40 protein-coding genes and 1 riboswitch (1 of these 41 running past the window's edge) are annotated in these 57671 nt (G+C 48.9%); of the genes, 16 read left to right on the forward strand and 24 right to left on the reverse strand.

Annotation, left to right across the window (positions count from 1 at the left end; genetic code table 11):
* Window positions 1-37: 37 nt before the first annotated feature.
* Window positions 38-853 (reverse strand): KxYKxGKxW signal peptide domain-containing protein, encoded by an 816-nt coding sequence (locus tag EKM87_RS02245; RefSeq protein ID WP_125681405.1) that lies wholly within the window; start codon window positions 851-853, stop codon window positions 38-40.
* Between the two features lie 735 nt (window positions 854-1588).
* Between EKM87_RS02245 and EKM87_RS02250 the strand changes: the two genes are divergently transcribed.
* Both EKM87_RS02250 and EKM87_RS02255 read left to right on the forward strand, forming a co-directional pair.
* Window positions 1589-3133: a MucBP domain-containing protein gene (locus EKM87_RS02250; RefSeq protein ID WP_125681407.1), complete on the forward strand. Its 1545-nt coding sequence runs from the start codon at window positions 1589-1591 to the stop codon at window positions 3131-3133.
* A 454-nt stretch (window positions 3134-3587) separates the two neighbouring features.
* Window positions 3588-5411 carry a DUF5776 domain-containing protein gene (locus EKM87_RS02255; RefSeq protein WP_125681409.1) on the forward strand — a complete coding sequence of 608 codons (1824 nt, stop codon included), beginning with the start codon at window positions 3588-3590 and terminating at the stop codon, window positions 5409-5411.
* Between the two features lie 126 nt (window positions 5412-5537).
* Here EKM87_RS02255 and EKM87_RS02260 read toward each other — a convergent pair whose 3' ends face one another.
* From EKM87_RS02260 to EKM87_RS02270, 3 genes are all read right to left on the reverse strand, one after another.
* Window positions 5538-6260, reverse strand: a complete 723-nt coding sequence (locus EKM87_RS02260) for a class I SAM-dependent methyltransferase (protein ID WP_125681411.1) — start codon at window positions 6258-6260, stop codon at window positions 5538-5540.
* Window positions 6261-6760: 500 nt separating this feature from the next.
* Complete coding sequence (locus EKM87_RS02265) at window positions 6761-8887, reverse strand: KxYKxGKxW signal peptide domain-containing protein (protein ID WP_125681418.1); 2127 nt, start codon at window positions 8885-8887, stop codon at window positions 6761-6763.
* A 541-nt stretch (window positions 8888-9428) separates the two neighbouring features.
* On the reverse strand, window positions 9429-11534 hold the full coding sequence (locus EKM87_RS02270) for a MucBP domain-containing protein (RefSeq protein ID WP_225428383.1): 2106 nt from the start codon (window positions 11532-11534) through the stop codon (window positions 9429-9431).
* A gap of 409 nt (window positions 11535-11943) precedes the next feature.
* Window positions 11944-12049: riboswitch (TPP riboswitch) on the forward strand.
* 60 nt (window positions 12050-12109) lie between these two features.
* On the opposite strand from EKM87_RS02270, the gene EKM87_RS02275 reads away from it, so the two are divergent.
* Genes EKM87_RS02275 through EKM87_RS02290 form a run of 4 tightly spaced genes read left to right on the forward strand, consistent with a single transcriptional unit; the run spans window position 12110 to window position 15304 of the window.
* On the forward strand, window positions 12110-12862 hold the full coding sequence (locus EKM87_RS02275) for an ABC transporter permease (protein ID WP_125681423.1): 753 nt from the start codon (window positions 12110-12112) through the stop codon (window positions 12860-12862).
* The gene (locus EKM87_RS02280) at window positions 12859-13863 is read left to right on the forward strand and encodes an ABC transporter substrate-binding protein (protein ID WP_125681425.1); all 1005 of its coding nucleotides are present in this window, start codon (window positions 12859-12861) and stop codon (window positions 13861-13863) included. The genes EKM87_RS02275 and EKM87_RS02280 overlap by 4 nt, the downstream gene beginning before the upstream one ends.
* A 3-nt stretch (window positions 13864-13866) precedes the next feature.
* A complete protein-coding gene (locus EKM87_RS02285; RefSeq protein ID WP_125681427.1) occupies window positions 13867-14604 on the forward strand; it encodes an ABC transporter ATP-binding protein in 738 nt (245 codons plus the stop codon).
* A complete protein-coding gene (locus EKM87_RS02290) occupies window positions 14594-15304 on the forward strand; it encodes a TatD family hydrolase (RefSeq protein WP_125681429.1) in 711 nt (236 codons plus the stop codon). Before EKM87_RS02285 ends, EKM87_RS02290 begins: the two co-directional genes overlap by 11 nt.
* 606 nt (window positions 15305-15910) lie before the next feature.
* Here the strand turns inward: EKM87_RS02290 and EKM87_RS02295 are convergent.
* Window positions 15911-16618: an MIP/aquaporin family protein gene (locus tag EKM87_RS02295; RefSeq protein WP_125681431.1), complete on the reverse strand. Its 708-nt coding sequence runs from the start codon at window positions 16616-16618 to the stop codon at window positions 15911-15913.
* Window positions 16619-17092: 474 nt separating this feature from the next.
* Between EKM87_RS02295 and EKM87_RS02300 the strand changes: the two genes are divergently transcribed.
* Window positions 17093-17869 carry a C40 family peptidase gene (locus EKM87_RS02300; RefSeq protein ID WP_125681432.1) on the forward strand — a complete coding sequence of 259 codons (777 nt, stop codon included), beginning with the start codon at window positions 17093-17095 and terminating at the stop codon, window positions 17867-17869.
* 678 nt (window positions 17870-18547) lie between these two features.
* Here EKM87_RS02300 and EKM87_RS02305 read toward each other — a convergent pair.
* The 6 genes from EKM87_RS02305 to EKM87_RS02330 all read right to left on the reverse strand — a co-directional run bounded on the left by EKM87_RS02305 (window position 18548) and on the right by EKM87_RS02330 (window position 26015).
* Window positions 18548-18970: a Spx/MgsR family RNA polymerase-binding regulatory protein gene (locus EKM87_RS02305; protein ID WP_125681434.1), complete on the reverse strand. Its 423-nt coding sequence runs from the start codon at window positions 18968-18970 to the stop codon at window positions 18548-18550.
* Window positions 18971-19385: 415 nt separating this feature from the next.
* Entirely contained in the window at window positions 19386-20714 is a 1329-nt protein-coding gene (locus EKM87_RS02310) for a DUF5776 domain-containing protein (protein WP_164506415.1), read from the reverse strand.
* Window positions 20715-21111: 397 nt separating this feature from the next.
* Entirely contained in the window at window positions 21112-22290 is a 1179-nt protein-coding gene (locus EKM87_RS02315; protein ID WP_125681438.1) for a hypothetical protein, read from the reverse strand.
* A gap of 41 nt (window positions 22291-22331) precedes the next feature.
* Entirely contained in the window at window positions 22332-23276 is a 945-nt protein-coding gene (locus EKM87_RS02320; protein ID WP_125681440.1) for a hypothetical protein, read from the reverse strand.
* Between the two features lie 354 nt (window positions 23277-23630).
* Window positions 23631-25481, reverse strand: coding sequence for a glycoside hydrolase family protein (locus tag EKM87_RS02325; protein WP_164506416.1), 1851 nt, complete (start codon window positions 25479-25481; stop codon window positions 23631-23633).
* Between the two features lie 150 nt (window positions 25482-25631).
* Window positions 25632-26015, reverse strand: a complete 384-nt coding sequence (locus EKM87_RS02330) for a MarR family winged helix-turn-helix transcriptional regulator (protein ID WP_125681444.1) — start codon at window positions 26013-26015, stop codon at window positions 25632-25634.
* Between the two features lie 248 nt (window positions 26016-26263).
* On the opposite strand from EKM87_RS02330, the gene EKM87_RS02335 reads away from it, so the two are divergent.
* On the forward strand, window positions 26264-27082 hold the full coding sequence (locus EKM87_RS02335) for a Cof-type HAD-IIB family hydrolase (RefSeq protein ID WP_125681446.1): 819 nt from the start codon (window positions 26264-26266) through the stop codon (window positions 27080-27082).
* Window positions 27083-27097: 15 nt separating this feature from the next.
* Here the strand turns inward: EKM87_RS02335 and EKM87_RS02340 are convergent, their stop codons facing one another.
* Entirely contained in the window at window positions 27098-27928 is an 831-nt protein-coding gene (locus tag EKM87_RS02340) for an alpha/beta fold hydrolase (protein WP_125681448.1), read from the reverse strand.
* Between the two features lie 284 nt (window positions 27929-28212).
* On the opposite strand from EKM87_RS02340, the gene EKM87_RS02345 reads away from it, so the two are divergent.
* The 3 genes from EKM87_RS02345 (at window position 28213) to EKM87_RS02355 (ending at window position 30686) form a co-directional block, all read left to right on the forward strand.
* Entirely contained in the window at window positions 28213-29247 is a 1035-nt protein-coding gene (locus tag EKM87_RS02345) for an aldose epimerase family protein (RefSeq protein ID WP_125681450.1), read from the forward strand.
* 605 nt (window positions 29248-29852) lie between these two features.
* On the forward strand, window positions 29853-30122 hold the full coding sequence (gene rpsN / locus EKM87_RS02350) for a 30S ribosomal protein S14 (protein WP_125681452.1): 270 nt from the start codon (window positions 29853-29855) through the stop codon (window positions 30120-30122).
* 126 nt (window positions 30123-30248) lie between these two features.
* Window positions 30249-30686 carry a hypothetical protein gene (locus EKM87_RS02355; protein ID WP_125681454.1) on the forward strand — a complete coding sequence of 146 codons (438 nt, stop codon included), beginning with the start codon at window positions 30249-30251 and terminating at the stop codon, window positions 30684-30686.
* Window positions 30687-31289: 603 nt separating this feature from the next.
* Here the strand turns inward: EKM87_RS02355 and EKM87_RS02360 are convergent.
* From EKM87_RS02360 to EKM87_RS02390, 7 genes are all read right to left on the reverse strand, one after another.
* A complete protein-coding gene (locus EKM87_RS02360; protein WP_125681456.1) occupies window positions 31290-33545 on the reverse strand; it encodes a glycoside hydrolase family 65 protein in 2256 nt (751 codons plus the stop codon).
* A gap of 492 nt (window positions 33546-34037) precedes the next feature.
* Entirely contained in the window at window positions 34038-35414 is a 1377-nt protein-coding gene (locus EKM87_RS02365) for an SLC45 family MFS transporter (protein WP_125681458.1), read from the reverse strand.
* Between the two features lie 194 nt (window positions 35415-35608).
* Window positions 35609-36574, reverse strand: coding sequence for a LacI family DNA-binding transcriptional regulator (locus EKM87_RS02370; RefSeq protein ID WP_125681460.1), 966 nt, complete (start codon window positions 36572-36574; stop codon window positions 35609-35611).
* Between the two features lie 229 nt (window positions 36575-36803).
* Entirely contained in the window at window positions 36804-37253 is a 450-nt protein-coding gene (locus tag EKM87_RS02375; RefSeq protein WP_125681462.1) for a hypothetical protein, read from the reverse strand.
* 44 nt (window positions 37254-37297) lie between these two features.
* On the reverse strand, window positions 37298-40786 hold the full coding sequence (locus EKM87_RS02380; RefSeq protein WP_125681465.1) for an SEC10/PgrA surface exclusion domain-containing protein: 3489 nt from the start codon (window positions 40784-40786) through the stop codon (window positions 37298-37300).
* 924 nt (window positions 40787-41710) lie between these two features.
* Window positions 41711-43054, reverse strand: a complete 1344-nt coding sequence (locus EKM87_RS02385) for a sensor histidine kinase (RefSeq protein ID WP_125681467.1) — start codon at window positions 43052-43054, stop codon at window positions 41711-41713.
* A complete protein-coding gene (locus EKM87_RS02390; RefSeq protein WP_125681469.1) occupies window positions 43044-43736 on the reverse strand; it encodes a response regulator transcription factor in 693 nt (230 codons plus the stop codon). Before EKM87_RS02390 ends, EKM87_RS02385 begins: the two co-directional genes overlap by 11 nt.
* A 1044-nt stretch (window positions 43737-44780) precedes the next feature.
* Here EKM87_RS02390 and EKM87_RS02395 point away from each other — a divergent pair.
* Together EKM87_RS02395 and EKM87_RS02400 are read left to right on the forward strand one after the other, a co-directional pair.
* Window positions 44781-47507 carry a YfhO family protein gene (locus EKM87_RS02395; protein ID WP_125681471.1) on the forward strand — a complete coding sequence of 909 codons (2727 nt, stop codon included), beginning with the start codon at window positions 44781-44783 and terminating at the stop codon, window positions 47505-47507.
* Between the two features lie 894 nt (window positions 47508-48401).
* A complete protein-coding gene (locus EKM87_RS02400; protein ID WP_225428379.1) occupies window positions 48402-49223 on the forward strand; it encodes a hypothetical protein in 822 nt (273 codons plus the stop codon).
* 386 nt (window positions 49224-49609) lie between these two features.
* Here EKM87_RS02400 and EKM87_RS02405 read toward each other — a convergent pair whose 3' ends face one another.
* A complete protein-coding gene (locus tag EKM87_RS02405) occupies window positions 49610-50806 on the reverse strand; it encodes a cation:proton antiporter (RefSeq protein ID WP_125681473.1) in 1197 nt (398 codons plus the stop codon).
* Window positions 50807-51171: 365 nt separating this feature from the next.
* Here EKM87_RS02405 and EKM87_RS02410 point away from each other — a divergent pair, with 365 nt between their 5' ends.
* Window positions 51172-51372: a YjzD family protein gene (locus tag EKM87_RS02410; RefSeq protein ID WP_125681475.1), complete on the forward strand. Its 201-nt coding sequence runs from the start codon at window positions 51172-51174 to the stop codon at window positions 51370-51372.
* Between the two features lie 666 nt (window positions 51373-52038).
* On the opposite strand, the gene EKM87_RS02415 is transcribed toward EKM87_RS02410, so the two are convergent.
* Window positions 52039-52710 carry a GTP pyrophosphokinase gene (locus EKM87_RS02415; RefSeq protein WP_125681477.1) on the reverse strand — a complete coding sequence of 224 codons (672 nt, stop codon included), beginning with the start codon at window positions 52708-52710 and terminating at the stop codon, window positions 52039-52041.
* On the reverse strand, window positions 52707-53951 hold the full coding sequence (locus EKM87_RS02420; RefSeq protein ID WP_125681479.1) for a multidrug efflux MFS transporter: 1245 nt from the start codon (window positions 53949-53951) through the stop codon (window positions 52707-52709). The genes EKM87_RS02415 and EKM87_RS02420 overlap by 4 nt, the downstream gene beginning before the upstream one ends.
* Window positions 53952-54532: 581 nt before the next feature.
* Between EKM87_RS02420 and EKM87_RS02425 the strand changes: the two genes are divergently transcribed.
* Together EKM87_RS02425 and EKM87_RS02430 are read left to right on the forward strand one after the other, a co-directional pair.
* Complete coding sequence (locus EKM87_RS02425) at window positions 54533-55291, forward strand: SDR family oxidoreductase (protein ID WP_125681481.1); 759 nt, start codon at window positions 54533-54535, stop codon at window positions 55289-55291.
* A 340-nt stretch (window positions 55292-55631) separates the two neighbouring features.
* A complete protein-coding gene (locus EKM87_RS02430) occupies window positions 55632-56390 on the forward strand; it encodes an SDR family oxidoreductase (protein ID WP_125681483.1) in 759 nt (252 codons plus the stop codon).
* Between the two features lie 563 nt (window positions 56391-56953).
* Here the strand turns inward: EKM87_RS02430 and EKM87_RS02435 are convergent.
* On the reverse strand, window positions 56954-57328 hold the full coding sequence (locus tag EKM87_RS02435) for a DUF1634 domain-containing protein (RefSeq protein ID WP_125681485.1): 375 nt from the start codon (window positions 57326-57328) through the stop codon (window positions 56954-56956).
* Window positions 57328-57671, reverse strand: the 3' portion of a protein-coding gene (locus tag EKM87_RS02440) for a sulfite exporter TauE/SafE family protein (protein WP_125681487.1). The gene runs 502 nt beyond the window's last position; only the last 344 of its 846 coding nucleotides appear in the window; its start codon lies off the right edge, out of view; the stop codon is at window positions 57328-57330. Before EKM87_RS02440 ends, EKM87_RS02435 begins: the two co-directional genes overlap by 1 nt.

Below are 57671 nucleotides of genomic sequence, written 5' to 3' on the forward strand. Positions count from 1 at the left end.
ATACCGCGGTGAAGCCGCTTAATCAAATCTACAAAAATTATAGTATTTCATCCGTCAACTTGACAGGGACTAGTACACCGGTCAAATCTTTAATCTGCTCTTTTTTATCCGTACTATTAACAAGAATATCATTCAATCCGACCCGGAACCCAGTCCATGCATAGAGTGACCAGTCTTCAACCGTGTAGCCGGTCCACTGTTGTTCAAAGCAAGATTCAAGCGCGTGCCGTAAAGCTGGATCAGGCATCCAGACCGACGCATCAACACCCTGAATCTTAGAAACATCGGTTGGTAAGGTAGGCGCAACGACGGCGTTATCCCGTAGTAAGTTAGCCCGGCTAGCAACTGGGGTCTGGACCTCTTTAACGTCTGGAGTCACTTGAACGTTCTGCTTAACGTCCGTTCCCGGTTGAATTGATTCTGCGGGAGCCTGCTGCTTAGGAGCTTCTTGTTTAGGCGCAACCTTTTGCCCATTGCTTTGGTTTTCTTGAGTTTGGTCAACTGGTTCCTGCACATCTTTTTGACCAGATTGTTCACCGAGTGATTGGTTATCTTTGTCGTTGGAAACGCCATCATTTTCCTGACCAGCGGATTGTTCCTGTTGCTTAGCCGGTGCTTCAGAATCTTTTTGTTGTTCACCCTGTACACTGCCATCAGAAGTAGCGGCCGGTTCACTCACTTTGGCAACCGGTGCAGTATCGCCAGTAGCAGTATCCGCCTGAGCAGATACGCTAACTCCAACCATGCCAAGGCCCAAGCCCAACACAGTCATGCAACAGTAAACCCAGTGTTTGCCTGCCTTGTAACTCTTGTAGTGTTCTTTAGTTTCCCCTAAAACTGTTTGATTCCGCATGATTTTTTCCTCCTCGTGAAATGTGTGATTCCCTAGTAACCGCCTATATCATCTTGAGGGTGGTTTCTTACGCAAATATGTACTTGTCTATTCAGTCATTCTACTTCATCGTTCTTTACCACGTTTTTGAAGATGTGGACAAAGAACCTTATGGCTTCATTATAGCCCGATAAATATTTTTTTCAATACGAATTATAAATATCCATAACAAAACTAATGAAAAGCCGTTTTGGGAGGCAAAAATGGCGGGGCATCAGCTGCTAAACAGTTAAGTCAGTGTCTAAAAGTCCCAGTGTTCACCTGGCTAAAAATTGGAATTATCGGTCGCTAGCCCCCAGGCGGCCTTATTGATGAAGCCCGTTATAAGCAGCTATGTAATACCCATTAAATTATCAAAGACTATTTGTTAATTAAAAAAACTTTCGGTCTCATATTCTGCCGCGTCTATATTGGGTAGTCATGATTAAGCTGCTTAAGTTCTGCCTCAAATTGACTGCCCAAGAGGTCAATCCGAATCGCTATTTACACCTTTTGCTCGATAAAGCCAGCCAATCATGGGTTTCAAATCGATCCAAGCAAACTGGCAGACGGATATACGCCGAGGCTAGTTTGCTTGAACTGCCGTTATCGATCAACAACATGTAAACGCAGAAACATATTGTTTTATGTTATGTTTTGTGTGAATATTATTTATAATAATGATGTAACACATTCTAAAATACGGGGTAAAATGTGATGACCCAAGAAATACATAATCGAACAAAACATCAATTTAAAAATATTCTCACGAACCGAAATAGTCATTACTTACTCTTTGCTGGTTTAACCTTAATCAGTCTCAATGTGGGGCTAGCAACTGGTCCTGCCCAAAAGGCGTCGGCTGAAACACTGTCTCCCACTGCAGCAATGACATCAGACTCATCAGCCAGTGAATCCTCCACGCAAACGCTCAAGCCAGCAACTCCCCCATCCACGAACCAGGTCAAAAAGACTGGGAGCACCAGTGATGCGGATGCTTCTTCTGTCGAGAATGGCACAAGTAGTACCGGCACCCATACAGCAGACGATGAACTTACGAATGAACCGGCGCCTATCGAATATATTTCGACTAGTCGTCCTTCTATTAAGTCTAGAGTTCGTCCAGCTAACGCAAACTTTGATGCAGCACCAGACAACAACTCAAAAAATTCCAACGATGTCCCCACAACAGCGGACAGCCAACACCAAATTGCCGTGCATTACTACAAAAGGGACACCACCGAGCAACTAGCTCCCGATGGCACAATGACCGTTACCGACGGCCAAACCTACACAGTCCCCTCAAAATCATTTGCCGGCTACACCCTCAGTTCCCAGACCAATACTACTGGTATCTACACCGGTGCAGCTGATGCAACCTTCTACTACGCCGTTCAAAAGGGAACTGTACACGTTTATTACAAGACCAACATTGGCGGTGAGCTCCTCAAAAAAACTATCACTGGTAACGTTGGCGAGAAATTCACGATAGATGCCCTAGATTTCAACGATGGCGACCCTAAGGACTTCATGCTTAAAGGCGCCCACCAAGTAACTGGGACCTATACTTCCGCGGCTCAAACCGTCACCTTTACTTATCAAATCCCCAGTGTTCATCCTTCTACGCAACACGGCATGACTGTTTTCACGACAAACTACGCCGACGATAGTTTGAAAAAAATCGAGATCATTGATGGCAACTTTGACATAATCTTCGGCAAAAATTCTAAAGGCCACGCCATCGTGATGATTCATTCGCTAGTCGCGCCTTTAGCAAATAATCGCGTCCAGCTTTCAAATAAGGCTATCGCTAATGTTGGCAAACGCTTCGGCTATTTCACGACCAAAACGACCAGTTATATTTTTGAGAAGTCACCAAACAGTGATGCCGTTAAGGTTATGCAGATTAACAATCTATCTGGCACTTTGCATGTCACAGCTCTCAGTCTAACGGCCAAAGGCACAAGTGCTGACACTGTGGCCAAGGCGTTAGGAATCAGTGAGCCGACCAGCTTCACTTCGTTCTGGCATAAATACGTTGTTGGAAATACGCAAGCTACCTCTGCAACACGAGAAAAAGACGCGCGCAATCAGGGGGGACAGTCACAGTCAACATCCCCTGACACCCACTTACCAAACCGTGCCAAGCTTCCCCAAACTTCTGAAGATCAGGCAAGCTTCTCCATCTACGGCTATTTTATGTTATTGCTTCTTAGTATCCTGGGACTATTAAAAAAAGAAAAATCAGCACGTGAATTTTAGGCTCTACGCGCTATATGAAAAAATGGTCACGGAAAAAATCCGTCACCACTTATAGACAATTTACAGTTTAACTCAGCGCACCAAGTAGCTAGTCATCCAGGGACCCAAACACATTCAAATCAAGACCGTTACAATCCGGCTGACCTGACTAAAAGGACCCAACAGATTACCAAGGGAATTTGCCTTAAAGTTACCGGTTGGGCCTACGCCAATGCCACCAATTTTCACAAGGGTGACGCTCTACAATACAAGATTACTGGGAGCTATATCACTGGTAATTCACGGTTTGTCAACGCCAACGACTAATATTAGTCGTTATTAAGATTCTTCACCATAATATTTAGGGACGGGATGATAATAATTCCGGACTTTGGATTATTAAACTATTTAACTTTTAATCCATTAAATGTGCTAAAATCGACCTATATAAAGTTGAAAATTATGAGGTGAATTCATGTCAAAAATAGCACGTCGACTCGTCTTAGCCGGCCTCACATTAACATTAGTTGGTGGTGTCTTCACACCAACTTTGGCTCAAGCAGCAACGATTGCGCCCGATACTTCAACAACAACCGTTTCAGCGGATTCTGTTCATTATCAATTCAATGCAATTCAATCACCCTATAACATCATAACTGATGAATCCGGTAAAACAACTAATGTTCCTTGGTATTCACCAAGCACGCATATGCCCAATATTAAACAAAGTTTTTTATCTGCGGACATTTTAAATACGGATAATAATTTTAAGACAACCTTTGATGCTTATAACTCCGCCGACGGCAATATTGGTAAGGTGTCAGACCGGATGATTAACCTAGCCACTAATGGGATTGATGGCAATCCCAATCAATCCTTGGCAACTGCTTTGGTCGCAACCAGCCCGCTTAAGGTTAGTGTCGCTGATTTTATAAAGTATGAATCCGAACTCGATTTCACCTTCGCCTGGCTCTTTAAATCCGCTGCTCAAACCGAGCTCAAACTCCGGACCCAGGCAGACATACAAGCAGACTACCAAAAAAACGTTGTGCCAAAACTACAAGACATTGATACTATCAATCCAAACGCAAATTCGGAGGTTAAATTTGATTACTACGCGTATCAATTTCCCGAGCAGGCCTCGGGTGTTCTAGATAATGTAAACAACACTATCCATTTAACTGAATCGACGGAGGAAATCGCCAAACTGAACCTACAGGCCTCATCCAATCAAGAAAAAGCTCTCCTCACACAACCCCTTAAAAACTTCATCATTTCTCAGGATGGGAGTGACCTTAACAATTCAGCCCTCCTTGCCGATGGCCAATTGAGTACCACTGCCTACCCATCTTGTTTCGTCTTCGGTGACTCCAAGCCGACAACACCTATCGTCTCAAGTGCTACCAGCAAGCCCGTCACCGTCCACTACATTGATGAACAAGGCCATACCTTGAAACCAGACAAGGTACTGACTGGGTCATTGGGCGACACCTACAAGACAGAGTCACTCAATATCGACGGCTACACGCTTATCAAGACGACTGGCCAAGAATCAGGGACCTACATGAGTTCTGACCAATCTGTCACCTATACCTACCACAAGAATATAGTCAATGCCGTCGCTAAGGGCAGCGCCATTTACGCTACCAAGAAGATCCACCTCTACTCATCCCCAACATTCACCAAGCAGGCAGTCAAAACAACCTATGCGAAGAAGTCGCGGCTGAATCGCCCAATGTTCAAGGTCATTGGGACTGCAACTTCCAAGAATGGTGTCAAGCGTTATCAGGTTCAAGACCTCAATGGCAAAGGAACTGTCGGCTACGTTACCGCTAAGGCTGGTTATACTGCCCCCCTCTACTACGCCAAACAGCAAGGCAAGATTACTGTAATCAATCCTAATGGCCTGAATGCTTACTCGAATAAGTCTCTGACTGGCAAGGCCACCCACTACAAGCAGGGCCAAGTCCTTAAAGTTAAGCAGATTGTCAGCCATAACCTCACTACCCGCTTCGTGCTTAGTAATGGCACCTATGTTTCCGCTAACAAGAAGCTGGTTATTGCTGGTAAATACACGACGCCTAAACGTGTTCAAGCCAAGACGGCCGTCAACCGTTATGGCACAGCCAACCTGACGAACCGCAATCGACATTATCCTAAGAAGGCTCATGCGACATTCACCGTTAAAGGCTGGGCCTACTCCAACGTCAACAACTTCCGCAAAGGTGACACCCTGCGTTACAAAATCGCTGGTGGCTACATCACCGGGAACAAGCAGTTCGTACGTATCATCCACTAAAAATCAAAAAATAGGGAGTGAGCTAAGAAATCAGCTCACTCCCTATTTTTTGATTTTTTTCTTGGTTGACCCCTTCTACCCAAACACCACAGCGTCAGGGAAAATAAATGCGCAGTGATAACTGGTTTACGGTTTAACCCCGCGCACCAAGTAGCTAGTCATCCACGGACCCGACCACCACCCGTTCATGCCCAGCGAACGGGCTTCCCGAATATCCAGATGAGCCGCACTGAGAATTTGACGATACTCAGCGGCGTGATGGCCGGTGTCGATGATTGCCAGCTGGCCGCCCGGTTTCAACACTCGGACCGCCTCCTGTAGTGTCCGCTGTCGTTGCTGGGCATCATGAATATTGTGTAACGCAAAACTGGTGGTGATGACGTCAAATTGGGCGTCCGGAAAGGGCAAAGCCACCATGTCGCCAGTCACCAATTTGACCCGATCAGTGAGTCCTAATACCGTCATGTTTCGCTGGGTGACCGTCGCGGCATTGTGTGATTGGTCACGTGAATGCCACAAGTCCAGCCCCACTGCTTGTCCCGACTGTTCTAATTGCCCAGCTAACTGGGATAACAACGCACCCCGACCACAGCCGAGGTCCAGAACCTGATCGGTCGCCTTCACGCCAAGTCGCGGAATCAACTGATCAAACAACCGATATTTCCCGCGAACTGTGGTATGTAAGAAGAGAACCCCTTCGATGAACACGATGCCCGCCGCAATAACCTCTAGGACGATAGGTGCTGATGGTCGCAACACATAGCCCTGCACAAACAAAAGGATTGCCGCCAAAATATACAGTACGGGAACGAGTGGCGCATCGATCCCAAATTTTTTCCAATTAGACAAATCTTTAACCTCCCCAAAATTTTCACAAACACCCCAATTTTTTCAGTATAGCGTACGGCCTAAAAAATTGTAAATACCATTTACCAAGCTTGTACATTAACGTTACAATTTCCCATGTTCTAAGTACTCGTAGCCGGTTAATTATTTAGTCACCCGTGTTCAACCAAAAAGGTCCTGAGATTTTTCTCAGGACCTTCAAATTCTATTCTGCTTTTAACGGTCAATTAATTTTAATTAGTCGTTTCGACAATCACATTTTATAAATAACCACGCCGGACATAGATTAGGCATAGCCGTTACAACGAGATCAATCACAGAGGTAGTCAGCGATGGTCGCCGCTGTGTCGACGATGTTGGTCGGCGTCTTATCAGCCGGCCTACATCGTGGGACGAACTTGAAGATTCGTGGTGTTGAGCGAAGCTTCAAGTCGAGGGAAAAGACCGCTCTGTGGCTTTTCCCGGTCCCCATAGTAGCGTCCATTGTTGACTGCCGGAGCTAATTAGTCGTTCTTCCGAGCCTTAACACCTAAGCCCAAGGTAGCCAACAACATCGCGATGCCAGCAACGATAACACTGGCCGTACTTTGTTCGTTCGTTTGTGGCAAGGTCGTCTTAGCTGCTGACTGGTTAGCCGTTTGATCACTGGCAGTAGCACTGGTTTTAGCAACCGTGGCTACCTGACCACTGGCCTTAACGGCTGAAGAACCCGTCTTAGCAACCGTTACCTGAGCCGCCTGTCCATTGGACTGAACGGTTGCATTTTGATGAGAACTGGCCTTTTTCACAACTGCCTTAACAACTGGTTGGTCAGCTTCATCGATAGTTGCGGCATCCCCACCGGTCGTGACAACTGGTGCGTCAGTGTCAGTGGTTGCATCAACTGCTGGCGCAACTACGGCTGGTTGATCAACGCCAGGCGTTGGGTCAGTCGTAGTCGTGGTCCCAGTACCGGGATCAACAACCGGCGTTTGGTCGTTCTTAATTTCAAAACTAACGTAGGCAATGTAGCCGCCGTATTGGCTGGTGTAACTGTTGTTCTGGATGGCCATGTAGTAGGTCCCATCTGGTGCATCTGCGTTGGCCACCAGGTTAAAGCCCAGCTTGTTGGTTGGGTCCGCTTCGACCGTGAACCAGCTCGTGGCATTCTCTTGCTTGCCTTCCCAGGCGAGTAAGTCCGTCATCGCAACCGTGTCATCGGGTGCGCCATAGGTAATCCGAACACCCTTGGAATACTGGGTGAGGATGATGGGGTCGCTACTGAGTTGACCCGTCTTGCCGTCTTGAACACCGCTGACCACGTTCGTGATAGGGTCAAAAGTCCGGTCCTTGGCCGTCAACGTGTAACTCTTGCCGTTCAAGAATTGATAGTAACTGTAGTTGTTGATTTGAGTCGAGCCGTTGTAACGGTCCAACATCCCGGATGAAAATTCATTGTAGACACCGTAGAACATACCGGTAAAGTTGCTGAGGTCTGGCAAATCACCAGATAGCCGGTTGTTGTTGATGTACAGGTATTGGATATCTGGCCAGTTGCTGAGACTTGGCACGCTACCAGTCAATTGGTTGTTCGCCAGGTTCAGGTTGTTCAAGCTAGCTAAGCCCGCAATTCCAGATAGGTCACCCGACAAGTTGTTGTTCGCCATGTTTAAGTAAGAGAGTGCGGTGTAGCGGGACAAGTCTGGAATCGTGCCGGTCAGGCCAAAGTGACTCACGTCCATACTGCTCAGCTTCGTGTTCGAAGCGAGATAGGTATTGAAGAAACTAGCCACGTCCTTGGTCGTTGCCGTTCCTTTTAGACCACCCAAGTCCAGTTGCTTCAGGTTAGGGGCAAAGGAGAAGTCGATCATTTGGTCTGCTGGAATGTCATAACCGTAATCGAAGTATTGTAAATTCGTAAAGTACTGGAGGCCTTCAAATTCAGATGGCATTGGAATCGTGCCACTGTAGTTGCTGGTGGTCAGAGTCGTTGCATTTTCAATGAACTGATACAAGTTAGCGTCGGTAATCTTAGCCCACGGCGCAGACTTTTGAACAACGTTTTCCACCCAGGTCCGCATTGCTTGACTTGGCATCCACACGGAAGCGTCGACCCCGTCAATGCTAGGCTTAGCAACTTTGGCTAAGTTAGACCGGTCAACCGCTAATTTAGGTGCAGATGCACTCACTTGCTTTGGCGCTTGCTGGCCATCATTTTGGACAGGTTCCTCAGTTTGTTTTGGTTCATCCTTAGTAACTGATTCCTGATCTTCTTTTTGAGCTGCGTTTTGAATTTGTTCTGGCTGTTTTTCAGGAGCAGCCGGTGCTTCTTCTTTAGTGGTCTGTTCTTTGTCTTGCGTGGCTGGTTCTTGTGGGTCTTGTTGCTGGTCCTTAACGCCACTTACATCATCAGACGTCTGTTCCTTGGTTTGACCATCAACCACACCAGCCGGCTTAGCAACGGAACCCGCATCCTGCTTCACAACGCTGCTCTGCGCAACATCGGGGTCAGTCGTGTCCGCCTGGGCCACACTAACACTGGCCAGACCCACCCCTAAAGCTAAAACGGTGATGCAAGCGAAAACCCAGCGTTTGCCTGCCTTGTAACTCTTGTAATGTTCTTTGGATACTCCCTCAACTTTTTGTAACATAATCGTTCCTCCTCAGTGTGAAGTCCTGCATCACGCCCTAGTAAGTGCATACATTAAACCGGTCATAGCCACCTCATGCTTTCAAAGATTAACGATTGTGGGCGTCCCTAGTTTGCCACACATTTGATGAAGTGGATAAATTTCTTTATGACCCCATTGTAACGCGTTTTAGATAAATATCAATAGAAATTATAAATGCTTTCAACTATTTCTTTAGTTGGTTTCATAGCCTTACCAATCGGTCGTCACCTCTCTGAGTAAACCGACCAAATGTCTTGGTAATCAAGGAGAGCCGGATGCTTCATGTCAATCGTTTTACTAGATACCAGAAGGATATCCGCATCGACTTCTGGCTATAATTTACGTTGATTGTCGCCCATTTAACCGCAAGGTCCGATTGCTTTCAATCCGCAGTAAAGTGCGCAAAATAATGGTTTACACTATAATTAAAAAGTAGGCCTGTCTCAACGACAAGCCTACTTCAATCACACAATTCGTATTCTGGGTCATTTGCTAATTCATGGCACCCGTTGCTCGCAGCTTATTTCGTCCGCCGCCGGAAGCCTAGCCAGCCACTCAAGCTGAGCAGCAGGGCCACGCCCCACCAAGGTGACGTTGTCCGTTCATCAGTCTGCGGTAAAGTGGTTGTTGCGGCTGACATTCCCGTCTGTCCAACCGTTGCTAGCGGTTCAGTCGTCACAGTTGCCCCCTGACCACCAGTCGTGGTGCCGCTCCCACCGGGCGTCGATGGCTTACCTGGCTCTTCTGGTCCCGGTAAGTCCACGTCTGGATTTTCGACATCTGGATCAGTCGTTCCTAGGTCTCCACCGCCGCCGGTTTCAACAGCTGCATAGACGTAGGTCACACTGATATTTTCTTCGCCAAACGTGCCACTGGCGTTGGTCGGTGTTGCGACCAACTTGTACCCGTCCACCTCTAAGGCTTCGGTGGTATAAGCCGTGCCTGGCTGGCCGGTCAGCACCCTATCCGCCGCGATTGATTTCCCGTTGGCCAGTTGGTAATGAACGGTCACTGTGGTATCCGCTACCGGCGTCACCACGGGTGGCGTCACAGTTCCACCGCCGTCCTTCTTATAAACGTAGTAAACATCAATGGCGGTATCGCCATATTTGCCGACCGCATTTTCTGGTGTCTTCAACAGGGTGTAGCCCTTAATCGTCTGGGCCTCCGTCACGTAGTCGTCGCCCACCATCCCAGCAGGTAACGTCACCGCCTCTGCTAAGTCCTTCCCCGCCTCGTCCTGATAGTGGACCGTCACGGCCGCCGCCTTGTCCGCAATCACATACGGTTGCACCACGGCGAACTGGTAGCTCCCGTAGGAATCGTTTCCTGAGGCGTTCCCGGTCATAAAGTAATACTCTTCCATCGGAATCACGGTAACGCCGGGGTAAGTGGTCCCACCAGGCTTTTGATCAGGAATATTTGTAAAGTATAAGCCACCTTGACCGTCGCTCGTTGCAGTTCCCCCGGTATTATAGATACGGTAATACAGGCCGCCATTGGCAAAGGACACGGGCTCACCCACGATAGCCGTCGCCGCAATTTGAATGACGTTGCCATCAATCGTGGTAAACGAAATTTTTAAATGGCCCTCCCGCAAATCGGTATCAACGTTGACCGGATTCAATTTCACAAATTGGCTACCTGCGTGAAATTTCGTGTAGCTGTTCCCTTTCAAGGGCGAAAAATCCTGAACGTGGTTGAACGCCATCAATAGGGTCTTCAAGTTCGTCAGCCCAGCTAACGGGGTCACGTCTTCAATTCGGTTGTGTTGCAGGTCCAAGTAAGTTAGCTTGTTCAGCTTAGCCAGTGGCGTCAGGTCGACCACATCCCCGTAGTAATAGCCCGGGTTCTGGTCCAAACTACTGCCGAGACTCAGCCGATTGAGGTTGGTGGCGTACTGTAGGCCTTCCAGGGAAAATTCCGTTTTCCCGTCGATATACGTGTTGACCTTCCCTTGAATACTCAGCGTCGTCAACAACAACAGATCATCCTGGGTGATATCGTCAACGCTCCCCCAGGTCTGGCTTGGATTCTGACTACGTAACGCGGTTAAAATAGCTTGCTGGAGAATCTGATTTGGCATCCACTCATCAATCGCCGACACCTTTGCCTGGTGATTCAGCTTAACGGGGGCTGCTTTGGCCACCTGAGCCTTGACCAGCTTCACTGCCTTGATCGAGGGATCAGCCCCCTGCTTAACCGTGGCTGGCGGTGTAACGTCGGCCGAAATCGGCACCGCCGTTTCCTGTTCAGTTGCGGGTTTCTCAGAGGTTACTGCCGGTTGGTCGTCCTTCTGGTCAGCCGGAGTCTCTGCTGGTTCCTCAACGAACGTTTCATTTGTGTCAGCGCTTTCATTTTCTGCTGAATCAGGCGCAACCGGTGCTTCTTCAGTCGTCTCTGCTGTCTGCTCCGTAGCTGATGAATTCAGCGTCACGGAATCTGCTTGCAAGTGCTGTGGAGATGTCGCAGCCGCTGTGGTATCAGTATTCGTGGTCGCCGTTGTATCTGCCTGAGCGGTCTGACCGCCAGTAACGGCAACGGCCAAACCCGCAGTAACCATAGTGGCCCAGACCCAGCTGCGCCCCTGTTTCGTCAACGTCCAAGTTGTCGGTGTGTCGTTCATTTTACGCACGATAATCCTCCTCATTCGGTTGGCATATTGCTCTACATCCAGTTGTGAAATTTAGTGATGCCCTAGTAAAGATACCGGTTGTTTTGATTCATCCCCATTATAACTGCTCCCTCGTCATAAAGCCAGCATATAGTGAACAATCAACACCATTGTAATGGCTATAAATAAGTTGTAGTCGAACCCGTTCAAATGATTAAGTTCCTATTTTGATAGCGTTTATAAGTGATTTTATATTCCACACAGTTAATTGATTCTTCAATCATTTCCCATGTTACATATTTTAAATGTGGTAAAGACCGGTCCGATAAGGTTTGTTTGGTCATTTCTCGAACGATTCCCTTAGATATAAGTAAATTAGGTTGTCCCACCCCCATTCCCATGCTACACTATGTCCAACTTAAAAAAGTTTCTGGGGATACCGTCATACGGCACGAGAGTAAGTTGTGAACTTTGACCCATCGAACCTGTCAGTTAACACTGGCGTAGGGAGAAACGCACGGATACTTCATCTTGCGGCGGCGACTTCCCCTGAGATGAAGCTTTTTATTTTGTAAAGGAGGTTATTTATGAAACGTAAGCTATACCCGTTAGGTAGCTTGGTCTTACTCCTAGCGGTCTGGCAAGTGGCGGTCACGTTACTCAAGACCCCGGCCTTCATTCTGCCCAGTCCCGTGGCGGTCGTCCAAGCACTGGTAGCCGATGCCGCTGGCCTACTGACAAATTCCTGGGTCACACTCTACGAATCACTGATTGGCCTGGTTATTGCCTGTCTATTAGCCTTTGGGACTGCGCTCGTTATGGACCGCTGGCAATTACTGTATCAATCCTTCTATCCCTTACTGGTTATCTCACAAACACTACCAGTCATGGTTCTGGGACCGCTGCTGAGCCTCTGGTTTGGCTTTGGCATGGCGCCTAAGGTTATCTTGGTCGTATTGATGAGCTACTTTCCCATCATCGTGTCCTTCTCGGAGGCACTGGGTAAAGTCTCCAAGGAACAGATTCGGTTTCTCCAGACCATGGGCGCTAAGGATTGGCAAGTCTATCGCATCCTGAAGATTCCGCAAGGCATGCAGGGCTTCTTCGCCGGTCTACGGATCGCCGCCACCTACTGCGTGAGCGGTGCCATCATCGGCGAATGGCTCAGTGCCGAGGCCGGACTAGGTTACTACATGATTCGGGTGAAGAACGGTTATCAAATCGACAAGGTCTTCGCCGCAATTTTCTGCGTTATCGTTTTAAGTTTGGGACTCAACATAGCAACGCGTAGTTTGCAAAAATTATATTATAAAACATTAATCCAAGGGAGATCATCATGAAATTATCTAAACTTTGGCTACTGGTTCCGGTTCTGCTCTCACTGACCGCCTGTGGCAACTCCAAGAGCTCATCGTCCGACACCAAACCCGCTAAAAAGTTGACCGACGTTTCAATCGTCCTCGACTACGTTCCCAACACCAACCATACAGGGCTCTACGTGGCCAAAGATAAAGGCTACTTCAAGGATGCCGGCTTAAACGTTAAAATCATCGAACCCGGCGACAACGCCACCAGTGTTGGCATGGTCGGCGCCAACAAGGCCCAGTTTGGGGTCAGCTATCAAGAAGATGTAACTTACGCCCACGCTGACGGCAAGAACATCCCCGTCAAGGCTATTGGAACGGTCATCAAGCACAATACCTCCGGCTTCGTTTCCAAGAAGTCCAGCGGCATCACCTCACCTAAAGACTTTGTTGGTAAGACTTACGCCGGTTGGCAGACACCAAGTGAAGAGGCCGTGTTGAAGGCCGTTATGAGCGAAGCCAAGGTCAATCCGAAATCCTTGAAGATCGTCGGTGCCACCGGTGATGGTCCTAAGAGTCTCGGGAAGAAAAACGACATCCAATGGTGGTTCCAAGGCTGGGACGTTATTCGGGCCAAGGACGACGGCATCAAGATCAACTACATGCCCCTCCGTCAACTGGACAAGCGCTTAGACTACTACACGCCCGTCATCATTACGAACAACACCCAGTTGAACAAGGATCCTAAGCTGGTCAAAGCCTTCATGAAGGCCACGAAGAAGGGGTACCAGGACGCTATCGCCCACCCTAAGGCCGACGCCAAGATCCTACACAAGTATGCCAAGGATTACGACCTGAAGTTCCTTGAGGAATCCCAAGCCTTCCTGTCCAAGAACTACACGGACGACGCTAGCAAATGGGGCCAAATGGATAGTAAGGTCTGGAACAACTATACCGGCTTTATGAAGGAATACGGTCTGATCAAGAAGACCATCCCAGCCAGCACGCTGTACACCAACCAATACGTCGGAGGTTAGCCTATGGCGATCACACTGGAACACGTTGGCCTGACGCTGGATGACCTGGAGATTTTAAACGACGTCACGGCCACTATCAACGCGGGCAGTTTCGTGTCCTTGATTGCCCCCAGTGGCGCCGGCAAATCGACCCTACTGAAGATTCTGACCGGACTGTTGCCCATTTCGACTGGTTCAGTGGTGGTCGACGGTCAACCCATCACCGGGCTGAACACCACATTTAGTTACCTCCCGCAGGAAGATATGTTGCTACCATGGCTAAACGTGGACCAGAACATTACGCTCTACCAACGGATCAATCATCAGACCGTGGATCAGGACCACGTGACGGAACTGCTGACCCTCTTTGGGTTGGTCGACTACCGCCACTTCTTGCCCCGCCAACTCTCCGGTGGGATGCGGCAACGAGTCGCCCTGCTGCGAACCATGATGAACCCGGCCAACTACCTGCTCCTAGATGAGCCGTTTGGGGCTTTAGACGCCATGACCCGCGGACTGATGCAGGACTGGTTACTCAGCCTACCAACGGCCTTAAAACGGACGACGGTGTTAGTGACCCACGATATTGAGGAGGCCATCTACCTGTCCGACCGCATTTTAGTTCTATCGGCCCGACCGGCTCACGTGGTCCAGGATATTTCACTGACTCCCACGACCCGTGATCGGGAGTGGCTGGCCACCCAGGCACCGCTGAAGACTGAAATCTACCAACTCTTACGGGAGGATTCCGATGTTAAGTGATGCCCACTGCCACCTGGCGGGAAGCCGTGAACTGGCCAACCTGCAACAACAGGACCAGATTTTAACGATCATCAACTGTCAGTCACCCGCCGAGTGGGAGCGCAACACGATGCTCACCGGCGCTCACCAACACTTGAGCTTTGGCATTCACCCTTGGCAGGCCACGGACTTTCGCTGGCCGGAAGTCACGCCCTACCTGGAAAAAACTAGGGTGGTGGGCGAAATTGGCTTAGATAACGTTTGGACGGACGTAAACCTACTGGACCAGTCACGCGTCTTTGAAGCCCAACTTCAGTTTGCTCACGACCACCGTAAGCCCGTCATCCTACACACAAAAGGGTGCGAGCGCGCAGTCCTCAAGACCATTCAAAAGTATCCCAACCGCTACATGGTCCACTGGTACGCCACTAAGGACTATCAACGCGACTATATCCGCTTGGATTGTTTCTTCACGATTGGCGTGGACGTCTTGACTGACCCGGCAGTGGCTCAGTTAGCTCAGGACGTCCCGTTGAACCGAATTTTGATTGAGACGGATGGTCTGGAAGCTATCCGCTGGGCGGGCGACACGGAGGCCACGGTGGCCGACTATCCCCACATATTGCACCGGAGTATCCGGGCTGTGGCGGCACTACGGGGAATGGCTTCGGACGAACTAGAGGCCCAGGTCTATCGGAATTTAGAAGCGTTTCTGGCTTAGTGATCAGTGAAAAATTGCCGCCTCCAGTGGTCAGGGCGGGCGTCTGCTGTGGGGACCGCCTACAGCCAAAGTACGGGCTTTCGGCTTAACTTGAAACCGCAGAAATTCACTGCGTTTCCAAGCTTATCCCGTGGCGTAGACTCGGAAGAACACCGAGTTAACGCCACCGACACAGCCGACCCCCGCCCTGACCGCTTCCGGCTACACGGATATTTATATCACACAGCGTTTCTCAAATCAGCAACTCAAAAAATGTGGTCCCAATAATCAATAACTGATTACTGGGACCACATTTTGTTGTGACTCTTTTTAAATGATGCACAATTTATATTAATCTGCCCAACAGTTTCACCAGCATCGGTTGGCGCTAAGTTCAAACCAATGCTAAGCAACCTGCTAAGTAACCTTAAACTGACATTTCTTTTGAAACCGATAGCCATCTTAGCCGATAGGTCACAGCAGATGGGCTCAGGCGCCTCGTTCTGCTTAGCCGTTTACGGCTTAGAAGAAGACCAAGCTTTAAGACTCGGGTTCTTCGAGGCTTAAAGTTGTGTCGGCACCGTTCCAGCCCATCTGCTGCGACCGGCAAGGCGGCTAACGTGATAACTATTTCAAAAGAAATTCCAACCCAGCGGCGAGTAACCCACCGATGAGCGGGCCAAACATTGGGACCCAAGCGTAGTTCCACTCAGTTGCCCCCCGGTTAGGCACGGGTAAGATAGTGTACGCCAACCGTGGCCCCCAGTCCCGGGCGGGGTTGATAGCGAACCCAGTGGTCGTCCCTAGGCCCATCCCGATAACCATGATCAGGGCCCCAACGATGAACGGTTTCAGCCCTTGGGTGAAGTCCCCCAGGTTCAGGAGAATAAAGATAAACGCCCAAGTAGCCACAATTTCAGAAATGAAGTTGAACAACGGATTCTTGATGGCTGGCCGGGTCGCAAAGATACCGACCTGGTTACCAGACGCCTCATCCGGCGTTGCTTTAAAGTGGGGATAGAATTGAAGGATTACCAATGCAGCACCCAGAAAGGCCCCTAAGAACTGGCCTAATAAATAAGGTAATACATCGGCCCATGGGAAGAACCCAAATACCGCAAAACCAATCGTAACGGCCGGGTTCAAATGACCTTGCGAACCCAACATGCCGGCCACGTAAACCCCCATGGTCACGGCCATTCCCCAGGCAATCGTTACAAAGGTCCAGTCGCTCCCCTTCGCGTACGTCTTGTTGAGGTTGATACTAGCACCAGTCCCGGCACCTAACAAAATCAGAATCAGGGTACCGAAGAACTCGCCAATAAAACCACTCATAAAATACACCTACCTCATAATATTATGTAACCAAATTAACGATTGAAAGTTGGTTTGATGGTTGCCGCCTCCGGTTGTCAGGGGCGGTGGCCTGCTTTGAATCAATCGAATACCAAAATTAAGCCATTCAAATTATATACGTATACATACATAGCCTTGAATTGAATCGAGACCGTGCTTAGTTGGCCTTCGCTATCAGCCAACCACGCAAATAACTCAAGCTTAACTTTCAACCCTTAATCTTAAATCAGCGCCATTAACAGTCTACCATAGCTGACTCTCGCTGGCGCGATTATTTGTTTGCGCTTTCAAGGAACCCGCTAACCACGGGGTATTCCAACCCTTGTAATATTACGGAGCCGCCACAAAAGGTAATGCCAATGATGTTCACCCGTAACTATCCTGTAAAGGAAAACGGCTATCTTAGTAAGTGTACCAGCGACATGAACTTACATATGAGGGATGGATATAAAAATGAAGATACTTAAAAAGATCAGTTTAGCCGTGGCCTTTGCCGCAGCTTTAGTACCCGCATTTAGCCTGGGCACCACCGCTCATGCCAATGCCACGAATACCATTGTCAGCACCAGCAATATGACCGATACTGCCTACACCCGTAAGAGCGCCACTGGGTGGACCTACAACCTGGGCGGTACGACAACAAATATGACCTTTGGTAAGAAAACGCACTACTTAAAAAATTACCCCAACACGACTTGGCACGCCACCAAGAAACGCTACATCGTGAAGAAAAACGGTGTGAAGTACCTTTACTACTATGTGACTAATGGTAGAAAGACGGCCTCTGGTTGGATCTGGCACGGCTACCTGCAAAAGAAGAACTACGCCCACACTTCGACTAGTACTGCCACGACCGGTACCGGTACTTACAGCGACATCTACAAGGCGGCTAAAGCCCAACTAGGCAAGCCTTACGTATATGGTGCCAACGGTCCCAGTTCCTTTGACTGCTCCGGCTTTACCAAGTACGTCTTCAACAAAGCCATTGGCCAAACTCTGCCGCGGACCGCACAACAACAGTACAATAGTTACGACCACGTGAGCGCCAAGAATGCTAAAGCTGGGGACCTGATTTTCTTCGGTACTAGCAAGAACAACATTTCCCACGTTGGTATCTACAAGGGGAGCAATACCATGATTGACGCCCAATTACGAGGTGTCGTCAACGAAGCCACGAACGTATCCTGGTGGCACACGGTCGGCTACTCACGACCAGCAACGTTGGATTAATTTAAGAGAGTGGGACAGAAGGCGGTTAGCTAGTGAGCATTAACGTCGAACGGCAAAAAATCCCGAACTTGGATTATTTGCCATTCGGGGTTAAGCGGAGCTAGCTGCCTTCTGTCGCACGTTTCGGCTAAAGTGCATCACAAAGAGTCTGGACTTCCAGGCTCTTTTATTTTGCCCAAACAATTAAAATACAAATCGTCTACGCCACCCCATTATTAAGCAGCATCGGTACGACAAAAATTAGTCTAAATTGCGCGTACACCATCAGCCAGAGATTCTACCTGCTGGGACCATGCTTAGTACGATCAGAACTGAGATTTTAACCTGCTCTCATCTTTACGGTCTAATTGATAACGGATGGGTTAAATTAAACACTGTGTAAGCCGAGAGGCCGCCAGATATGGGCTCAGGCGCGACGTTCTGCTAAGTTAGTAGGCGTTTTCCCTACTGACTTAGCGGAAGACCAAGCTTGTAGACTCGGTCCCTTCGAGGCTTCAAGCTGCGTCCGCCCCGTTCCAGCCCATATCTGGCGGCCGGTAAGGCGCAGGACCTCACTAGGTTGCCTAATTTTCCCAACCAATACGGTTACTATAACCAGCGAACCTAGACTTTCTAGTTTCGCCCCAAAAACACAAAAAAAGCTACAACCAAATTGGTCATAGCTTGTTAAGTCTTCTATTAAGCTGGTGATACACCCAAGCCTTTGCCGTTTAAAATCTTGAAGAAACTAGCCAGTTCCTTCTTCCGGTAGGCAGCGGGAACGAATTCCCGAATGGTTTCCAAATCGAAACCAGTGGCTAACTTGTTACGATCGACGACGATTGGGTTCTTTAAGATACCCGGGTTCTTTTGTAAGAGATCAACCAGTTCGTTCATCCCCATATCCTGAACGGATGCAGGTAAAGCCTTGTAAGCCTTAGAACGGGTTGAAATCAAGTCGTCAGTACCTTCTTCAGTCAAAGATAACATGTAGAGAATCTCTTCCCGAGTTAAAGGTTGTTTTTTAATGTCACGTGCCGTAAAGATGGCGTCGTGGTTAGCTAACCATTTCATAGCCTTGGTTACCGCAGTCGTTTTCGCATGAAAGTACATTTTAATCATAGAATCGCCCTCCAATAATCTGTCTTCGATGAGGTGCAGAATTTTTTAGCACTCGGATGTTTGAGTGCTAATTTATGATTCTCATTGTACACCACAATGAGAAAGGATGAAACCCAAATCTCTCGGTCTAGCCCACCTTTTAACAATTTCTTCAATTTCTCGTTAATTTCGGGGTTAAATCGACCCTTTTCATCGGCTTACAATACACTCTACCAGGGAAATGCAACCGTTTTAAGGTGGAAAAATGAAGATTTTTTGAAGATGTTCATTGGAGCTTGGAAACAGCTTACCACTTTTCATGACAAACCGTCTTTGATTTGAATCAACTTTGAAGAGAAACTTAAGAAAACGTTCTCACTCTCAAAAAAAGTAGCGTCATCGAAATTCCGATTACGCTACTTGTCTTACATCCTAATTACTTAATCACTTGGACCAGCTTTTTATTCGCTGTCACCACTTGGCCATCGCTAAGAACAAACCGAGTCGTCAGATGATACTTCTTCAAGCCCACCACTTTCAACGTTTGCTCTCGCTTAAAGTGCTTCTGCTGACCCGTCAGATTAAGTTGCTGATAGCTATTAATCCCGTGCGTGTTAATGATTTTAATCTTCTGCGCTACCTTTTGATAATAGGCTAGCCCGACATACTTAGAGTTAGCAGTGATATATCCCGTTTTTCCAAACGTTTTGCTACGTTGATTAGCATCCCGAACCTGGTATCGTAAGCGTCCGGCCTTCGAACGACCATATCCCGTCACAATAAACATCGGCCGGTCAACCCGACTCTTCCGGGAATATTTAACTAGACGCTGGGCCTTCGTAAACGTTGGTTGCCGGTAGAGGTACAGGGTCTTCAGCCCATAAATTGCCTCTTGCTTCACGGCAACCTTATCGGCCGGCGTACTGGCCGCTTTCACAATTAAACTGACCACTTTAGTCTGGCCATTCGCCGCGCTGAGCGAGACCGAATAGGTTCCTGGTTTCTTTAGGTTAACTTTGCTCAAATCTACGGAGACTGGAAGTTCCCGCCCTTGACTATCCGTTGCCTTGGCATGAAAGGTCGCTGCGTTCACTATATCCGCTGTCGTAACGGTAGCACTAGCATCCGCCGTTAAGCTGATTGCGTTCACGCGCGTAGTGGTCCCAGTCGGCGTCCCAATCTTTTGATAATGCACATTCACTGTAAAGTTTCCCGCCTCGGTAAAGGCAGTCTGAACCGTGGGTTTATCAATCGTATACCCCTCTTTGACCGGGCTGGTTATTGAGACTGCATCCTGCCCAGCGTAGCCACTAATGGCCTTTGGCTCAAAGGCTTTAGAACCATCTGACATTAAATAATTAATGTGCATAGTTACATTGTTGCGGACCATATAAACGTAAAAGTCCGGCAAACTATAAGTATCACCATCTTCAATATGTGAAGGAACTACCGTTTTAGTATCTGCCTCCTTGGTCTTCGACATATTCACTGAAAAACCAGTAAACTGATCTTTAAACGGCTGGCTTAACTCCTCCACTCCTTGCGCCGTTATATCGTCATAGAGCGGACTTTTTTTCATGACATCAGCAACTTGCTGCGCGTTAAGTGCCCCATTCATGTAGAGGAAAATTGCATTGGTTACTTCATAAAAATCGATCGACGACTCTTGCTTGATTGCTGTCTCAAAAAACTCCTTATAAGTAAGCCCCGTTGCACGCTCCTTTAAAAGAATTGCTTTAGCTGAACCTAGACTAAGTGTTTTCATCGGATCTTCCTCAGAGACCAAAATAACTTCCGCGTTAAATATCCGGTGACCATTCATCGCCGAACCCCCATCGGTGTCAGAAGCCGACGCAACTTGTCCCATTCCAAGTCCCAAAACTAATGCACCAATGATAATACTAATTATCCTAACAAACTTGTTCCTAATGCGGCTTTTCATGTTCATCACCTCACAAGCACATTGTAGCGTATTCACGGTTATTTTGGCTACTGAAACTTTGGTGAATTAATTATTTAATTCAATTATTTAGAGGTTCCTCCACGCCGATTACCAATTTACGATAAAAACGGCGCCCGAGAGATAAGCCTCCGACGCCGTTACATTCATGAGCTTTGTTCAATTTTTCTCAAAATTACTATCCCAGATACGAATTGCCCGTCTAATTCGTTGGGTCGTCAGACACCGGTGACCAAATGTCAGCGCCATCACTCGTGTCCTCCCATTCGAGGACCCCGGTGCTAGACACCCGGAACCTCCCAATGGTCGGGGCAATATCATCGCGTCCCATATCCCGGACCGTAACAACCACCCGGCCCTTACTATCCTTCTCCGGTGTCGAAATACCAGATTGTTTGTAGGTGTGGGTGGTCCCGCCAAAGTCCGAAAGGTGACGGGTGATCCAATCATCTAACTGCTTTTCCGTCAGCTGTTTGGCTAGATTATTGCCAAAGCCAAAGGCCATCCCCGGCTTATTAGCCACCTTCGTCATATCCTTCATCTCCGTACCATCCCCCGGCACGGTCAGCTTGTTACCACTCAGGGTCACTTTATAAACGCTGCCTAAGTACTTATCTGAATACGTCTTCAATAGATAAGTCCCTTGCCCGAGGCTTTGATAGTAAACGGCGTTGTTGGCACCCCAGCCGTTCCCCGTTTGATAAACGGTATAGTTTTTCGTAAAGCTATCAATCTGGCCATCGATGCTCTGATCACTAATAAAGAACCGGGTTCGGTCATAAGCAATCTTTTTGTCATCGGTTCTGGTCGATGGGGCAAATCCAGTGGACCAGGTCCCCACTAACTCGCTCGGTGCCCCAGTCTTCCAAACACCAGTGGTGTCACCGATAATATAGACACCTTTGATGTGTTGGTAACTCGTCTTCACGGTGTAATCAGCGCTTTTGTTCGTGTACGTTAGTTCCAGCGTATACGCTTCACCCTTAGGACTCTTCATGGCCAATTTATAGTCACCATCTTGGCTACTTTGAATCGAGTCAACCGTGCCACTCGCAATGGTCCCCCGGTTCTGGGAGGTCACCTGCCAGTGCCAATTGCCCTTCTGGTAGTAAAACTGTGAGTAGGTCAATTCCCCGTTACTTTGGGTGCTCCGGTCCTCAGCATTCTTCTGCGTGAGGCCATTCAGCAAGGTCGTTAATGCGGATGGCTTGGGGGTTTCCTTCTTAGTTGAAGAAGCTCCCGCCTTGGTGGCCGCCTGCTTCTTCACTACCGACTGACGGCTACTGGCCTTATCCGCCGACTTCGTTTGATGGTGCCCACAGCCCGTTAAACCAACTGCCAGCAAGGCCAATACACTGATGCCAATTACTTTGATTTTCATCTTGTTCTCCTCAATTTTAAAATAACCGTCATTCAACCCGGTTAGTGAGCCTCATCATTGGTATATCTACCGTCAATATTTTGATAGTTGGTCCATAAGTGATAGGTATTGGATGACCAGTCATAGGAAACGTTTACGGTAAAGTCCTTTTGTTTTTCCATATCCGACATCTCAAATGAAGTCGGGTTCCCGGCGTAATCCACCTTCACACTGCCGATCATGGCATGAATGATTGGCCCCCGTTTCTTTGAAGAAAAGTCCCAGTACCAATGAGCATAGCGACCATTTCCACTGGGATTCATACCATTAAAACTGCTGGTCGTTTGGTCGCCGCCATTGGTCTGCGTGCTGGCATCTTCGTAGCCCATTCCACGACCGACTGTCGACTGGATAACATCTTGGAGGTTCACATCTTTAGCTGGTGTCACGTCGTCTTCGGTATCTCCCAACGTATAATCGCCGTTGATCTGTTTAAAGTCCGTGTTCAAATTATACTGGGTGTTTGATCCCGCCAACCAGTGAAAAGTCAGCGTGTAATTGGTTCCCTGATCATAGTACTCACTCTTCATCTTCAGCTGTGCGGTCTGACCATCCTTAGCCACACTGCGCACCTCGCCAACTTCAATGGTTCCCCGTTTGCTGGAGGTCAACCACCAGTACCAGGTCCCGTTCTGTTGTTTAAATTGTGAATACGTCTTTTCGTTGTCATTCGTCCGGGTACTAGCATTTTCGCCCGCCTTCTCCGTCAGATCTGACAGAACGTCAACATCACCAGTCGAATCGGGGCGCCGACTGCTAGCCACCTTATGGCTGGATTGAACCTTGACCTTACTACTGGTAGCGGTGCTGGATTCAGGCGTCGCCGACTGGTGGCCCGCTATCGACAAGCCTAGGAAGAAGGCGACCCCAATGATGACAATGATACCAGCGCCCGCCCAAAATTTGCGAGCACGCGTCCATTTTGGCGACGATTGTTTATGACGCATAAATTTTCCTCTTTTCCTTATGTATAATTAAAATATTTTAGCTAATTGATTCTTTTATGTATATCGTTATTCTACCAGTTTACTGGAAGCTTGACAGCTGTGGATTTGGGCAAATTGGTTTGATTGAGTATATTTGATAGGCTGGACTAGTTGGTGACCGGGAGATAGATTGTTTTAAAAACAAAAAGAGCCGAGGGAAATTAATCCTTCGGCTCTACGTATTTACTTTGGCTGAAACGTGTGCCTGACGGGCAGACAGCTCCGCTTAACCCCGCTAAGCCAAGAATCCAAGTGCGGGATTCTCGGCCTAGCGACGTTAATGCTCACTGTCTAATCGCCCTTCGGTACACTCTCCTATGAATCTAAATCAAACGCCAACGCCCGTGTCCACAAGCCATCGCTCATTTGGTAGTAAGTCGTGACCTTACCGCTTGAGTCCGTTCGCTTGGCCCGATGCGTAATCGTAACGCGCCGTTCTGCTAAATCAGCCGTGGTGCCTTTTTGCTTAGCTAACAGCGGATCATTGAATGGCCGTGTGTAGACTGGGTAAATCTTCATCAGCGTTAAATCACGGTCGTATTCTTCAACGTTAAAGGTATCGAATTGCAAGGCGCCTGAACGAATCCAGTAGGTCGTCTTGTCGTTCTTGCCAAACCGAATCCGGTACCACTTACCAGTGTCCGCCGTGGCACGCATGTCAACGTAGACGCGCTTGCTCTTGAGCTTCTTCCAGTCAAACTTCATGATATTCCAATTCTTGTGACCACGAATGTGATTGTACACGGCGTAAGTTTTGTAGTTTTTCTTCAACTGCGCGTGCTGCGTAGCCAATCCACCCACGTACTTTTCGCTCTTGTTGGTCTGCTTGCGCTTCTTCAGCTTTTGTGAGGAAGTACTGCTAGAACTGTTGGAGCTAGAAGTTGGTTTGTGCACCGTCGTGTTCGTAATCGTCTGTTGCGCCGTCACATTGGTGATAACCGCTTTTTGCTTCTTCACCGTGTTGTTGGCGATATCGATATCCGACCCGGTCAGATCAAAGTTACCCTTCACGAAGGCCGCCTTGGTTCCGGATTGCGTGGTGGCCTGGTTATCCGTAATCGTAACCCCCGTCATTGGGTTGCTAGCTGATTTGCTATCCAAGTAGACGTACTGCTTGGTTGGGTTAACGTTGGTGAACGTGTTATCGGAAATGTTCAGGTTGGTCATATTGTATTCGGGTTCGGAGTTGTACAAGTAAATGTAGTTCCCAGACCCCAGTACGTGTTGGTTGATAAACTTGTTCCCGGTGATCCAGAGGTTAGAGACACCCTTAAAGTGAATCGTAGCAACCCCATCTGACATCAATGGTTTAGGATCGACCACTGTGTTGTTGGTGAAGAAGACATCGTGAATGATGCCGGCCTTACCATGACCATAGATAGCATGTTCACCTATTGGGTTCGGTGCGTACGAAGACACCTGGCCGGAAGACTTGGAAACGGGTAAGAACTGGTTCTTATCGACCTTCACGTCGTAGCTTGGCAAGTTATCGTACTGATCACCTTTGTTCTTGTAGGACATAGCCTTCGCGTTGGAATAATCCACTTGGATGGCTTCCTTGTAGTCCATGGAACCGTTGAACCCGGTGAACACAGAATTCTTAACCGTCACATCGTGGCTCCCATCGATATCGATGTAGTGGCCAGTTGGTGATTCGGCGTTATCAAAGACACACTTGTTAAACGTGACGTTGCTAGCGTGGTGAATACTTTGGGTGAAGACACTTTGTCCGGCAGCGGTGTTATCCCCTTGGAAGGTTGCTCCCGTCCAAGTTACATTACTGATACCACCGTCGTAACCGGCCTCCGGACTCGGATAAACAAAGTTGACCCGTTTGGCATCGGTTACCCGGAATACGGCACCCTTATCAAATTTAAAGTTGATGTTCGAGTGAAGCTTGATCGCCCCCGCACTGAAAACGTACGTCCCCTTAGGCACGTGGATCGTCACAGAACCGCTCCACTTATCGATCATGCCCTGCAAGGCGGCATTGTTGCTCGTCTTAGCATCGCCAACCATCCCCTGGTGCTTGGCGTTGATCGTTGTGGCCGCATACGCCACTGATTCATTGGCTGACCGTGGTGTTACTGATACTGGATTTAGTCCCAATAACGTTGCTCCCGCAGCAACCACGGCGAATAAGCCTAATTTTGCTCGCAAATTCAAAAAATCCCCTCCACTTCCAAATTCTTCCTTCATAATTCATTATAAACTAAGACATGCAAGCGTTGCGTTGTCTTAACCAAAATGTCATACGAATGAAAGATTCCAGACTTAAAGGGGACCAATTTTTCAATTATAAAATTAATTTAGTGGTTACATTAATTTGGCGATATCGTTGTGTAAGTTGTTGAGACGTTCAACGACTTGGCCGCGAACTTGCGTGTAAACCTTCACACCATCTGGCGTCAACTTCAGGTTATGTTGGCGACGGTCGACTTGTGAGGCGATACTTTCGATTAAACCAGCCCGCAATAACCGTGAGATCTGACCAGAGATCATCGACTTGGAAACGCCGATTTGACCAGCAAATTTCGTTGGTGTAAATTCTTCGCGTTGGTCAGTGATGGCGTGCAACAAGTTGAATTGTTCCAAGGAGATCGTGATGTCCTCCGTTTTGATGGTCGTTACTGGCCGCATGATCTTTTGGAGTTGAGAAAACCATTCCAAGGATTGGTTTAAATCGTTCGTTTGCGTCATTAATCTTTCTTCCTTTCTGCATAGCTCTAGCAGGGGTGACTCTTACTATCTTACCCGCTAATCATTTATTATAACCCTTATTTCTACTCTATATGTTACCGATTCATTAATATTTTATAGCATAGTGCTCAATAAAACTAGTAATTGCAATCATTTTGTTATATTTCTTCCCCAGCGTCCCATTGAATTCCCAACATCAAGCCATTATGATTAAGGTTAAGAAATTCTAAACACAGAGGGAGAACTGTATGACTCAAATTAAACTGATTGCAACCGACGTCGATGGGACCTTTTTAAATTCACAACGACAGTACAATCACGACCGTTTCGATGACCAACTCACCCGCTTAGCAGCGGCCGGTATTCGCTTCGTCGTGGCTAGTGGTAACCACTTAGGTCACCTGCACCGCGTCTTTGCGCCCACCCCTGCCGTTCAAACGTTCGTTGCCGAAAACGGTAGTCTGATTGTGAACCAAGGCGAAACTTTATTTGAAACCGTGATTCCTAACCCCATCGTCAATCAAGTCGTCACCGCTATTCTAGCCGACGACCATTTACGACCACAAGTACTCCGGTTATCCGGTGCTCATGGGACCTATATCAACCGACGGGACCATCCCACGGACGAAGTATCTCAAGATTACTTCTTCAATAACATCGTCCGTGTTGACGACCTCACGCAGGTTCACGACACCATCTACAAAATCAATGGTGAGTGGCCCAACGAGACAATTCAAAATCTAGCCGCCAAGCTTAACGCCCGGTTCCCTGGTCAGATTCACGCCACCGCCAGTGGTTTTGGCAGTATCGACATCGTTGCGCCCCACATGAACAAAGCCATTGGCTTGATGCAACTGGCTGAATCCTGGGGCTTACACAAGGAACAGGTCGCAGCCTTTGGGGATAATGATAACGACCGCGAAATGTTGGAACACGTTGGGCTCGGCGTTGCCATGCAAAACGGCACAAAATCCGTCCGTGACGTGGCCGACTTGATCACCCCGACTGACAACGATCACGATGGCGTATTGAACGTCATTGACGCCATTTTAGCCGGTGAAGTTTAAAACTAACTAAACGGTTCAGTGAGTTGTCAACTCACCCGGTGACCAGAGCAGTCGCGCAATCAACCGCCACATAACGGGGCTGGCGTGCAGTTGACTATGACTAACGCCGGGAACGTGGTGTTCTCGATAGGTGACCGGACTGCCGACAACAACTTGCCGGAGGGCCTGCACTTGCGTCACAGGAACTGAACCGTCCGTCTGCCGCCCTAAGAGCGTTCCGTAGACGTTGTAAATGGTCAATGGACCCATGGCCTGCAAATTAGCACGCTGGGCTCTTAGCCGCTCAAATGCCTCATCAACGGGTCGGGTCGGCTGACTTTCATCGACCGGCGTGCCCAATAGAATCAACCGGTTAGCCTGGGGAAGGTCGGCTGCCGGCCCATGTAGGACCAGACTGCTGACCGCCGCGCTACCGCCCCACGAATGGGCAACCACGTTATAGCTGGTAATGCCATAACGTTGCTTGAGCTGACGCAGAATCGCCGTTATCCAGCGAATCTGCTGTTGGTAGTCCGTCGTAAAACTATGCGTAAACAGGACTTGAATCAGGGGATTGGTGGCCTGACCCGTCCACGTACCAGTAAAATGAAGCACACCGGTTCGTGAGACAGTCACAGTCAACACCTTGTGACCATAGCCACGACGGGCCAGCCATCGCAATAGGCCGTTATACGTCCACGCGTTGCCACCCCATCCTGGTATAAATAGGGTAGGGACGGCGGCGTATTCGGTATCCGACCGACGTTTAGTCAGAGGAACTGCTGGCGTGACGACCTGGGTCGCCCACCGGTAGCCCAACCAACTGCCACCAAGGAGAACCGCTAACCATCGCCATTTACTTGCCATGTCACGACCCCCTTAAACTAACCTATTATGCCAGTTTCATCGATTGCGTACAAGTGAAATTTTGTTCACTAAACATTTATACCAGTTACGGGCGCACTTTACAAATTTATCCGTACAATCGTAAATGGTGCAAAATTAAATTGTTCTGGGATAAGCTGTTGGCCGTTAAAGACTTCACCAATTAAACGTTTATGCCCAAACTTCATTTGACAATTGTCCGGATAAAAAATATTATAGGGATAAATGAAAACGCTTTACCACTCTTAGAAACGAGGAATTTACCTATGAAAACTGCTGCGAACCATTGGGATACATACCAGGCGCAAGCCGTTACGGAATACGCTATTGAAAATAAAAACGGGGTTAAACTCTCCATCTTAAGCTGGGGAGCCACACTCCACAAGCTGACCGTTCCAAGTGCCAACGGGGACAAGAATTTGGTGCTATCTTACCATAAGATGGCCGACTATCTCGACAATCCGTTCTACGTTTGCATGGGAATTGGCCGAACCGGTGGCCGAATTGGCGGCAGTTCATTTGAACTCGGCGGCAAGACCGTCAATGTCGATACCAATGAAGGCGATGACACCAACCTCCACGGTGGTCCCAACGGCTTTAATACGGTCAACTGGGATGGTGAGATCGACGACAGTGACCCAGCTGAGGCTAAGATTATTTTGTCCCACACGTTTAAATCCAGCGAAGATTCCTTCCCTGGTGATATGCAGGCCAAGATGATCTACTCCCTGGATGACCACGACCACGTTAATTTGAAATTCGAAGCTAGTTCAACTGAACTGACCCTTTTCAACCCAACGTTGCACGTCTACTTTAACCTGAGTGATGACCAACTGATCTCTGGTCAAACGTTACAGATCAACGCGCAGGAGCACTTGGAAGTCACTGACAAGAAGATTCCAACTGGCAACATGATTGCCAACGCCGGCACGCCTTACGACTTCGCCAATGGACAAAACCTGGGACAAGCTATTCGGGGCCTGCAAGGCATTCCGGAAAAAGGCTTCGATGACCTCTTCCACGTGAAACCCGCTGCTGACGGGACGATTGCCAAGTTGAGCGACCCACAATCTAACCGGGCCGTCACCATCAAGTCCAAGCGTAACGGGCTGGTCGTCTTCACTGCCAACTCCTTCACGTCCGATATGAAATTAACGACTGGCCCCGGCCAACCATACATGGGCGTCGCGTTGGAAGCCCAAACACTGTCCGACACGCCACATCATCCTAACTTTGGGGACGTCAGCTTACCAGCTGGTGAAACGCAGAGTTACGAAATTTCTTACGACGTTACCTATTAATGTTACTAGAAACGATCCGTCACTACTAGTGATGGGTCGTTTTTTTGACGAAAATGTAATGTTTAACCAGGTACAAAGTTCACAGAATTCTAAAGTCAGTGTGCTATTGGCCGCCTGCGGCCGCCAGGGACCACGCTGTGGGGCAACCCCTGAAGCCTCGAAAAACACGAGTCTTCAGGGCGCCTAGAAACCTCGCGGCAGACCACCCCGAGTTTCCTAGGTCGGCCCATGTTCTAGGTGGCATAGCCCCTGCCACCAAGAACATCGACACAGCGCGGTCCCTGGCCTCCTCCGGCTTACGATTGATATGAATTGAAAATTGATCAAGTTGAATATTCACTATTCGGTAATGTTTCTACCGAGTTATCTCTTCAACCGCTGTTTAGACACGTAGTCCTTCACTTCTGATACATCGTAAACTCTCGTCCAGCAGCCGTCCTTTTGGCCTGTGTAGCCTTATACTTTCCCGCTAAAGCTTGGCATTGTTAGCATCAAAATGCGCTGTCAACGACTATGAGTCACATTCGTTGACAGGCTATTTGCCCTATGATAGATTGGTAAAGCGTAATTATTATCATTTAATAGTAAAGGAGCCTCATCTATTCATGGCAAAGAAATCCAAAATTGCAAAAGCAAAACGCATTGAAGCTACTGTCGAACGCTATGCTGAACGGCGGGCCGAACTCAAGGCCGCTGGCGACTACGCAGCATTAGCTCTGCTTCCTCGGGACGCTTCCCCTACTCGGATGCACCACCGTGACCATTTAGATGGTCGGCCTCACGCTTACATGCGTAAGTTTGGGCTCTCACGGCTGAACTTCCGGCAACTTGCCCACGAAGGTAAGATTCCTGGCGTTCAAAAGGCTAGCTGGTAAGCACCCGCTTTTCTAAATTTAACTCAAAACAACCCACGTCAAACGCTGTCCGCGGCTCCGTTTGACGTGGGTTTTTCTATGCCGTACACTGAGTTCATTACGTTTAACAAAAGGAGTACACCTCACATGGCAGAAGTTTTAACGGTTATCCGAGCTTTCGACGTCTTCGGCAACGGCGCCCAGACACCTTATGGTATTGATACACCTAAAATCAACGCCCAATTCGTTGGTATCAGTCCAGCAATGGCTTTCGACGTCAACAATCAACCAAAATTAGCACGCCAAATCGAGCGCCAACTACGGCAAATCGAAGAGGAAATCCGTGACCAATTCCGTGATGACCTCACTAACCTGGGCGGCACTGATTTGGCCCAGAACTTACAGGTGACCCAACAACTGATCACCACTTTTAAGGACCGGCTGGAACAGGACCTCCTGGTTAAAAATCAACTGGAGTTGGAAAGCCTGACGACCAGTGGCGAGTGGCTGACTTACTGGCAAGACGATGCGCCCCTAGTTAAGACCAAGTCACAGCAACAACAGAACTTGCCGCAAGATTTCTAATGCTTAGTTAAATTGCCGCCTCCGGATGCCGGGAATGGGGGCCGCTGTGGGGGCCGGAGAAAGCCAAAGAGCGGTCTTTCTCCTCGACTTGAAACCGGGCCTAACCCGCCCGTTTCCAAGCTCGCCCCACAACGTAAGCTGGCTCGCCAGCTTACGTTTTCGACACTGCGGCCACCATTCCCGTCAACCTACGGCTACATTTGTGTTTAACTTAAATACAACAAGAATTCCATCAGTGCTAGTTGTTGAACCATCTCAGCTAACTTCGATTTTCAAACAAAAAGCGACCATCCAACATTTCAGCTGGATGGTCGCTTTCGTTTATCTACATTTTACATACAGTTTAGTTACAGTGTCAGTACTGAACGCACCCACCAGCGATTCGGTGAACAATGCTTAGCCGGAGGACGCCAGGGACTGCGCTGTGTCGATGTTCTTAGCGGAGTGATTCTTTCCGCTTAGAACATGGGCCGACCTGGGAAACTCGCGGATTGGGCGAGGTTTCCAGGCGCCTTGGGAGACCGCACTTTGGCTCCCGAGGGCCGCCCCACAGCGCAGTCCCTGGCGGCCGCAGGCGGCCAAGCATCGCCACAACACAAGAGCTTATTTCAGTTCAACACTTTCACCAGCGACGTCGATGGTCAGAGGATCACCGCTAATCAGCTTGAAGTGTGGCCCGTCAGCGTGAACGCTGACTTCGACCAACCGGCCATGGAAGACCTGACGGAACGTGTAACTCGTCCAAGTCTTTGGCAGGAATGGTGCGTAGTGCAGTTGACCATTGCGAACCCGCATCCCAGCGAACCCTTGAACCACAGCAATCCAACCACCGGTCATCGCCGTAATGTGCAGCCCGTCCGTGGTATCGTTGTTATAGTTATCCAAGTCCAACCGTGCCGTCCGTGAGTAAAGCTCTACGGCCTTGTCCTTGTAACCTAAATCGGAAGCCAAGACGGAGTGAATGGCTGGCGACAGACTGGATTCGTGAACCGTCAGTGGTTCGTAGAAATCAAAGTTGGCCTTCTTTTGTTCTGGCGTGTAATCGTCGATGAAGTCCCAGATTCCTTGCAGCACATCCCCTTGCTTGATGTAAGGTGAACGCAGAATCTTATCCCATGACCAGTGTTGGTTGATTGGCCGTTGGTCGGCTGGAATTGAGCTGACGGGTTCGATATCCTTGTCCAGGAAGCCGTCGTGTTGGACGAAGATGTTCAAATCCTTGTCATAAGGCAAGTACATCCGCTTAACAATATCTTGCCACTTAGCCTTTTCTTCATCAGAAATGGCCAACTTCTTAGCCGTTTCCTGGTCGACCTTGCCCAAGATTTCCAACGTATACTTCAACGTCCACTGAGCCAACATGTTCGTGTCCCAGTTGTTATCGACGTTGTTTTCATATTCGTCGGCACCGGTAACCCCGTGGATCATGTACTTCTGATTCCGCTTGCTAAAGTGAACCCGGTCAGCCCAGAAGCGAGAAATTTCGCTGAGGACCTTAGCACCTTCATGCAGCACGTAGCTGGTATCGCCGGTGTAACGCGTGTAATTGTAAATGGCAAAAGCAATGTCACCATTCCGATGAATTTCTTCAAAGGTAATTTCCCATTCGTTATGGCATTCGATCCCATCGAACGTCACCATTGGGAAGAGTGCCCCGTTCAAGCCCTGTTCCTTGGCGTTGACGTAAGCCCCGTCAAGTTGCTTATAGCGGTACATCAACAAGTTGCGCGTTACTTCGGGGTTCGTGATTCCCAAGTAAACGGGAACAGCGAAAGCTTCGGTATCCCAGTAAGTGGCACCACCGTATTTCTCGCCGGTGAACCCTTTTGGCCCAATGTTCAAGCGAGAATCCTTGCCATAGTAAGTGGAGAAGAGTTGGAACAGGTTGAAACGAATTCCTTGTTGCGACTCGTCGTCACCCTTGATGACCACGTCAGACTTTTCCCAACGGTCAGCCCAGATAGCGGTGTGGGCGCTGAGCAATTCTGCGTAGCTTTCCTTAGCAACTTTGTCACTGAGTTCATGCATGGCAGCGGTCAGCTTTTCTTGCGTGTCATAATCACGTGAGGTGACCACGATGACCCGCTTTTCCAGCGTCGTTTCAGCTTGAGGAGCCAGCTTACCGTTGAAGGCCGTGACAACTTCCTTGTCGTTAGGTTGTGCAACGTTTACGGCGTTCAAATCAGTGACCATCCGCATTTCCATACCGGAAGTGAACTGTGGTGTCCCAAATGGATTAGGCGTCGTCTTAGCAACGATGCTGCCGCTCTCAGCCTGTTGGTCGGCGTCCAGCACATCCCAGAAGCGTTCGTCATAGTTGGCTTCTTCGTTCTTGACATCGGCGTCAATACTTGGCTTGATGGTCACGTCCACGCTGTCCGCGCTCAAGTTTTTAACACTGACCCGTTGAACGGAAAGTTCTTGTTGGCTGACACTCAGGAAGCGTTCAAATTTGAAGGCTACCCGCACGTCGCCCCGTTCAACGACGAAGGACCGGTTTAAGACGGCCTGCTTCATGTCCAAGTCCAAAACGAAGTCACTGATCTTGTCCTTGGCCAAGTCGATAGCTTCACCATTAATTTCGATTGGTAACTTGATGAAATTGACAGCGTTCACAACTTTCCCAAAGTACTTAGGATAGCCGTTCTTCCACCAACCAACTCGGGTCTTGTCAGGATACCAGACACCGCCCAGATAGATTCCTTGCAGGGAGTCACCACTGTAGCCTTCTTCAAAGTCACCACGCATCCCCATGTATTCATTCCCTAAACTGGTCATGGATTCCTGGAGGCGCTTGTCTTTGGGGTCAAATGTATGGGTAATGACGTTCCATGGCTGTACCTCAAAAATTCGTTTCATGGTCAACATTTCTCCTTTATCTACATCTCGCGTCACATACACCGCCTGCGGCTGCCAGACGCCACACAGTGGGGTAACCCCGAAGCCTCAAAGGACGAGTCTTCAGGGCGACTTGAAACCTCACTAAGTTCGTGAGTTTCCAAGCTCGACCCGTGCTCTAAGCCAGCTAGGAACGCTGGCTAACAGCACCTTCACTGTGTTCTGTCTGTCATCCTCCGGCTAAGATATGCTTAACGTCGTTTGGTCTAAACAGCGTATTGACGCATCAACTTAATTTTTTTCATGATTAGTAATTAACTTTGATATAGCCAAACGTTAACACCAACTAATTAACCTTGAGCTAGTTGACGTTAACGTTGGTTTTTCTTTTAATCAAGCATAACAATGATGGTTGCCCATCACCAATGACTGGACTTGGAATTTGGAAATCGTTGATCAATCTGCCTCTCAGATCCTAATTTCCAATCATTTCTAGCCGTCATTTTCTAGCAGTTATGCGCGGTAGGTTTCCTTGATACTCATGACTGAGAAGGCACCGATTGCCATGATGACCCCACCCAACAAGAACATGTTGGCTTGGGCACCACCAAGCAGTGGGAACAGTGCGAAGCTGGCCAGAGAAGCCACGATTTGTGGCAAGCAGATGGAACCGTTGAACAGGCCCAGGTAAGTCCCCATGTGGGCACCAGACAAAGCGTTGGTAACCATGGTCAGTGGGTAAGTGTTCATCGCAGCCCAAGCAATCCCAACTAAGACGAATGAAGCAATCAAAGCGTATTGGTTGTGGATGAAGAAGACGGATAAGAATCCGATAGCGCCTAATCCCAAACTACCAGCGTAACCCAACTTGTGAATACTGTTAGGCAACTTAGCCAAAACGTATGACCAAACAACAGCGGCAATGGATTGCACAGCGGCTAACACCCCGTACCAGTTACCAGCGGCCTGATAGCCAGCAGATGCAGCGTTCGTGGTGTGCCAAACGTTGGAAGCAATGGCCCCAGCGGAGTAAGTCCATAAGTATTGGAAGGCCACCCAGCAGAAGAATTGAACTAAGGTAACGGTCCAGAAAACCTTGGGTGCGGATTTCAATAATGCAAACCAGTTCCCACCTTTTTCGTTATCTTCCTTTTGGATACCATGGTACTTGGCATAGGTATCTGGATCGTATTCGTGGACCCGGAAGATGGTGAACAAACTGGTGATGACTAACAGAATCGCCCCAACGTAGAAGGCAACCTTAACCGTTGCAGGCACAACCCCTTTGGAAGCCGTGTTGGCGATCCCAATAGCGGCAAACAAGAATGGCAGGATAGCAGCTAAAACGGCACCCGTGTTGGACAAGAAACTTTGAATCCCGTAAGCGTAACTCTTCTGGTCATCGTTGACCATGTCCCCGACCATCATCTTGAATGGTTGCATCGCAACGTTAGATGACAAGTCCAGGAAGGCCACGGTGATGGCCCCAAACAGCAAGGCTGCCAGTGATGCGTAACCAAAGCCCATACTTCCTGAGTTTGGCAGCAGACACATCACAATGACCGCGACAATCGTTCCTAACAACAGGTAAGGCAACCGCCGACCACCAAATTTAGGTGCCCAGGTTCTATCGGAATAGTAACCGACAATCGGTTGCACAATTAAGCCGGCCAATGGTGGCAAAATGAAGAACCACCCTAAACTGTTGGGGTCCGCCCCAATGGTTTGGAAAATCCGACTCATTTGAGAACTTTGTAACGTAAAGGCTGTTTGCACCCCTAAGAAACCAAAGTTGATCATCCAAATGGTACTAGCAGGCAACGTCGGCAAGCCGTTTTTCTTTTGCGCGGCGGCTGCTGACGTGTCTTCTGAAGCTGCAACGTCTGACATAACGAAAACCTCCTCAAACTAACTTTAAATAATAGCTAAATGACTTTACGAGATACATTATGTCACCGCTTTCATTTTAATGCAACCGTTTGCGCAAAACTTTTTTGGCCTTTAGTCCACCTACTTTGAAAACGCTGACAGTTAAAAAAGGCTCGCCAACTGGATTTAGCACCAGTTGTGCGAGCCCTCACAATTTATTTAATTTCATACGGAATTTTTATTTGACCAGGGGTTGGTGACTCCAATGGTTCACGGTCACTAAACAACAAGGCCACCGTGGCGGACCCCATTTTTTCTGGAAATAGATCCACCGAATGAAGATCGGCATCCGTCAGGCCATCCGGTAACGAGTGGTTAAAGCTGACAACGGGGAACCGACTGATATCGTACTGTTCACGCAGTAAGCGGTAGAACTCGATGGCGTTGTAGTCGTCGGTGGCCATGATGCCGTCGATTTCAGGGTGCTGCTTGATAAAAAGCCGCACGCGGTTCAACTCACCCAGCTTACAAGTCAATGGTTCCACGTTAAAACCAGCGGCCACGCGTTCGTAGCCTTCCCGACGTTGCTGCTCATAACCCCAATCATGTTCGGATTCCACAAAGACTGGGTGCTTGACGGCTAACTGGTCGAGCAGGTAGGTCGCCCCACCGATACCAGCCTGTAGGTTATCGTTGTCCACGAAAAAGTCCTCGGCATGATCGGCGGGATGGCCAATCGTCACGAACCGCAGCTTGTGTTGCCGTAGAAAGTTCGTGATGGGGTCATCAGCTTGCGCGTAGAACAAAATAAACCGTTTGATTTTCCCCTGCGCGACCATCGACTTCACGTTCTTCAGCAGGTCCTCTGGGGTCTTACTGATGGCAACGGATAACACGTATTGGCGCTGAACCAACTGGGCGTTAATCCCCCGCAACAGGTCAATGTAAAACGGGTTCTCGGGCAACGTGTGGTTAGCCGTCGGAAAAACAACGCCCACCGCGTTGGCTTCCCCCGCCGTTAGATTTTTAGCGTTGTAATTTGGCAAATACCCTTCGGCATCGGCCAAAGCTTGAATACGCTCCCGGGTCGCTTGACTGATCCGGGGATTATTATTTAATGCACGTGAGGCTGTCGATACCGACACACCAGCCTTGGCGGCAATATCACGGATAGTTAACATCTCTAAAGGCTCCTTATACGCAGACACTTCTCATAAATCAAATCTTACCATACATGTTCGGGTATTGAAACTTTTTCCAGTGCCTTAACGACAGGCTTTTGTCACCCGTTTCAAGTACCTACGTTCGGAACGCAAAAAGGGCCTGAGACTTTTATCCCAAACCCCTTCGTGCAACTTCTCATACTTGGTTGTGACCGATGGCTAACCAGTTGCCACCGCCAGTTAGATCCTACTTGTACCGGTAATAATAGGCACCTGATGTTTTAACCAAAGCACCCGGATAAGTGGCATGGAGCGCCGTTTTACCGTGATGCTTGACTCGGGTCCAAACTCCCCAGTCTTTGGGATACAGGTCATCCTTTGGCGAAACGCGGTAACCCTTACCGACTTTTTGAAGCTGTAAAGGCCTTTGCGTCGACGTCGTCTTATTTGACTTACCCGACATGGTAAACCAATGAATTTTAAAACCAGCAGTTGTGTTCTTGGATTCCCATTTTGTGAAAATTTGCATTTCATAATGATGGAACCCCTTGTCATAAAGTCGCCAGTGACCGCGCAGTGACTTGGGAATCTCCGTACGTTGCGTAGCGGCCTGAGCGGTGACGGGTGCCGCAGTAATCAGCGAGAAAACGCCGATCACCGTGAGACCCAACGCTAAAGTTAACCAAAGCTTTTTCATCTAAACTGTTTCCTACTTTCCGTTAATGATGGGATTATCCGTGACTAGTCCTGATTCCGGCGACGACGCATGAGCGCGAAGAATCCGGCAAAGGCCGCAGCAATCAGCACAACCACACCGGCAATCGTGGTGACTTGCTTACTGTTATCCTGCTTGCTAGATGATTGGTCAGCCTTTGGTGAAGCCGTCTGCTTGCTGGTACTCGTTGTCGTGTTCGATGAGGTCTTCGCCTTCTTTTCAGGCTTAGCCTTAGTCGTGTCCGCCTTCTTAGCAGTCTGCTTATCAGTTGCCGACTTCTTGTCGGTTGCTGACTTCTTAGTAGCGGTCGTGTCCGGCTTAGTTGCCGCGTGGGCCACCGTTTCACCAGTCAATTGGTCTGCTGCGCGGGTAACGGCTGGAATAATCACGTTCAGAGCGTGACCACCAGCGTTCCCAGCAAATGCTAAGACGGAGGTTCCGCCGTTAGCAGCAGAATGAGACGTCGTCAACGTAGCTTTCTTGCCAGTCTGGCCACTAAGACCGTATTGCGCTAACTGCCGTGAACTAGTCGTACCGGCCTTCTTAGCACTGGTCTTGGCTGTCGTCTTAGTTGCCGTCTTCTTAGTAGACTTCTTCGTGGCCTTGACCGTCTTCTTAGGCGTTGTCTTAGGTGTCGTCGTTGTCGTTGCTGGAGTCGTTGCTGGGGTCGTCGTTGGCGTAGTTGTGCCGGTCGTTTGGCCAGGGTTAGCTGGTTGAACTGGCGTGGTTGGTGTCGTCGTCCCGGTTTGACCACCGTTATTCTGACCAGCGGCAATCAGTTTGTCTAAGACAGACTGACGGACGGCTACGAGGTTATCCTCAGCGGTCTTTTGATCTGTTTGAGCTTTTGCAAGTGCAGCTTCAGCATCTGGCAACTTAGCCTGAGTGTCAGTCAAAGTCTTTTGAGCTGCGGCCAGAGTTGTCCCAGCATCGGTAACAGCTTGGTTAGCATCTTTAAGCGCAGCAGCGGCAGTTTCTGCCTTAACTTGCGCATCCTCAACTGCCTGGTTAGCAGCGTCCAAACTAGGTTGATCCTTAGCTAATTGTGCGTTCGCATCAGCTAACGCCTGTGCCAGTGGTTTTTGCGCCGTATTAGCTGCATCCAGTTTAGCCTGGGCAGGAGCAACGGCAGCATCAGCGTCGTCTGCGGCTTTCTGGGCATCAGCAACGATTGATGCTGCTGAATTGTAATCACTTAAGGTTGAGTTGAGGCCATCCAGAACAGCTTGATCATTTGTGACTGTCTTGTTTTGATCAACTAAATCACTTTGCAGTTTGGTTAAGGCTGTCTTCTCAGCTGCTTCAGTGTTTTGGGCAGTAGTCAATGCCTCCGCTGACAACTTGGCATTATCTTGTGCCGTTGACAAATTGGTGTTAGCAGTCGTTAAATTGTCTTGCATTGACTGTGCGTTATCCTTGGCATTTTGGATACTCTTAGTTACTTGGTCTACCATGCCTTGTGCATCGGATACTGCTGTAGTGGCATCCGTCACGGATTTATTAGCAGCTGTTACTGCGTCCTGCTTAGTGGCAATATCAGCCTTAGCTTGCGTAGCAGCCTTTTCGGCGTCTGCGGCATCTGCGGTGGCAGCGGTTAAGGCGTCTTGAGCGTCGGTAACAGCAGTGTTATAGTCCTCCAAACTAGCTTTTTGATTGGCTAAAACGGTCTGTAAATCTTGTGTATCAACCGGTGTCAGTGGATTAGCAATTATGGTGCTGGCTGACGTATCAAATTTGGTGTGATCAGGAATGTAAACATTACTTTCGGTTTCAGGAACCATCTCCATGTGAATTTGGCCAAGGCTATCGATTGCAAAACCAAAGTATTCAGTCGTGAAATTATTATAAGAATCAAATCCAACCAATGCCTTTGTATGACCAAAATTAGCATCTTTATCCTTGAACATCATGTCCTTGATGGTCTGGAAAATTCCGGCCTTCACACCATCTAACGTTGTAGCTGTTGTTAAGTACCCTGTGCTGGCGCTTTCGTAGTAATTATCATCTGCATTCATACCATATGTCGCAGCGGCAGCCTGAATCGCTGGTACATCGTGTCCACCTTTAGTCCCGAGGTCCCAGTTATCCTTATCATAACCAGCCGCAACGTCTTTAGCAAAACTCATCATGGTTGTAGAAATGGTGACTAATGGCTGACCTAACTGAGTCCGAATTTCGTTGATGATTGTTCCTGCGTACTTAGTTAACTCTTCAAGTTGTGCAGCTGTTAAATTAGCCGCGCCCGTGTAAGTAATTTTCTTATCAGCATCGTTACCCGTATAGACATTACTTCCAATTTCAGTACCTGGTTTTGCTGCCTCATCTAAAGCAGCTGCCGCTGAATTAATTGCCTCACTAGTTGCTCCCGAGGCATTCGCAATTGCTGAATACTGTTTGATAGAATCCATCGTCAATGTTCCTGGCAATGTGATATCACCACCAAAGGCAGCATACAAAGCTCCTTGGGTTTTATCAACAGTGCTCTGTGCCAAAGCCTGATTTGTCACTGCAGTATCTGCAGCAGTCTTAGCAGTTTCAATAGCATCTTCTTTAGTCTGGGCCGCACTCAATACATCAGCTGCTGCACTAGACGCATCCGAAAGAGCAGTACTTGCTGCAGCAGATGTAACATTAGCAGCAGCAAGCGATGCATTTGCAGTAGCTAAACTTTTGTTGTAGCCAGACAATGCTGATTGCTTATCTGTCACTGCCTGGGCAGCAGCATCTGCCATACTTGCTGCATCAGTTTGTGCTTTTTGAGCTGTCAATACTGCAGCAGCTGAGTTAGCAGCGGCGGTACTAGCAGCCGCGGTACTAGCAGTTGCCGTGTTAACCTTAGCCTGCTGGGCTGGGATGTCAACGTCAGACGTATTCTTAGCGGTTGCAGTATCAGTTGCCAATTTAGTTTCTTGATCAGAAATCTGTGTCTTTAGGTCTGCGATACTCCCGGCAGTTGCATTCCCAGCCGTCGCCTTAGCATCGGCTAAAGATTGTTGTGCATCGGCTGCAGCATTCGTTGCATCAGTAACCCCTTGTTGCGCAGCGTCAACAACTTTTTGGCCTGCCTGGCTGTTTTGGGTTGCAGTTTCAACGGCAGCTTGGTCGTCATTAACTTTATTCTGTGGGTCAGTAACGCCCGCCTTCGCTGTATCAACGGCCCCATTCGCTGTTTCCTGATCCTTAGTTGCTTGATCAACCTTAGAATTTGCAGCAATAACGGCTTGGTTGGCCTTATCGACAGCATCCTTATCAGTCGTAATTTGACTGTTGGTATCGTCAACCGTCTTTTGCGCGCCGGCAGTTGTGTTCTGGGCTGCCGTAACGTCAGTCTTAGCATCCTTGACCTCTTGAGAAGCCTCTACTTGTTGATTCAGTTCATCTGAAACTGCCTGTGATTGCGTAGCACCACTACTAGCGGGTGCTGTTGAATCCGCATGAGCAACTAATCCACTGCTTAAAGCGGTTCCTGCTAAAATGGCAGCTGTCCCAGCAGCGATTTGAATGGTTTTTTTCATCTAAATTATCCCCTTAGGTTATAGAAATATTTATTCCTCAATGATTGATGATTTGTCTGTCGAACAGACCGAAAAGTCCCAGCCGGTTCATAGCCGTATTGGCGGTTGCACAAATTGCCCAGAGTGCTGGGCAGCGTCTATCTGATTCTTCTCTTTATGTACATACACCCGAAAAAACTTAGCAACGTGTCAAAATAAGAAAGCGTTTCATTTATTGGCAAATTTGTGACCGGATATTCATCAAAAATCCGGCGCCACCAGCCTTCCAGGCCGATAAACTGCCTAGAAAGCATACCGCTCTAAACCACCACCTAAATTTTTAAAATGAAAATATTTTTGTTATGCACCTGTTTGTGGCATAACTAGTTATTGCCACCCTAGTTTACACCTTTAGCCCGTTAATATAAATAACATTTTTGGGGTTTCATAAAGGCCCTAAAAAGGCCCAGTGACGGTCATCACCTCCCAATTAATATCTAGAACGAAGGATAACCATCACTGAGCCTAATAACATCAACGAATTCGTAATAATTCGTAGAAAACTCTATTCAATTTTCAAAGGATTCTACCCGGATGAATCCGCTAAAATCATCGTCGACTTTGTTCACTAATCTGACGAGTCACTGAATCGACTACCGATGAAAAACACCATTCAGCGTCTATGACTTCCAAAGCACCATCACAACCATCAATGCAGTTAAAGCCACCTTCAAGAACAATCGCAACGGTAGCCTTCGGTTGTCAGGGAGGGGCTCGCCGTGTCGGTGGTGTTAGTCACGGGTGACTTGGCCCGGGGCTTACAGCACGGGACGAGTTTGAAAACTTGCGGGTTGGGCAAGGTTTCAAATCGAGCCGGAGGACCGCTTCTCAGGCCGCAGGCGGTCCCCACAGCGAGCCCCTCCCTGGCGGCCGAAGGCGGCCCCTCTAGTCTTTAGATTTATCATGACGGTTGAGCCCGGTTGAGGCATTCAGCGGCAGGGTCGTCACAAACTGGCTCCCCTGCGGACTATTAGGCTTAACCGCAATATTCCCGTGATGCAGACTGACAATCCAGTTCGCAATCGACAATCCCAACCCGTTACCACCAGTTTGGCGGCTCCGAGAAGAATCGACCCGGTAGAACCGGTCAAAGATACGCTGCCGTTCGCTCGATTTAATCCCGATACCCTGATCAGCCACCACGAGTTGCCATTTCCGGCCGACCAATTTCGCTGATACCGTAATCGTGCTGCCCTTCGGTGAGTACTTCATCGCGTTATCGATCAGAATATTCATGAGCTGGTGAATCAGGCTTTGATCCACCGTCGCCGTAAAGTCCTCGACCGGTGCCAGCTCTAGCTGTTTACCTTGGCTGGCCGCAATTTCCGTATACGGTTCAACCGTGTACGCCAAAAAACTTGCAACTTGTGTGCTCTCAAAATTTGTCTGGACCGTATTGGAGTCAGACCGGGCTAGTGCCAGTAAATCCTGCATCAACTTCTGAAGTCGCTGACTTTCACTATTGGCCACCGCGATGCTCTCCGCCTGATCAATAATTTTATCATTGGGCTTCGTCAACAGTAGTTCCAATTTATTTTGAATAATCGTGAGTGGCGTCCGTAACTCATGCGCGGCATTCCCCACGAACTCGGTCTGCCGGCCCCACGATTTGAGAATTGGCCGCATGGTCAGCCGTGACATCCAAATGCTCATGGCAATCGATAGGAGCCAAAAGACGCCCATTGTAATCAACATGACCTTAGTGAAACTATGCATAGCGGCCTTCTGCGGGTCGATATTTTCCATGATCAATAGGTAACGTCCAGCCACGGATTTGTCCGCATTACTCTTTGGCACCTTGACCAAAAGCGTCCGGAAATTATACTTGCCCTTGATCAAAATTGACCGGATTTTTCCCACTGCGGTCGTGTCTAACGTGATATTTTTGAGCGTTTCGTACCGCGACCCTAGTTGTGACTTATTCATCACTGCCCCCTCATCGTTAAAAATCAGGGTGGTCGTCATGAATGGGTGAATCGACCGGTGCGGCCGCGCTAACTGTTTATCCTGCGCCCCGTCCTGTCCAAAAGGCTGTGCAACACTTTGCCGCGGTGGTCCAGCCAGCCGGGCGCTTCGTTCAACGCGCAGTGCTTGGTCGGTACTGGTCAGGATAGTTTGCCGAAACAGCACAAACACAATGATGCCCAACAGCAGGAAAATAATGGAAAAGCCAATAAAATTGCTCCAAAATAGCCGCCACTGTTGGGCGCGATTAACTTTATTGCTCATCAGGGGCCTCCACGATATACCCCGCGTTCCGGATAGTCCGCAACGACAGGTCACTGCCGGCGTGCTTGAGTTCCTTACGTAAATTGCTCATATAAACTTCAACCACGGATAAACTAGTCTCGGAGTCAAAGCCCCACAACCGGTTAAAAATCTGTTCCTTCGTGATAATGGTCCCGGGATTGGCCACCAAATAGGCCAACAGATCAAATTCCCGACCCTTTAAGGTCAATGGGTCGCCATCAAAGGTTGCTAGATGCTTGCTGGTATTGATTTCCAGCTGACCCAGACTAATGACGTCGCTACTATTTAGGTGTCCCGTGCGCTTCAACAGCGCCTTCATTCGGGCCAATAGTTCTTCCCGGTGAAATGGCTTGGTCACGTAATCATCCGCGCCATCGTTAAAGCCCCGCAACTTATCGGCAATCGTATCCTTGGCCGTTAAAATCAGAACCGGCGTGCCCACCCCTTTGTTGCGAATGTGCAGCAGTAGGTCCAAGCCACTCTCACCGGGTAACATCAGGTCCAGAATAATGGCGTCAAATACACCCTGACTCGCTAAAAATTCTCCCTGTTCACCGTCAAATGCAGTGGTCGTTTCACAAATCGGTTTAATTAATTCAACAATGTCCGCGGACAGTTCTTTCTCATCTTCTACAACTAATACCTTGGCTGAGCTACTCAACGGGCATTCCTCCTTTAAAATTCTGTTATTGTCGTTGATTGGCCGCCTGCGGTTAGCAGGAACCGTGCTGTGGGGCAACCCCTGAAGCCTCGAAAATCACGAGTCTTCAGCGGCGACTTGAAACCTCACCCAAACCGTGAGTTTCCAAGCTCGGCCCAGACTCTAAGCGGAGAAGCCCCCTCCGCTAAGACTCTCGACACTGCTCGGTTCCTGCTAACCTCCGGCTCAAAATGGCCAATCCTTTTAATTTTCTTGTACCACTTAACTTGCTGAACCAAATCTATTACTCAGTGAATGACAAAATCCATCACCTGGTATCCTTTACAAACAGCCTACAGCCACTCAATTACTTAGCTGAAGGTTGTGCCACCTGAGTATGTTCGCCGACTGTTGACGTGGAAAAATACAATCAGAGCCGGAGGCGGCCAGGGATGGAGCCAGCCGTGAAAGTGGTGTTAGCTGGCGATTTTTTCAGCCAACTTACAGCACGGGCGACTTTGAAGACACGTGTTCTTCGTGGCTTCAAAGCGAGCGAGAAGACTGGTGGTCTTCCAGTCTGAAGCGTCCCCACAGCAGGCGGAATCCCTGGCCGCCGGAGCGCGGTGAATTTAAACAATACTTGAGAAAAGGTACGTATTTCATCTTTCAACCTTCAGTTGCGTAGCAAAAAAACTTTCTGCTAGCAATCATCCCTAACGATACGTCAATTAGGGGACCCACGCAATCATTGCATCGCGCGGAACAATTAGACTTTAATTAGACACTTTGGCAACCTTTCAGCCCAGCTGTTCACCGCATGAAATCCCCTGACATCCCAGTGAATCAGTGCCTACAATCCACTACCTAGCAGTCTGAAGTTATAGTGTACCTGCTTAACAATAACGCAACCTTAAGTTGTTTGCTTTACCAAACGCTAAATTTTTTCGAAGATTCGGCCATTGACTACGGAACTTACCTTAAAGTGAGGTAGACTTTTAACAAAGTAGTCTGCATGGTATCCTATTAAGGTCAGACATTTTGTTCGTCATCAACGGAGGGGTTTTCATGAAGCAACAACGTCACACTCTAGCTGCACTACGCGTTAGCCGCTGGGTGTATGGGGGAGCATTTTTACTGCCGCTGATCATCATGTGCGTGGTTTTCTTTGAACTAAAGATCACACCGTTTGGTCACCGGAACCTATTATTTAGCGATATGGGCGCACAATACATTCCCATTCTCGAGAATTTACGACACACGATTTTAAATGGACAATTCCACCTATTTTCATTTTCACTAGGAACCGGTAGCGGCATCTTACCGTTGCTGACCTATTACGTCATCAGTCCGTTCAATTTACTGATCTTCCTATTCTCGGCGGCGCACCTACCGACCGCCATCACCTGGATCATCATTTTAAAAATAAGTACGATTGGCCTCAGTATGGCCGTCTTCCTCCGCCACGCCTTCCTGCGCAGCGGCTGGTCCATGCTACTGTTCTCCACGGCCTTCAGTCTCTGTGGCTTCGTGGCGATGTATTTCTACGACATGATGTGGCTCGACGCCTTAATCTGGTTACCACTGGTTGCGTTGGGGCTTCACCGAATCGTTAGCCGGCACCGCTACGGGCTCTACACCGTCAGCTTAACCGCCACCATCATCTGTAACTACTACTTGGGCTACATGACCTGCCTCTTCTCCGTCATGTACTTTATCTATTTGATTATTGAACATCAGCCCAACCCAACCCCGTTTAAAGACGTTTGGCACATGCACCTGGCTGCCGTCCGTCAATTCATGATTGGCTCGCTGTTAGCCGGCGGGATGTCCATGATCGTCCTGATTCCAACGGCGATGGGCATGTTACTGACTGGGAAAAATGCCATGTTCGTGGCCAATTACCTGCCAACACCACTCTTTGGGCCGGAAGTCATGGCCCAGTTTGGTCCCCTGACCGGTAACTACCAGTCTCACCTATATCACGCGCCGTCTGTCTTCATGGGAACGTTGATGTTCCTGTTGCTCATCGTCTACTTCGTTTCTCCTCGCATTCGTGCGGTGGAAAAACGCCGGACCATGTGGCTGCTGATTGCTATGGGACTGAGTCTATTTGTGACCCTCTTCAATACCATCTGGCACATGTTCCAGCAACCAGCCGGTTTTCCGTTTAGAAACGTCTTCTTCTTCACATTCCTGGCGTTAACAACGGCCTACCGTGCTTGGCAAACTCGACCAGCCCAGACCATGAATGACCCGCAAAAGGTACTTGCTTTGGTCTGGGGCATGGGTCTGTTGACGATTGGCTTTCTCTCAGCACAAGTCATCCCCCGCATCTGGGCGCGCTTCTTACCCAGCTACAACAACGACCTCTACTTACACAGCCAACCGCAATTTCATTTACTCTGGCTGGCGCTGGGGCTCCTACTCCTAAACACCATGTTGCTGTTCATCAGTGAGTGGCGCCCAATTCGAATCGGTCTGCTAGGACTGCTCCTATCGGTCGAACTCGGGAGTAATTTCTACATGGGCACGCAGGGAATCAACTTTGGCTCACAAACCAAATTTGAAAAAGCATTTAAACAGGACGCGGCCATTTTAAATAAGGTCCACGCCAACCGGCCTAAAGCCAACCTGCACCGAATCGACTATCAGCATTCCGAAATTGGCCAGGCATACAGTGGGGCTTACAACCACTACAACGATGCCATCATGTTCGACTATCCTGGCGTGAGCCTGTACAGTTCAACGTTGTTGGAACAATCACGCGTGTTCCAGCATGACTTAGGCTATTTTAGTGCCAACGTCCGCCGAATCAGTACTCAGGGTTACACGCATCTAACGGATACGTTACTGGGGGTGAAGTACCGGTTAAATGCCGGTAACGCCCACCCCGTCACCAAGTTGAGTGCCTACGCCGGTATCGGTTTCGCAGTACCTAAGGCAATGACCGACATCCAGCTGAATGACCAATCTGCCTTCTACAACCAGCAGCGCGTATTGAACGCCCTGGGCGCGAAACACGACACGCTCGACCCTGTGACGGTTAAAAGTGTCGCTACCCGGCGGGCCAAGGTGGCCGAGGTCAACAGCATTCCCGATAAAACCTACATTCCGGGTCCACGCTACCTGCAGACATTTACAGTCCGGGTCAATGCGACCGGTTTATTGCACGGTTATTCGCCGTCCAACACGCTGGTTTACTCCAGCCTGAAGGTCAACGGCAAGAGTGCTAAGCCGATGATCAATGCTGATGGTTACCGTTACATCTTCCGGCTTGGTCAGTTCACCAAAGGTCAAACTTTAAAGATCAGCTACATTACGCAGGAACCCGCTGCGGGCTACAGTAACCAATTCGTTTCATTGAGTCAGTCGCGGTATGCCTCACTAGTCACCCAGCTGAAACAAAACCGTTTCAAGCTCCGTAAAAATAGCGGGGTCTCCTGGTTGTCTGGTGACGTGACCGGTACCAAGCAAAAATCAATGCTGTACCTCGCCATCCCCAAGACGCCGGGCTGGTCGGCCACGGTGAATGGTCACCCGGTCAAGGTACAATCGGCCATGCACGCGCGGTCGGTCGTCCCTATCATTCGCAATTACGACGGCATGATTGCCCTGCCGTTGCAACAAGGTAAGAACCACGTCACGTTGACGTACCGAACACCTGGCTTAAAGGTTGGTGCGCTCATCAGTGCTGCCAGCTTCATCATCTTTGCCTTCCTGTGGGTCACCGTCGAGTGGCGACGCCCATTGGCTAAGCGGACGGATGATCAGAAGAAGGAACGTCATTTCTAAGTGAATTTTCTAGTGTCCAGGCCTGATTGCCTGGGCATTTTTTTAATGAGCCTAAGGACAGACAGGATAGATTGCCGCCTCCAGAGGTTGGGGGCAACCCTCGCTGTGGGGACCGGGGGAAGCCACAGAACGGTCTTCCCCCTCGACTTGAAACCTTGCCCAACCCGCAAGTTTCCAAGCTCGTCCCGTGGCCTAAGAACGAGCAACCCACTCGCCCTAACGCCACCGTCACAGCGAGCATTGTCCCCAACCTCTTCCGGCTACTTGACCTGTCTATCCGATACATTATGTGTATTCTATTCAGCAATTTGTCCGCTATAGTGGATAGAAATATCCTGAAATTGAGATGTCACATACATTCATCTTTCCAGTTAAAAAGCCGACTCAAGTAAATCACCCTCACCACTCTCACAAAACCAATGTCAGTCATGTATCACCCAACTAGCATTCATGCCGTAATCGCCATGTAAAGTTGCTGAACTACTGTAGCCAGCCAGTGCCAGGGAGGGTTCCCCGCAGTGTCGATGGTGTTGGTCTGGGCGAACTTCCCGGACTTACAGCATGGGATGTGTTTGAAGACTTGTTCGGGCTTTGAAGAAGGCTTCAAATCAAGTCGGAGGACCGCTCTTCAGGCCGCAGACGTGCCCCACAGCGGGGGCCCTCACTGGCACTGGCTGGCGGAGCCCCCGAATCTACAGCATGGGATGTGTTTGAAGACTTATTTGGGCTTTGAAGAAGGCTTCAAACCAAGTCGGAGGACCGCTCTTCAGGCCGCAGACGGTCCCCACAGCGGGGGCCCTCACTGGCACTGGCTGGCGGCACCCCCGCTTCCATAAAGCTAGCGGTGTTCATTTCAAGAAAAGGGGTGTATCCTGAACGCAGGAGGGGATTTTTATGACTGGATTACATAAATGGGGATTGGCTTTAGCCGTCACATTGCTCGCTGTTGGCGGTAGCGTCACCGGAGCTTCTGCGGCAACCAAGACCAAGGATTTACCGTTCACGACGTACGTTCGGACCAAGAAGGCCATGACCATCGGGGCTAAGTTAAAGACCAAGGCCGGTTACCGAACCGTCTACGTTAAAAAGAATCAATTGTTGGCCGTTAGTACGGTCGATACCAAGCAAGTTGGCAAGAACTTTAAGGAATACGCGACCTTCACTCTGGGCGCAGTTCATTATGCTAAGATCAAGAACTTAAAATACAGTCCAAAAAAGATTCGGCTCAGTACTGCCAATTTCAAACCCGTCAAGACATTGAAGGCCCCCGTTCGCACACAGCTGTTACTCAAGGGAACGGGCTATAAGATAGGCCGCACCCGTGTTTACCAACCAGGCCTCGTGCTGACGCTGGATAACTATTTACAAACTTATAGCAAGTTCCAGCTTAAAAAATACGATGCCAACTGGCTCAATCCATCGACCGATGTCAGCGACCTCACGTTCATGAATAAGAAGCCACTCGACAGCGTTAAAGTAACGAAGCTGACCAAAAAGGGCAAGACCTACACCCTCGATTACAAGACGCCACTCAAGGGCTTCGCCGACAAAAAAATCAGTAAGCACCACTACCGTTTAACGATTAAGCAATTAGGCACTAGCAAGCAAAACTACCTGCCAATCGACGACACCTACGATGCTGCGGCTTCTTGGACCAATTACCAACTCAACAACAAGCCCTACTTCTCTGGGCAAATGGAATGGGGCCTCGACTAAGTCCCTACCCTTACTAACGAAATTGGGACCGAATTTGTCACCCATTTTCACGAAAAAAATCAGTTTTACAAAGAAACGGTCCTCACCAACGGCTATGTGCCGGGGTGAGGACCGTTTTTAGATTTAAGACTATAAGACAAGCAATTACTACTCACTGACCACACAAGTCAAAGAATAAGTTTCGTCAAGCCATAGCCGGAGGTTGCCAGGATGGTAGCTGGCTGTGTCGACGGTGTTAGCTAGCGTCTCACAGCTAGCTTACAGCGTGGGACGAGCTGGGAGCCTCAGCGGTTTACCGAGGCTTCCAGTCGAGGCGTGAGACCGCACTATGGATCACGCCGGTCCCCACAGCCAGCCACCACTCTGGCAACCGTAGGTGACTAAAACTATTCTGCAGGTCGAACCTTGGAACGGTCGACTTGACCACGCCGCACATGATCCATCGCCCACCGTAACAGGAACGGTGCCAACAAGGTTGCGACGATGATGGCCGCAACGATGGCGGAATACCGGACTGGCGACATCAGTTTGGCTTGGTACCCAATTTGCGCGATGATCAGTGCCATTTCGCCTCGAGAAACCATTCCGGCACCAACCGCTGTGGAGCTTCCTAATGAGAAGCCGGCCATTTTGGCCCCAGCACCAGCACCAACCAACTTGGTCAAAACCGCCACGATGGTCAGGACGGCGATGAACCCAATTTGCTTGCCCAGACCATTGAAATCCATATTCAGACCGATGCTGACGAAGAAGACCGGGATAAAGAGGGCGTACCCCACCGGTTCGATGTGTCGATCAACCGTCGAACGCGCTGTGGTCTGTGAAATGGCGATACCGGCAAAGAATGCCCCCACCACGTCACTCAACCCAACCAGTTCGGCAACGTAGGCCATCCCAAAACATAAGATGATGGCCATCAACGTGGCGCCCATCGGAATCATCAGCCGGTCGCCAATTTTAGCCATGTAAGGCGCCAGCCAACGAACGACAAAGTAGATGGCCGCGAAGTAAATGACTTGTTCAATCGTCGTCAATAAGAGGCTGCTGGACTGAGCGGCACTCTCGCCAACGGCGGTTCCGGTCGTACTGACCAACACACTCAAAATCACAACGGCCAACACATCATCCACCACCGCAGCGCCCAGAATAGTGGTTCCTTCACGGCTGTTGAGGGCGTTCATTTCCTTCAACACTTCGACGGAAATTGAGACGGAGGTTGCGGCAAAAATCACGCTGATAAACAAACTTTCCGTGGTCCCCAGATTATAGAACATCCCGACCAAATAAGTGCCAATGACGGGAATCAACACGCCCATCAACGCGACTAGCACACTGGGTTTCAAATACCGTTTAAGCAGTTGGAGGTCACTTTCCAACCCAGCGATGAACATCAGGATAATAACCCCGATTTCCGCAAAGCTTTCCAATGAATGGGACAGGGTAATCCAGCCTAAAACTGCCGGCCCCACCAGAACCCCCACTAGTAATTGCCCAATAACGGCGGGAATGCCAATTCGCGTACAGTAGTGCCCCACCACGGTTGTTGCCAATAGAATCAAGGTTAAGTCTTTTAATAGTTCCACGAGTAGCCTCCTTCGATTTAATGAGTCATTTTTTCAATAATTGCTGAATCCTTCACCCAGCATAGTCTTCCGGCGCTTAAATTGCGACCCGGTAGCCAGTCAATCAGGTGAGTAAATTTAGTCCATTTGCCTGCAAGCAAACAAAAAGCGACCGCCAAAAACGGTCCCCCCAACCCAAGGAGGACGCCGTTCTTGAAAGCAGTCGCTTCAACCATCTCTAATTCAATTAAGATTTATTATACGGGAACCCCTGACAATCCGCAACTCAGACGCCTCTGGCTAAAAAGTTCCAGTCAAAACATAAAGTTATTTACCCGCTGAACCCTGAATCGTGGTAGAATTGTATCGATTGTGAGGTGACGCGTGTGAAGTGGCTTGAATCTAATTTAGTCGTGATTTTCTGGGCGGTTATCTTCGGTGAAGTTGTTGGTTACATTGGCGGAACTCTGGAACAAATGACCTGGAAACCTCTACAAATGGGGATTTCAATGGCAGTTGTTGCTTTGATTGCGGTCAACGGAATCACGCTACTCAGCCGTGATGACCAAGCTTCGAGCGAAAAATAACGCTCTGAATAAGCATGATCGTAAACTTTAGCCTTAGCATTTATGCTAAGGCTTTTTTTGACCGGTCAGGTGCAATATCGTTACGGTGGTCAAGTGTGGAGCCTGTGGGACCGTCTAAAGCCTATGGTGCGGTCTTTAGACTCGACTTTAAGCCTCCAAATACGAGTCTTAAAGGTCGTCCTAGTCTTGTAAGATCAAGTAGCCCACTTGGTCTAACAAGACCGCCACGGGCTCCGCACCTGACCACCTCCACTAGCAACTAACCTGTAAATACAGACCTGCCTTCCCGACTAAAATCAGTTTATCTAGTGACTAGTGCTGTGGATCTAGCTATCATCAAAACCATACATAAAGAGCCTAGTTTGCTCGACGTAGTATCTACCGTCAACCAGACTAGGCTCATTTTAATTTAACGATTCATGAACACCATCCGTACGCCAACCGATTCGAAGATGAAGCCAATTCCACCATCGGAGCCAGTGGCTGCCAGGGAGGGCCGGCCGTGTCGACGGTGTTGGCTAGCGTTTTTAAGCTAGCCTACAGCGTGGGACGAGCTTGGAGCTTCGGCGATTTACCGAAGCTTCAAGTCGAGGAGCGAGACCGCTCTTTGGCTCGCTCCGGTCCCCACAGCGGGCCCTCCCTGGCAGCCGCAGGCGGACACCCTAATCAACTACGCTTTTCCTCCGCCCGAATCTGGTTCTTGATGGCGTTCATGTCCTGATCGAGCTGATGTACCAACTCGGCCTTCGCCACCAGTTCATGCCGCAGCTCATCCTGATGCTGGACGTTTTTCTTATAACTCAATTCATGTTCCAACGAGGCCCAAAAGTTCATGGCAATCGTACGGATCTGTACCTCCACCGTTACTTCTTCGACGCCCGCCGCCAGAAAGACCGGGACTGCCAGAATTAAATGCAAGCTCCGATAGCCGTTTGGCTTGGGTTTCGATACGTAGTCCTTACGGTTCAAAATTTTAATATCCGGTTGCTTTTCTAACCGCCGCTCCATGGATAAAATATCGTCTTCAAATCGCACAATAATACGGATACCCGCGATGTCATGCATTTGTTGCGGTAACGTCTCAAAATCAAAGGCCAAGTGTTTGCGCTGCACCTTTTCCAGAATGCTTTCCGGTGACTTGATACGAGACTGAAGACTATCCACCAACGTGTGCCCATTTTGAATCTGATACTCCTGGTCCAAGTAGTGAATCTTAGTCTCCACGACCTGCACAGCACTTCGATAATTCAACATCAGTGAACGAAACCGATCGATGGCCTCCAAGGATGTTGGATCATTGGCAAACTGGGCGGGTAAATTATTTGTCGTATCTGTCATTCGTTTACACTCCTCTTAGTGGGTTTACTGCGCCATTGCCGAATTTCTGGAACCAACCACCATAGTAGCAGAAAGTTTAGCAGCAAGGTAAATGCCGTAAACGTGAATACACCACTGTAGTTAAACCAATTGGCCACTAAGCCCCCAACTAGCGCTCCCAGCATACTACCGAGTGCCTGGAAAGATTGATTCCAGCTGAAGACCGTCCCAACTAACGAATGGGGTGCGTTCTTGGTCAGCATCGTTTGAACGGCTGGGAACAAAGCCCCATCGGAGACCCCAATCATGAATCGAAACACCCCGAGTAGCCAGACACTGGACACGAATCCCTGCGGAAAGTACATCAAGACGGCAAAAACGTACCCGAAGACCAACACCCGTTGCGTCCCATGGCGATCACCATACTCACCTAACTTTGGCGCCGCTAACAGTGTTGAAATTCCGGGCAACGCCGCAATAATCCCCGCAACTAACGTAATCGGTCCCGTGCCGTTCATGAGTTGTTTAACGTACAGACTAATAATTGGCGTGATGGAGTTATTCCCCATTTGAATAAACATGGTTGAAACTAACAATACTAAAATGAGTTTTGGATTTTTGACCTGTTTGAGCCAACTCCCCGCCTGCGCCTGTTTCTCGCGACTGATGGGGGTGAAATGTTCGTGGACCAACGTGGCGCTTAGAATAAAGACCACAATCAAGAAAAAGCCCGTCAACAGAAAGGTCCAGCGAATGGTGAATACCTGAGCCAGGATACCACCCAAAACTGGGCCAATCAAGTTTCCACTCACGTACCCCGTTGTCAGCACACCCAACGCGTTGCCACTCTTTTCCTTGGGCGTTTCAGCAGCAATCAACGCACTGGCATTAGGAATATAGCCAGCAAAAAATCCCTGTAGAAAACGCAATCCAATCAACTGCCAGACGTTCGTGACAAAGCCCATGAGGCCAATCACGATGGCCATCCCAATTGACGACCGGAGTAACATCAGCTTCCGACCCTTACGATCGGCCAGCTTGCCCCACAATGGTGAGACCGCCGCGATGACAAAGAACGTGGCCGCGTAGGTCAACCCACTGTAGATAGTGACCTGGCCCTTCGTAAAGTGACCCAAGCCCTCAACGTACAACGATAAGAATGGCATGATTTCACTGAAACCCATGCCAGCAATAAACGTTCCTAACCACAAGACGGCTAAATTTCGCCGCCATTGTTCAGGTTTACCTTTGCGTGCTCCCACGACTTCTTCGCCTCTTTAGATGTTTATTTACAAAATGACGTCCTACAAGATTAGCTATTTCACTTATGCTTAGATAGACGTTTAATTTAGAAATCCAAAATAAACGACCACGCCGATTATCATCACCAGCAAGCTCACAGCCGCCAATCGTTTGCGCTTTAAGAAAGAGCCAAATGTGAAGGCCAATGCAAAAACTGTGGTAATCCCCCACACCCAATTATTGAGTGGCTAAGCAGCCTGAGCTGAGATTGCCTCTTCATTTATCAGATAACCCCAAATACAAAATGCACTGACGACTATCCCTACCAATCCTAAAAGCCACATTGGTACGTGACGCTTCGACATCTAACCGCTCCCCAATCCTAAACAAGCTCATAGCAGAACTTAACTGGATACAATTATTTAAATTTTTAAGTTCACTGAATCCGTTACTAACTAGTGTAGCATAACTTGGACAGCCCACTACAAATAAGCACAGTGTCCCAATCGAAAGAAATTACTTCACAAATGAACGGTTTTCAGGCATAATGAATTCCGGCATGTGATTAGAGTAACAGAAAATTGATAATGGAGGAGATTTTATGTCAAATCGTTTAGATGGTAAAGTTGCAATCGTTACGGGTGGCTCATTAGGTATCGGTTTAGCCGTTGCCCAAAAGTTTGTTGAAGAAGGCGCAAAGGTGATGATCACTGGTCGTCACGCCGACGTCGGTGAAAAGGCTGCTAAGTCCGTTGGCACTCCTGATGTCATCCAATTCTTCAAGCACGACGCAACTGACGAAGAAGGCTGGAACGACTTGTTCGACGCCACTGAAAAGGCCTTTGGCCCCGTTACCACGGTCGTTAACAACGCCGGGATGGCCATTGCTAAGAGCATCGAAAACACCACGACTGCCGAATGGCGTCAACAATTAGGTGTTAACTTAGATGGTGTCTTCTTCGGTACGCGTTTGGGTATCCAACGCATGAAGAACAAGAACCTCGGCGCCTCCATCATCAACATGTCTTCCATTGAAGGCTTGGTTGGTGACCCTAACTTAGGTGCCTACAACGCCTCCAAGGGTGCTGTGCGGTTGATGTCCAAGTCCGCTGCTTTGGATTGCTCCTTGAAGGACTACGATGTGCGGGTCAACACCGTTCACCCTGGTTACATCAAGACGCCATTAGTTGACGCACAACCTGGGTTTGAAACGAACATGTCTCAACGGACCAAGACGCCAATGGGTCACATCGGTGAACCTAACGACATCGCCTACATCTGTGTTTACTTGGCTTCCAACGAATCCAAGTTCGCTACTGGTGCAGAATTCACTGTCGATGGTGGTTACACTGCCCAATAATCTCTGATTTTTCTGACGAAGCAACCGGCCCACTTTGGGTTGGTTGCTTTTTAATTGGATTTGAGGTAAAAGTCTCAGACTCTTTTTACGTTCTGAACGTATATAGTCGAAACGTGCGCCAAAAGGCAGTCAACTCCGCTTAACCCCGCTAGACCAACAATCCAAGACCGGGATTGTTCGCCTAGCGACGTTAATGCTCATTGACTAACCGCCTTTCATCGCACTCTCTTTAATTGCTTAAAATTGATAAAATACTTAACAAACTTAGCAAGTTGTAGCATAATAGTAATTAACTTGTATGTGAAACTAATCACGTAAATACTTTATGGAGGTCATAATTATGGCAAATCGTTTGGATGGAAAAGTTGCAATCGTAACTGGCGGAACGCTTGGCATTGGTTTAGCCGTTGCTCATAAGTTTGTTGAAGAAGGCGCAAAGGTCATGATTACTGGCCGTCACGCTGACGTTGGTGAAAAGGCCGCCAAGTCCATTGGAGCCCCTGACGTGATTCAGTTCTTCCAACAAGATGTTTCGGAAGAAGCCAGCTGGAACGCCGTTTTCGATGCAACTGAAAAATCCTTTGGACAAGTTACCACGGTGGTTAACAACGCCGGTATCGGTTTAACTGGTCCCATCGAAAGCACGACGACGGAAGACTGGCATAAGTTACTTTCCGTTAACTTGGACGGCGTCTTCTTCGGTACCCGGTTAGGGATTCAACGGATGAAGAACAAGCACTTAGGTGCCTCCATCATCAACGTTTCCTCCATCGAAGGTTTAGTTGGGGACGCTAACGCCGGCTCCTATAACGCCTCTAAGGGTGCTGTGCGGATCATGTCCAAGTCAGCCGCTCTGGATTGTGCCATGAACGACTACGACGTGCGGGTCAACACGGTTCACCCTGGCTATATTAAGACGCCAATGGTTGAAGCCGTTCCTGAAATCGAGGCCGCCATGTCTGACCGTTCCAAGACGCCAATGGGCCACTTAGGTGAACCCGACGACATCGCCTACATCTGCATCTACTTGGCTTCCAACGAATCCAAGTTTGCTACGGGTGCTGAATTCGTTGTCGACGGTGGTTACACCGCCCAATAAGCATCACTCCTTGTGGCATTACCTGCCGCCACTCAACTCGTTCACGTTCATTAATACCGCAACAACAAAGAAGCTCCAGCCAAATTGGTCGGAGCTTCTTTGTCTCTTCTATTCTCTTTGCTGGTTGTTTTCGCCTTACCGGTCCCAGCAGATGGGCTGGAACGGTGCCGACACAATTTTAAGCCTCACCAAACCCGTGAGTCTTAAAACTTGGTCTTATTCTAACTGCCGGAAAACCACTGGCACTAAGAATAACGAGACGCCTGAGCCCATCTGCTGGGACCTCACGGCTTTGACGGTGGTCACCTGCTGCATTCTCTACCCTAACTGGCTTAACTACCTGGATATCCTTAGTCTAACCAACTAGTGTCAGTCGCAGGTTCTCGGGCAGGTTGGTGGCTGTGTCGCTGATGTTAGTTCGGACGTCTTTGGCCAAACTTACATCAGGGGACGAGCTTGGAAACTTGCGGTTTGGGCAAGGTTTCAAGTCGAGGGGAAAGACCGAACTGTGGCTTTCCCCGGTCCCCACCGCCACCGGCCTGCCCGAGAACCGGAGACGGCGTTTAGCCGTGCACTCCAATTAAAAGGGCGGCAATTAAAATGAATAAAACTAACGTGGTAATGGCTACATACAGATGGTCATGCTCCTTGTAGAACGCGTAGATGGACACGACGACTCGTAAAACGGGCGTTAAGATCAGGCAGTACACGCCTAACATCATGATGGCGTATGGCCGTAATTGCCAGGTTCCCGTTAAAATCGTGGCCATGCGCCGGGGAACGAATTCCCCTTCATAACCAGAGTAACCAGTTGTCAAAAACATGCCTAAACCAATCAACATAATAATGGCTGAAACAATCACGCCGACTTGTAGAATTCGACCAATAACGGTTTCAACTTGGGCCATTTCATTAGCCGTTGCTTTCTTTGATTCCATTAGAAGTGAACCCCCAATCCTTTAAACAACATTTGAAACCCAATGTACAAAATAATGGGAATAAATACGATACGAATCCAGCGAGCTGGTAAAACCTGCATGATTCGTGACCCGACCACGGCACCAACCAAAATCCCCAAAGCCATTGGCACGGCGATTCCTGGTAAAATGGCACCATTGAAAAAGTACACGGTCGCACTAGCCGCCGCTGTAACCCCCATCATCAAGTTGGATGTTGAGCTGGAGGGCTTCAATGGCATTTTCATAAAGGTATCCATGGCCATGACCTTGAACGCCCCGGAACCAATTCCGAGGAGCCCACTAGCCACGCCGGCGCCAAACA

It is taken from the genome of Levilactobacillus yonginensis (assembly GCF_003946265.1).
Taxonomy (GTDB): Bacteria; Bacillota; Bacilli; order Lactobacillales; family Lactobacillaceae; genus Levilactobacillus; species Levilactobacillus yonginensis.

Excerpts from the sequence above, each read along its gene's own strand:
- EKM87_RS02265 (WP_125681418.1), bottom strand. The coding sequence starts at position 8,887 with ATGTTACAAAAAGTTGAGGGAGTATCCAAAGAACATTACAAGAGTTAC.
- EKM87_RS02295 (WP_125681431.1), bottom strand. The coding sequence starts at position 16,618 with ATGAGTGGTTTTATTGGCGAGTTCTTCGGTACCCTGATTCTGATTTTG.
- EKM87_RS02355 (WP_125681454.1), top strand. The coding sequence starts at position 30,249 with ATGGCAGAAGTTTTAACGGTTATCCGAGCTTTCGACGTCTTCGGCAAC.
- EKM87_RS02300 (WP_125681432.1), top strand. The coding sequence starts at position 17,093 with ATGAAGATACTTAAAAAGATCAGTTTAGCCGTGGCCTTTGCCGCAGCT.
- EKM87_RS02425 (WP_125681481.1), top strand. The coding sequence starts at position 54,533 with ATGTCAAATCGTTTAGATGGTAAAGTTGCAATCGTTACGGGTGGCTCA.
- EKM87_RS02310 (WP_164506415.1), bottom strand. The coding sequence starts at position 20,714 with ATGAAAACACTTAGTCTAGGTTCAGCTAAAGCAATTCTTTTAAAGGAG.
- EKM87_RS02315 (WP_125681438.1), bottom strand. The coding sequence starts at position 22,290 with ATGAAAATCAAAGTAATTGGCATCAGTGTATTGGCCTTGCTGGCAGTT.
- EKM87_RS02245 (WP_125681405.1), bottom strand. The coding sequence starts at position 853 with ATGCGGAATCAAACAGTTTTAGGGGAAACTAAAGAACACTACAAGAGT.
- EKM87_RS02255 (WP_125681409.1), top strand. The coding sequence starts at position 3,588 with ATGTCAAAAATAGCACGTCGACTCGTCTTAGCCGGCCTCACATTAACA.
- EKM87_RS02250 (WP_125681407.1), top strand. The coding sequence starts at position 1,589 with ATGACCCAAGAAATACATAATCGAACAAAACATCAATTTAAAAATATT.
- EKM87_RS02270 (WP_225428383.1), bottom strand. The coding sequence starts at position 11,534 with ATGAACGACACACCGACAACTTGGACGTTGACGAAACAGGGGCGCAGC.
- EKM87_RS02435 (WP_125681485.1), bottom strand. The coding sequence starts at position 57,328 with ATGGAATCAAAGAAAGCAACGGCTAATGAAATGGCCCAAGTTGAAACC.
- rpsN (WP_125681452.1), top strand. The coding sequence starts at position 29,853 with ATGGCAAAGAAATCCAAAATTGCAAAAGCAAAACGCATTGAAGCTACT.
- EKM87_RS02430 (WP_125681483.1), top strand. The coding sequence starts at position 55,632 with ATGGCAAATCGTTTGGATGGAAAAGTTGCAATCGTAACTGGCGGAACG.
- EKM87_RS02280 (WP_125681425.1), top strand. The coding sequence starts at position 12,859 with ATGAAATTATCTAAACTTTGGCTACTGGTTCCGGTTCTGCTCTCACTG.
- EKM87_RS02380 (WP_125681465.1), bottom strand. The coding sequence starts at position 40,786 with ATGAAAAAAACCATTCAAATCGCTGCTGGGACAGCTGCCATTTTAGCA.
- EKM87_RS02400 (WP_225428379.1), top strand. The coding sequence starts at position 48,402 with ATGACTGGATTACATAAATGGGGATTGGCTTTAGCCGTCACATTGCTC.
- EKM87_RS02290 (WP_125681429.1), top strand. The coding sequence starts at position 14,594 with ATGTTAAGTGATGCCCACTGCCACCTGGCGGGAAGCCGTGAACTGGCC.
- EKM87_RS02330 (WP_125681444.1), bottom strand. The coding sequence starts at position 26,015 with ATGACGCAAACGAACGATTTAAACCAATCCTTGGAATGGTTTTCTCAA.
- EKM87_RS02375 (WP_125681462.1), bottom strand. The coding sequence starts at position 37,253 with ATGAAAAAGCTTTGGTTAACTTTAGCGTTGGGTCTCACGGTGATCGGC.
- EKM87_RS02320 (WP_125681440.1), bottom strand. The coding sequence starts at position 23,276 with ATGCGTCATAAACAATCGTCGCCAAAATGGACGCGTGCTCGCAAATTT.
- EKM87_RS02285 (WP_125681427.1), top strand. The coding sequence starts at position 13,867 with ATGGCGATCACACTGGAACACGTTGGCCTGACGCTGGATGACCTGGAG.
- EKM87_RS02385 (WP_125681467.1), bottom strand. The coding sequence starts at position 43,054 with ATGAGCAATAAAGTTAATCGCGCCCAACAGTGGCGGCTATTTTGGAGC.
- EKM87_RS02275 (WP_125681423.1), top strand. The coding sequence starts at position 12,110 with ATGAAACGTAAGCTATACCCGTTAGGTAGCTTGGTCTTACTCCTAGCG.
- EKM87_RS02335 (WP_125681446.1), top strand. The coding sequence starts at position 26,264 with ATGACTCAAATTAAACTGATTGCAACCGACGTCGATGGGACCTTTTTA.
- EKM87_RS02360 (WP_125681456.1), bottom strand. The coding sequence starts at position 33,545 with ATGAAACGAATTTTTGAGGTACAGCCATGGAACGTCATTACCCATACA.
- EKM87_RS02415 (WP_125681477.1), bottom strand. The coding sequence starts at position 52,710 with ATGACAGATACGACAAATAATTTACCCGCCCAGTTTGCCAATGATCCA.
- EKM87_RS02370 (WP_125681460.1), bottom strand. The coding sequence starts at position 36,574 with ATGTTAACTATCCGTGATATTGCCGCCAAGGCTGGTGTGTCGGTATCG.
- EKM87_RS02395 (WP_125681471.1), top strand. The coding sequence starts at position 44,781 with ATGAAGCAACAACGTCACACTCTAGCTGCACTACGCGTTAGCCGCTGG.
- EKM87_RS02345 (WP_125681450.1), top strand. The coding sequence starts at position 28,213 with ATGAAAACTGCTGCGAACCATTGGGATACATACCAGGCGCAAGCCGTT.
- EKM87_RS02365 (WP_125681458.1), bottom strand. The coding sequence starts at position 35,414 with ATGTCAGACGTTGCAGCTTCAGAAGACACGTCAGCAGCCGCCGCGCAA.
- EKM87_RS02305 (WP_125681434.1), bottom strand. The coding sequence starts at position 18,970 with ATGATTAAAATGTACTTTCATGCGAAAACGACTGCGGTAACCAAGGCT.
- EKM87_RS02340 (WP_125681448.1), bottom strand. The coding sequence starts at position 27,928 with ATGGCAAGTAAATGGCGATGGTTAGCGGTTCTCCTTGGTGGCAGTTGG.